Source organism: Shewanella woodyi ATCC 51908, from assembly GCF_000019525.1.
GTDB lineage: Bacteria > Pseudomonadota > Gammaproteobacteria > Enterobacterales > Shewanellaceae > Shewanella > Shewanella woodyi.
Window position 1 is genome coordinate 5,421,123 of the sequence record NC_010506.1, and the last position, 57,671, is coordinate 5,478,793.

Annotated in this window: 41 protein-coding genes and 3 rRNA genes (1 of these 44 only partly in view); 16 read left to right on the forward strand and 28 right to left on the reverse strand. The window is 44.5% G+C overall.

Annotated elements, in window-relative coordinates:
• Positions 1-439, forward strand: the end of a protein-coding gene (locus SWOO_RS22960) for a S9 family peptidase (RefSeq protein ID WP_012327060.1). The gene continues 1,610 nt to the left of window position 1, outside the view; only the last 439 of its 2,049 coding nucleotides appear in the window; its start codon lies off the left edge, out of view; its stop codon occupies positions 437-439.
• 60 nt (positions 440-499) lie between these two features.
• On the opposite strand, the gene SWOO_RS22965 is transcribed toward SWOO_RS22960, so the two are convergent.
• Positions 500-2,050: a peptide MFS transporter gene (locus tag SWOO_RS22965; protein ID WP_012327061.1), complete on the reverse strand. Its 1,551-nt coding sequence runs from the start codon at positions 2,048-2,050 to the stop codon at positions 500-502.
• 262 nt (positions 2,051-2,312) lie between these two features.
• Between SWOO_RS22965 and SWOO_RS22970 the strand changes: the two genes are divergently transcribed.
• Complete coding sequence (locus SWOO_RS22970) at positions 2,313-3,842, forward strand: tetratricopeptide repeat protein (RefSeq protein WP_229377267.1); 1,530 nt, start codon at positions 2,313-2,315, stop codon at positions 3,840-3,842.
• A 130-nt stretch (positions 3,843-3,972) separates the two neighbouring features.
• On the opposite strand, the gene nhaC is transcribed toward SWOO_RS22970, so the two are convergent.
• From nhaC to SWOO_RS22985, 3 genes are all read right to left on the reverse strand, one after another.
• Complete coding sequence (gene nhaC / locus SWOO_RS22975) at positions 3,973-5,517, reverse strand: Na+/H+ antiporter NhaC (RefSeq protein WP_012327063.1); 1,545 nt, start codon at positions 5,515-5,517, stop codon at positions 3,973-3,975.
• 303 nt (positions 5,518-5,820) lie between these two features.
• Positions 5,821-6,279, reverse strand: coding sequence for a hypothetical protein (locus SWOO_RS22980; protein WP_012327064.1), 459 nt, complete (start codon positions 6,277-6,279; stop codon positions 5,821-5,823).
• Between the two features lie 12 nt (positions 6,280-6,291).
• Positions 6,292-8,070 carry a S8 family peptidase gene (locus SWOO_RS22985; protein WP_012327065.1) on the reverse strand — a complete coding sequence of 593 codons (1,779 nt, stop codon included), beginning with the start codon at positions 8,068-8,070 and terminating at the stop codon, positions 6,292-6,294.
• Between the two features lie 622 nt (positions 8,071-8,692).
• Here SWOO_RS22985 and SWOO_RS22990 point away from each other — a divergent pair.
• Positions 8,693-9,271, forward strand: coding sequence for a nucleoside triphosphate pyrophosphohydrolase family protein (locus SWOO_RS22990; RefSeq protein ID WP_012327066.1), 579 nt, complete (start codon positions 8,693-8,695; stop codon positions 9,269-9,271).
• An 85-nt stretch (positions 9,272-9,356) separates the two neighbouring features.
• On the opposite strand, the gene SWOO_RS22995 is transcribed toward SWOO_RS22990, so the two are convergent.
• From SWOO_RS22995 to SWOO_RS23005, 3 genes are all read right to left on the reverse strand, one after another.
• The gene (locus SWOO_RS22995; RefSeq protein ID WP_012327067.1) at positions 9,357-11,402 is read right to left on the reverse strand and encodes a S9 family peptidase; all 2,046 of its coding nucleotides are present in this window, start codon (positions 11,400-11,402) and stop codon (positions 9,357-9,359) included.
• 258 nt (positions 11,403-11,660) lie between these two features.
• Complete coding sequence (locus tag SWOO_RS23000; protein WP_229377268.1) at positions 11,661-12,692, reverse strand: trypsin-like serine peptidase; 1,032 nt, start codon at positions 12,690-12,692, stop codon at positions 11,661-11,663.
• Between the two features lie 608 nt (positions 12,693-13,300).
• Entirely contained in the window at positions 13,301-14,365 is a 1,065-nt protein-coding gene (locus SWOO_RS23005) for a linear amide C-N hydrolase (protein WP_012327069.1), read from the reverse strand.
• 102 nt (positions 14,366-14,467) lie between these two features.
• Here SWOO_RS23005 and SWOO_RS23010 point away from each other — a divergent pair, with 102 nt between their 5' ends.
• Positions 14,468-15,517 carry a GGDEF domain-containing protein gene (locus tag SWOO_RS23010; RefSeq protein ID WP_157582366.1) on the forward strand — a complete coding sequence of 350 codons (1,050 nt, stop codon included), beginning with the start codon at positions 14,468-14,470 and terminating at the stop codon, positions 15,515-15,517.
• 335 nt (positions 15,518-15,852) lie between these two features.
• Here SWOO_RS23010 and SWOO_RS23015 read toward each other — a convergent pair whose 3' ends face one another.
• The 6 genes from SWOO_RS23015 to SWOO_RS23040 all read right to left on the reverse strand — a co-directional run bounded on the left by SWOO_RS23015 (position 15,853) and on the right by SWOO_RS23040 (position 24,409).
• Entirely contained in the window at positions 15,853-16,551 is a 699-nt protein-coding gene (locus SWOO_RS23015) for a DUF4336 domain-containing protein (RefSeq protein WP_012327071.1), read from the reverse strand.
• Between the two features lie 98 nt (positions 16,552-16,649).
• A complete protein-coding gene (locus tag SWOO_RS23020) occupies positions 16,650-17,534 on the reverse strand; it encodes an alpha/beta hydrolase (RefSeq protein WP_012327072.1) in 885 nt (294 codons plus the stop codon).
• 2 nt (positions 17,535-17,536) lie between these two features.
• Positions 17,537-18,640, reverse strand: a complete 1,104-nt coding sequence (locus tag SWOO_RS23025) for a hypothetical protein (protein WP_012327073.1) — start codon at positions 18,638-18,640, stop codon at positions 17,537-17,539.
• Between the two features lie 151 nt (positions 18,641-18,791).
• On the reverse strand, positions 18,792-19,652 hold the full coding sequence (ubiA, locus tag SWOO_RS23030) for a 4-hydroxybenzoate octaprenyltransferase (RefSeq protein WP_012327074.1): 861 nt from the start codon (positions 19,650-19,652) through the stop codon (positions 18,792-18,794).
• Between the two features lie 93 nt (positions 19,653-19,745).
• The gene (gene uvrD, locus SWOO_RS23035; RefSeq protein ID WP_012327075.1) at positions 19,746-21,911 is read right to left on the reverse strand and encodes a DNA helicase II; all 2,166 of its coding nucleotides are present in this window, start codon (positions 21,909-21,911) and stop codon (positions 19,746-19,748) included.
• Positions 21,912-22,273: 362 nt separating this feature from the next.
• Positions 22,274-24,409 carry a winged helix-turn-helix domain-containing protein gene (locus SWOO_RS23040; RefSeq protein ID WP_012327076.1) on the reverse strand — a complete coding sequence of 712 codons (2,136 nt, stop codon included), beginning with the start codon at positions 24,407-24,409 and terminating at the stop codon, positions 22,274-22,276.
• Between the two features lie 226 nt (positions 24,410-24,635).
• Between SWOO_RS23040 and SWOO_RS23045 the strand changes: the two genes are divergently transcribed.
• Positions 24,636-25,901 (forward strand): serine hydrolase domain-containing protein, encoded by a 1,266-nt coding sequence (locus SWOO_RS23045; RefSeq protein ID WP_012327077.1) that lies wholly within the window; start codon positions 24,636-24,638, stop codon positions 25,899-25,901.
• 752 nt (positions 25,902-26,653) lie between these two features.
• Here SWOO_RS23045 and SWOO_RS23050 read toward each other — a convergent pair.
• From SWOO_RS23050 to SWOO_RS23080, 7 genes are all read right to left on the reverse strand, one after another.
• The gene (locus SWOO_RS23050) at positions 26,654-27,244 is read right to left on the reverse strand and encodes a hypothetical protein (RefSeq protein WP_012327078.1); all 591 of its coding nucleotides are present in this window, start codon (positions 27,242-27,244) and stop codon (positions 26,654-26,656) included.
• Positions 27,245-27,362: 118 nt separating this feature from the next.
• Entirely contained in the window at positions 27,363-27,773 is a 411-nt protein-coding gene (locus tag SWOO_RS23055) for a hypothetical protein (protein WP_012327079.1), read from the reverse strand.
• Between the two features lie 1,068 nt (positions 27,774-28,841).
• Entirely contained in the window at positions 28,842-29,198 is a 357-nt protein-coding gene (locus tag SWOO_RS23060) for a RidA family protein (RefSeq protein ID WP_012327080.1), read from the reverse strand.
• Positions 29,199-29,339: 141 nt separating this feature from the next.
• On the reverse strand, positions 29,340-29,744 hold the full coding sequence (locus tag SWOO_RS23065; RefSeq protein WP_012327081.1) for an NUDIX hydrolase: 405 nt from the start codon (positions 29,742-29,744) through the stop codon (positions 29,340-29,342).
• A 190-nt stretch (positions 29,745-29,934) separates the two neighbouring features.
• Positions 29,935-30,867 (reverse strand): SPFH domain-containing protein, encoded by a 933-nt coding sequence (locus SWOO_RS23070; protein ID WP_012327082.1) that lies wholly within the window; start codon positions 30,865-30,867, stop codon positions 29,935-29,937.
• Complete coding sequence (locus SWOO_RS23075; protein WP_012327083.1) at positions 30,864-31,796, reverse strand: SPFH domain-containing protein; 933 nt, start codon at positions 31,794-31,796, stop codon at positions 30,864-30,866. The genes SWOO_RS23070 and SWOO_RS23075 overlap by 4 nt, the downstream gene beginning before the upstream one ends.
• A 54-nt stretch (positions 31,797-31,850) precedes the next feature.
• Positions 31,851-32,312: an NfeD family protein gene (locus SWOO_RS23080; protein WP_012327084.1), complete on the reverse strand. Its 462-nt coding sequence runs from the start codon at positions 32,310-32,312 to the stop codon at positions 31,851-31,853.
• 359 nt (positions 32,313-32,671) lie between these two features.
• Between SWOO_RS23080 and SWOO_RS23085 the strand changes: the two genes are divergently transcribed.
• The gene (locus SWOO_RS23085; protein ID WP_012327085.1) at positions 32,672-33,424 is read left to right on the forward strand and encodes an ion channel protein Tsx; all 753 of its coding nucleotides are present in this window, start codon (positions 32,672-32,674) and stop codon (positions 33,422-33,424) included.
• A gap of 85 nt (positions 33,425-33,509) precedes the next feature.
• Here the strand turns inward: SWOO_RS23085 and udp are convergent, their stop codons facing one another.
• Entirely contained in the window at positions 33,510-34,268 is a 759-nt protein-coding gene (gene udp, locus SWOO_RS23090; protein ID WP_012327086.1) for a uridine phosphorylase, read from the reverse strand.
• 337 nt (positions 34,269-34,605) lie between these two features.
• Here udp and SWOO_RS23095 point away from each other — a divergent pair, with 337 nt between their 5' ends.
• Positions 34,606-34,827: a YdcH family protein gene (locus tag SWOO_RS23095; protein ID WP_012327087.1), complete on the forward strand. Its 222-nt coding sequence runs from the start codon at positions 34,606-34,608 to the stop codon at positions 34,825-34,827.
• A 66-nt stretch (positions 34,828-34,893) separates the two neighbouring features.
• On the opposite strand, the gene SWOO_RS23100 is transcribed toward SWOO_RS23095, so the two are convergent.
• A complete protein-coding gene (locus tag SWOO_RS23100; protein ID WP_012327088.1) occupies positions 34,894-35,358 on the reverse strand; it encodes a hypothetical protein in 465 nt (154 codons plus the stop codon).
• A gap of 206 nt (positions 35,359-35,564) precedes the next feature.
• Here SWOO_RS23100 and SWOO_RS23105 point away from each other — a divergent pair, with 206 nt between their 5' ends.
• The 4 genes from SWOO_RS23105 (at position 35,565) to SWOO_RS23120 (ending at position 40,180) form a co-directional block, all read left to right on the forward strand.
• Positions 35,565-36,398: a mechanosensitive ion channel family protein gene (locus tag SWOO_RS23105; protein WP_012327089.1), complete on the forward strand. Its 834-nt coding sequence runs from the start codon at positions 35,565-35,567 to the stop codon at positions 36,396-36,398.
• A gap of 435 nt (positions 36,399-36,833) precedes the next feature.
• Positions 36,834-37,859 (forward strand): outer membrane beta-barrel protein, encoded by a 1,026-nt coding sequence (locus SWOO_RS23110; protein WP_012327090.1) that lies wholly within the window; start codon positions 36,834-36,836, stop codon positions 37,857-37,859.
• A gap of 391 nt (positions 37,860-38,250) precedes the next feature.
• Positions 38,251-39,204 (forward strand): LysR family transcriptional regulator, encoded by a 954-nt coding sequence (locus tag SWOO_RS23115; RefSeq protein WP_012327091.1) that lies wholly within the window; start codon positions 38,251-38,253, stop codon positions 39,202-39,204.
• A gap of 31 nt (positions 39,205-39,235) precedes the next feature.
• Entirely contained in the window at positions 39,236-40,180 is a 945-nt protein-coding gene (locus SWOO_RS23120) for a LysR family transcriptional regulator (RefSeq protein WP_012327092.1), read from the forward strand.
• Between the two features lie 256 nt (positions 40,181-40,436).
• Here the strand turns inward: SWOO_RS23120 and SWOO_RS23125 are convergent, their stop codons facing one another.
• Positions 40,437-41,324 carry a radical SAM protein gene (locus SWOO_RS23125; protein WP_041418384.1) on the reverse strand — a complete coding sequence of 296 codons (888 nt, stop codon included), beginning with the start codon at positions 41,322-41,324 and terminating at the stop codon, positions 40,437-40,439.
• 825 nt (positions 41,325-42,149) lie between these two features.
• On the opposite strand from SWOO_RS23125, the gene SWOO_RS23130 reads away from it, so the two are divergent.
• Both SWOO_RS23130 and SWOO_RS23135 read left to right on the forward strand, forming a co-directional pair.
• Positions 42,150-44,078, forward strand: a complete 1,929-nt coding sequence (locus tag SWOO_RS23130) for a multiheme c-type cytochrome (RefSeq protein WP_012327094.1) — start codon at positions 42,150-42,152, stop codon at positions 44,076-44,078.
• A 271-nt stretch (positions 44,079-44,349) separates the two neighbouring features.
• Entirely contained in the window at positions 44,350-46,308 is a 1,959-nt protein-coding gene (locus SWOO_RS23135; protein ID WP_012327095.1) for a S9 family peptidase, read from the forward strand.
• Between the two features lie 85 nt (positions 46,309-46,393).
• On the opposite strand, the gene SWOO_RS23140 is transcribed toward SWOO_RS23135, so the two are convergent.
• Complete coding sequence (locus SWOO_RS23140) at positions 46,394-47,122, reverse strand: YebC/PmpR family DNA-binding transcriptional regulator (RefSeq protein WP_012327096.1); 729 nt, start codon at positions 47,120-47,122, stop codon at positions 46,394-46,396.
• Between the two features lie 112 nt (positions 47,123-47,234).
• Positions 47,235-48,164, reverse strand: a complete 930-nt coding sequence (locus tag SWOO_RS23145) for a LysR family transcriptional regulator (RefSeq protein ID WP_012327097.1) — start codon at positions 48,162-48,164, stop codon at positions 47,235-47,237.
• Positions 48,165-48,261: 97 nt separating this feature from the next.
• Here SWOO_RS23145 and SWOO_RS23150 point away from each other — a divergent pair, with 97 nt between their 5' ends.
• From SWOO_RS23150 to SWOO_RS23160, 3 genes are all read left to right on the forward strand, one after another.
• Positions 48,262-49,317 (forward strand): HlyD family secretion protein, encoded by a 1,056-nt coding sequence (locus tag SWOO_RS23150; protein ID WP_012327098.1) that lies wholly within the window; start codon positions 48,262-48,264, stop codon positions 49,315-49,317.
• Positions 49,318-49,319: 2 nt separating this feature from the next.
• Positions 49,320-50,900 carry a DHA2 family efflux MFS transporter permease subunit gene (locus SWOO_RS23155; protein WP_012327099.1) on the forward strand — a complete coding sequence of 527 codons (1,581 nt, stop codon included), beginning with the start codon at positions 49,320-49,322 and terminating at the stop codon, positions 50,898-50,900.
• A 77-nt stretch (positions 50,901-50,977) separates the two neighbouring features.
• The gene (locus SWOO_RS23160) at positions 50,978-51,433 is read left to right on the forward strand and encodes a GNAT family N-acetyltransferase (RefSeq protein WP_012327100.1); all 456 of its coding nucleotides are present in this window, start codon (positions 50,978-50,980) and stop codon (positions 51,431-51,433) included.
• 461 nt (positions 51,434-51,894) lie between these two features.
• Here the strand turns inward: SWOO_RS23160 and rrf are convergent.
• The 3 genes from rrf to SWOO_RS23175 all read right to left on the reverse strand — a co-directional run bounded on the left by rrf (position 51,895) and on the right by SWOO_RS23175 (position 56,927).
• Positions 51,895-52,010: ribosomal RNA gene (gene rrf / locus SWOO_RS23165) — 5S ribosomal RNA — on the reverse strand.
• Between the two features lie 115 nt (positions 52,011-52,125).
• Positions 52,126-55,020 (reverse strand): 23S ribosomal RNA (locus tag SWOO_RS23170).
• A 364-nt stretch (positions 55,021-55,384) separates the two neighbouring features.
• Positions 55,385-56,927 (reverse strand): 16S ribosomal RNA (locus tag SWOO_RS23175).
• The 16S, 23S and 5S rRNA genes sit together here, the layout of an rRNA operon.
• Positions 56,928-57,671: the final 744 nt, after the last annotated feature.

Sequence of the window (57,671 nt, forward strand, 5' to 3'; positions counted from 1 at the left end):
TGTCGGGCCCTCAAGCTTAATTACCCTACTTGAGTCATTCCCACCTCACTTCCGCCCCTATTTAGGCCAATTCTACAGCGCGGTAGGCGATCCGGAGATAGCGTCTGACAGAGTCGATATGCTGGCACGCTCTCCCATTAACTTCGTCGATAACATCAAGGCGCCCTTGATGTTAGTTCAAGGCGCTAACGACCCAAGAGTCACGCAACTTGAGTCCGATAATATCGCCAGAGTCATGAACAAACAGCAGCTACCCGTCGAATATATTCTGGCGAAAGATGAGGGCCATGGTTTTCGTAAACGCGATAATAAACTCGCCTATATTCTGGCCATGGAGCAGTTTTTTGCCAAGCACTTAGGGGGACGAGTTGATAATCGAGTCACGCCGTCACTTGCCACACATCTAGATACACTCAAGGTTGATGTGAGTCGCTTGTAATTCCAATCAGTATAAATATCACTTCCTCAGGCCTAGGTTTTAATTCCTAGGCCTTTTCCTTTAATCCACATCCCACATCCAACGTTTCAGCAGAGGCGTTAACACTAAGGTCAGCGCCGCTCCGGCAAAGGCGATCCACATGATATCGGTATAAAGCAGAGTAAAGCTTTGGTGTTGGGTTAGTCCCAGCTGCTCAGCCGAGCTGTTTCCCGCAAGAAGGGCTGCGATATACTCAGCAATTGCCGAGCCTAAAAACCACAACCCCATCATCAAGCCAACTATTTTACCCGCCGATAGTTTAGTTATCATCGACAAGCCAATGGGAGAGATACATAACTCCCCCGTTGTGTGCAATAAGTAAGCAAGTACTAACCAACCCATAGCAACCTGCTGATCACCTTTAGAAAACGCCAGCCCCATAACCAAAGCTAAGAATCCTAATCCCACCTGTAGCAAGCCTAAGGCAAACTTCATCGGCGTACTTGGGGCTACTCCTTTTTGAATCATCCACTGCCAGCTTTTAGCAAATAATGGCGCCAGTAAAATAATAAAGATCGCATTGAGTGACTGGAACATGGGCGCTGGGATCTCAACCCCAAATAACACCCTATCGGTAACGCGATCGGCGAACAGGTTCATTGAGCTTCCCGATTGCAAAAAACAGAGAAAGAAAACCGTCGACATCATCACTAGGCTAACTGCAGCATAGAGTTTCTGCCTCACCTCAAGTGAAACCTCTTGGATGCAGTACCAAACCAGCCATACAGCGATAGCCACAAAACTAAAACCTAGCAAGCCGCCCACCACCTGATGATCGCCAATCACCAAGGCCACCAGCATAACCATCACAATGGCAAAAGCATAGATAAGGTGCTCTCGGGTAAAACGCCACCAAAGTGATTCGGTCAACATCTGCTTGTCAGGCGTTTCAGCAAAGCCCTTAAGGTGCTTCTGACCTCCAAGAAAAACCACTAGCCCCAGTAACATACCAAAGCCTGCTAAGCCAAAACCGTATGACCATCCATACTGAGTGCCTACATAACCGCACACAATAGAAGAGAGCGCAGCGCCGATATTAATACCCATATAAAACAGAGTAAATCCGGCATCTTTTCTAGGATCGTTTCTATCATAAAGCTTACCCACTATGGTCGAGATGTTAGGTTTTAAGAAGCCAACTCCCACTATGATGAAAGAGAGCGACAGGTAAAACATCGATAATCCAGTACTCTCGACTTTGTTACCTAGATCATCGATATAAGCAGCTTGCCCCTCAAAAGCCATACCGAAGTGGCCTAGACAGAGCAAGATGGCGCCAAAGGTCACCGCTCGCTTACCACCCAGGTACCGATCCGCCAGCACTCCACCCACTAAAGGCAAGGCGTAAACCAGCGCGAAGTAGTTACCGAATATATTGGCCGCTTCAAGATCACTAAACAGGAAGTGATCTGTCAGATAGAAGATAAGCAGAGCCTTTAAGCCATAAAAACTAAAGCGCTCCCACATCTCGGTAAAAAAGCACACATAAAGCCCCTTAGGGTGGGCTAAGTTTGCCTCTCCTAAGGTCTGGTCCACCGTATCTGCTTCGGTTAATTCCACCCTGGTTTCCATGACAGCTTCTTCTTTTAATTTTTTGTCTTATTAGGCTATACCTAAGGCTTACCGCTCAACTTGAAGCTAAGGTGAAAGCTTAAGTAAGAGTTGGTGAAGCTTGGTGAAAGCCGTTGCAGTTTAGTGAAGTCGAGGTAAAGTAGGGTTAACAAGCTAACGCAGTGAAAAAGAGTAGGAGAGAAATATCAACTACCGCTACCAATTTGCCGATCTCGATCTCAATACCCAATTGGGTACTTTAGTTCGCAATAAGACCCAAGAGGTGAAGCTACCTTGGCTAAGCTACCGCCTATTGTGCGTGTTATGCGAATCAGCACCAGGGATCGTCAGCCAACAGGAGTTGATTGAGCGGATCTGGCCTGAGATAGTAGTGGGGGATGAAACCTTAAAGCAGAGAATTAAGCTTCTGCGCCGTGTATTAGATGACAACGCGGCAGATCCAACCTACATAGAGGCGATCCGTGGTCGAGGTTACCGTCTTATCCCCCATGTAGAGATAACGGCGATTCCAGATCCCAGCCTCTCGGTTAAGCTTAACCTTGCCACCGATACTCATGTGGCCCCAGCAAATGGCAGCAGCTATCCCCTTTATTGGAAAGTCACCTCTCTCACTCTAGCCTTTGTGGTGATTATTCTTGCTTGTATCGCCCTGCTCTACTCTTCAAGCCGCACTATTCCACAGCCGGTTTCACAAACTTTAGCCGCTAAGATTGCCAGTGGCTTCGATAATGAACTCTATGAGAATGGACTGGATTACTACCATAGGTACAGAGAGGAGGATAACAAGCTTGCCATAGAGCTGTTTAACTCCGCCATCGAGATCAATCCCAATATGGCCCGAGCCTATGCAGGGCTATCAGATGCCTATAGTCAGGGAATATTTCAGTTTAATGGCCCCTCCGACTGGCAACAACTGGCGATCGATGCCGCTTACAAGGCGATTGCACTGGATCCCAATCTGGCACAAGGCTATAAATCTCTGGGTCTGGCCTACTACAATCGAGGCTGGTTAACCAAGGCGATATCTGCCAACTTAAAGGCAGTACAGAAACGTAAAAATTACAACGAGGCCATGTCAAACCTCGGCTTTATCTACCGAGAGATGGGGCAACTTAAACAAGCGCTTCACTGGATAGACAAGGCGCTAGAGGCTGACCCAAGTAACAGTGTCAGCATGCTACATAAAGCGCAGATTCTCTTTGCTCTCGCACAATATCCGCAGGCCAACATCTGGCTAGAAAAAGCACTGCAGCTTCAGCCGGACTCTCTACTGGCCAATAACACTCAGGGGCAGAGTTTGCTACAACAGGGGCTATTTCTCCAAGCTAAAGCCCACTATCAGGAGTTAATTGCACGTTACCCAAAGCAGTTAGTGTTTATCGAGGGACTCGCCAATGCTCTGCTCTATTTAGGTGAAGAGGAGCAGGCAAGAGAGTTGGCAAAACAGCTCATTCAATCAGATAACCGACAGGTAAAAGTTCGAGGCGAGCTACTGAGTTACTTAGCCAATGAGCAGGGTACACAGGCGCAATTAGCCCACCTTGAGCAAAGGTTTAAACAGGAACTTGCCCTAGGCTCAGACAGACCCAGCGACAGCATGTCACTGGCTCGCCTTTACGCCAAGAGTCAGGCAAATGATAAAAGCTATCGCTATCTTATACAGGCGATAAACCAAGGTTGGTTAGCAAGGAACCTAGTGATCATGGATCCTAGCTTTAAAGCAATAAAAGAGGAGGTAAGCTTTAATCAGCTCATTGATGAGATGGATAATCAGAGGACGAGGCAACAATAAGAGTGCTTTTGGCTGCCTACTTCTGCGTTGAATGAACTCATAAGGGAATAACCATTATGTCATCCATTCGCTTGAATTAGCTTGCCAAAAAGCACTCTAAGGAGATGGGTGGGCTTATTTTGCTCTGGCGTTAAGCAGTTATCGCTTCTGCCTCTTCCATATCTTCAAGCCTTAGAATTTTGAAGTCAAAATAGGCATAGCTTGCACTGATTAATGGACAAACAAGATTAAAGAAGGCAAATGGAAGGTAGGCAATGGTCGCCACCCCTAAGGTGCTAGCCATATAAGCACCGCAAGTATTCCAAGGCACAAGAGGACTAGTGATGGTTGCCGAGTCTTCAAGGGCACGACTCAGGTTTACTGGTGCTAAACCATGTTTGGTATACTCAACTTTGAGCATTCTGCCTGGCAGTATGATGGCGATAAATTGATCCGCAGTGATAAGGTTAGCTCCGATACAGCTGACAAGTGTCGTCAATATCAAGCTACCACTGGACTTAACAAACACCAGCATACTCTGCAAAATTCGTTTAAGCAGACCAGTTCGCTCCATCACGCCACCAAACGCCATTGCACACAGGATCAACCATACCGTATTGATCATGCTGCCCATACCACCACGGCTTAATAGGCTATCTATCATTGAGTTACCAGTATTGGCTGTATAACCATTAAACATGGCGATCCAGATCCCCTTAATAAGCGCAATGGCGGGAAGCAGCTCAGGATCGTTGACAAACTTAAGCACATTATCGAACTGGAATAGTGCAGCACAAACTGCTCCCGCCATGGTACCAACAATCACAGTGGGAAAAGCTGGCATCTTTTTATAGGCTAAAGCCAGAACTACAAGCAGCGGAATAAGCAGATGAAGGCCGGGTGAGAACTGGGTTTGCAGCACGGCCATGGTTCTAGCCAACTCCGCACCCGTTGCAGGGATCTCGGTATTAAAACCTAAAAAGAGAAAACCAATCAGCGCAATAATAATGCTAGGCACTGTCGTCCACGCCATATGCCGTATATGGCTAAAAAGATCAGTACCAGCAACGGCTGGTGCCAGATTAGTTGTATCAGACATTGGCGACATCTTATCGCCAAAGTAAGCGCCACTGATAATCGCACCAGCAGTGATCTCAATGTTTAACCCCATGGCGCCCGCTACGCCAATCAGCGCGATACCTAAGGTGCCAGCGACCGTCCATGAGCTACCGATACTGATGGCTACAATGGCACAGAGCAGACAAGATGCGGCATAGAAATACTCAGGGTTTAAGATCTTCATCCCGTAGTAGATCATGGTAGGCACAGTACCGGAGAGGATCCAGGTACCGATAAGTGAGCCCACAGTGAAGAGGATAAGCAGGGCTCCTGTTGCCATGGAGACACTACTCACAATCCCCTTCTCCATCTCCTTCCAGCTATAACCGTTCTTCACGCCAATAATCAAGGCAACACACGCAGCCATAATCAGGGCTATCTGGTTTGCGCCCGATGAACTGTCAGAGGAGAAGAGATAAACCGCAGCGGTTAACATCACCACTAGAGCAAAGATAGGAATAAGTGCATCAAATAAGCTAGGTTGCTTATGTTTATCCTCTGGGCCCTTAGGTTCAGACGAATTTGAGCCTGGTTGCGAATGGGATGCTGATTGCTGGGGAGCAGTTTTTGAGGTCATCACTTTTCCTTATTGTTCTTTTTATTTAACCCCGCAAATACCATTCAACGACGGCTTTTTTATTGCGCTCGGTCGATCATATTTACATAAAGATAACAACCGAGTCCAACAAGTATACTGATGTTAAATAGCTGACCAAGCCAAGCTAAAGACTAAATATTCAAACAAAAACCCAATATCACCTATTTATGCACTAATTAAAGATAATCCCTCTATTTTCTATCTAATAATTTAATTTCATCACCCATAAAAAACGGCCTTTTGAGCTAACTCAAAAGGCCGTTATAACTATTTATATAACAATTACTCTGGATTATATTTGTTGTTTGCTAGCTCAATTTTAACGGCTTTAATGCGACTGTCATTAAACAGCTCATCGTTTAAATTCAACAGATCAACATTTTCAGCAGCCTTGTAGACAGCGGAGTTGCCATTAGCAAAAACAAGTTTCAGATCTAAATCGGTGGCAACAGCTTTCGCATCTTGTCCCTCAATCAAGGTAACAAAAACCAATCCCGTTGCTTTAGAGGTAAGATTAAAGCTGCCTTTAGTAACAAGATCGCCAGCAAATAGCTTAACCGTGTCAGCAAAATCCGCAGTCGCTGAAGGCTCAATCACTTTATTAAACGTCTGACCATTAACGACAACAGACTCACTAGCCTCAATTTCAACTGGCGCAGCCAACTCAGGCAGGTTATTCGCCATAGTAAGCGATGAAAATAGAGTAACTGCTGCAGCAGGTAAAAAGATAGATAGTTTCATATTCATACTCCTTTAGTGGCCGATAACGCGCAGTGACCAGTTCTTGATCACACCTGGCTCTTTGTTATTGTTAAGTGGTACAAAAAATACGTTTGAGCTGTTGAAGTAAGCGATAAAAGTAAACTGCTCTTCACCGTTGGTATCAATGGCTCTCAAGGTCCACTCACCTTTGGCTTTTTCACCATAGAATTGGTTGCTCAACAGTAACTGCTGATCAAAGCCTGTGATGCTGGCATCGAGTGACTGACCAACCAGACCATTTCTCGGTGTTTGCAGTACAGAGCGAGTCCCCGCAGGAGAGATAAGCTCAATGGCTAGATCAGGTAGACGAGCGTGGTCTAAGGTTAACTGCACCTGCACCGACTCTACTGTCACATCATCACTAAACGCAATGCTTGACTCACCGCCAACTAAGCTAGCGTCAGGTACTTCAACAGCAAGGTCACTGCTTGCCCACGGGGTGATAACTTGTGGTGGCAGCACACTATTTGTCATACGAGCGCGGCTCATGGCTTTATCCAAATCTACCGCACCAAAGCCGTAAAATGAGTGAAAATCAACACCCGCAGCATTCGTTGTCCAAGGATCAACCGCTTGGTAGCTCACCAACTCACCTTTGTTGTTTACAAAGTCCAGACTCACACCTGGATTTTGAGCATCTGTTTTACTCGCCGTTTCAGCCAACAGTGCACGAACATCTCGCGCCGTTAACGCATGGTTAGTCGACATAATGGCGGCGATAGCACCAGAAGTGTTTGGCGCTGCAGAAGAGGTACCGTTCATGGTACTGGTATAGTTACAATCAGGATCTAGCTCAGTTCCACCATGTAGCCCATTACTGCCAAGGCCTGCTGCAGTGTTCATGCCCGCATCACACCCCATCAGATCTGTGGTCACCATCGCGGGTGAATTGGTGCCAAACTCGCCTGCTGGCGCAGCAACCCACACATTAGCGCCAACAGATGAATAGCTAGTACGGGTACCATCGGCGGTGATCGCACTCGTTACTAAGTTATAGTAGTTAGCATTATCATAGGACTGGTTACTGTTGTGCATAGGCAAGCCTAAATTGTTGCCGCCTGCAAAAAAGTCACCAGGTAACACAAAGAAACCACCACTTCTAAAGTAGCGATAGCCGTTACCCGCCGATTTAACAAACAGTGCGCCACGTCCCCATGCTGCATTGTCGCTAACATCGGACATCACACCAATCTCAAAATTGAATTGAGGATCATCAAAATCAGCCTTGATCGGATCGATTGGGCTAAAACCGTAGCTCTGGTTAAACACTCGCACATCTTGAGTCGCTGCGCCCTTACCATGTGAGATCAACCAACCTTCAAAGGTTTGCTCAGATAACCAGTTAAATCCAAGTAAAGAGGTGTTAGAAGCAACCCCCCTCACCCCTTCACCGTTATGGCCTACCGCGCCAATCAAACCAGCAACAGCTGTTCCATGGCCATTGGGATCTTCAGGGTAATCGACAGGAAATGCTGAATCAGAAATAAAATTCTGGCTACCTGGAACCACGTTCGCTGCCAGATCTGGGTGGTCTATCTGTACACCAGTATCGATAACAGCCACTTTAATCCCAACTCCTGCAATGCCAAATGCTTGAGTAAGCTGAGTATTAAGATCGTTACCCGCAGTACCAGATGATTGGGAAAAAGCGTTCTGGCCGGTATTATTTAAGTGCCACTGCTGTGAATAGAGTGGATCTGATGCGTAACTTGCCGAAGTGAGCCCGATGCCGACCATAGCTAATGCTAACTTTGAATATTTCAAATTCATATTAAGCCTCAAATGATTAGTAATTATTATTTTTCACCGCGTAAATGAATAAAAATTCAATCTTCGCAGGCGTTTTTTGACATTACATGATTCACATTAAGGCCGACATAAGCTTTACTTTAAAACCCCAAAATCGAGTAACAAAAAATTTACATAGCAAAAATAGTGGTACTCTGAATGAAGGGATAAACTCAAACCAAAGATAGTTAACAATCAATAGGATAGATAACAAGCTGCAAGTTTAACTACAATTTAATTAGTAAGTTACAAAATATCGAAGGAAACGACAATTAGTGGGTGAATCGACAGTAAAATTGGGGCTTTCAAGCATTATGCTAATAAATAAATATGCAAAAAAAGCATTAGATAGCAACATTTGCGCTACAAACAGACTTGTTTACTTGACTCTTAAATGATAATGACAGCGTTATCATTTCTAATTTATAGTCTGTGGAGAAATAGAGTTATCGCATAAATATGTAGTAAATGATTAGCTAGAGTTTAAAGGACAGTTAAGAGAATCTCTCACTCTATGTGAGAGACCGAAATCCGTCCTTTCATTCACCCCCTCATTTCACTAACATACGCCCTAAGATGAGAGAAGATTAACCAAGGCAAAGACATGAAATTTACCGCACTTACTCAGCCACTTTATGATCACCTTTATCGTGACATACACCAGTTTCGCTCTACATTCGATCTCCCCAGTGAAGATGAAGCTACATTGGATGATAAGGCTGACACCTTACATACCTCGCTGGCCATCGAAGAGCTAACTGAACTTGCCGAAGCTGATACTCGCATCGAGCAAGCCGATGCCATTGTGGACTCTGTTTATGTGCTTATGGGTCGTCTGGTTCACCTTGGTGCTTCACAGGTTAATGACCGCATTGAGATCAGTTATATCATCGATCTTCTGCTAAATGTCGCTAAAAACCGCGAAATTGAGTTTATTACTTGTTGGGATGAAGTCCATTCAAGCAACATGAGCAAGGTCTGTCGCAATGAAAAGGAGCTCGCTGAAACGGTCGAGTTTTACGCTAAGCAAGGTGTTGAGATTGTTGGTAGCCAAAAAGGCGATTTCATCATTGCCAAGTGCGCCAAAGATGTCGATATGGCTGGTAAAGTGGTTCGCCAAGGCAAGGTACTCAAGTCGGTCTATTACCGCCCAGCCGATCTGGCTAAGCTAGTGAAAGCTTAAAGCTTCAACCTTCAAGCTTCAAAAACAAAAAAGCACTTCGATTGAAGTGCTTTTTATTAGTCTAAAGATAGCGACTTTTTTGAGTTTACTTACCACCAGGCTCAGCAAACTTAGTCATCCAATCTTCAACTTGGTTATACCAATAGATTGAATTATTTGGCTTCATAATCCAATGATTTTCATCGGGGAAGTAGATCATTCGAGATTCTACACCTCGTGTTTGCAAGGTACGAAATAGCTCAAAACCTTGGCCTACTGGAACGCGGTAATCCAGTTGGCCATGAACCACTAAGGTTGGAGTATTGAAGTTTTTAGCACCGTAGTGGGGAGAGATAGCATTGTAGAGCTCAGGCTTATCCCAATAGTTACCAAACCTAGTGCTGTGGACAGAGAAGTCCGCCGCCATTTGCGAGTACATGTTATAGACCGCAGCGTGAATAAACAGGGCATTAAATGGATGCTCTTGCCCCAAAATAATTGAAGTTAGGTAGCCACCATAACTTGCTCCGCCCGCCACTAGTCGCTCATCATCAATCCACTCTTTCTCGGTAAACCACTGCGTTGCCTTAAAGACATCTTCCAGTGATTTATTTTTCCAATCGGGATTTATACTGTCGGCAAACTCTTGGCCAAAGCTATTTGAGCCATGGAAGTTAGGCCAAGCTGTAACATAGCCCCAAGAAGCAAATGTTTGGGCATTCCAACGGAAGTGGAAACCATCAGAGATAGCGCTATGTGGCCCTCCATGGATCAACATCATCAAGGGATACTTTTTGCTAGAATCAAATCCTGGCGGATAATGAACCCACATCTGTATATCTTGGTCGTTGTAGCCTTTATAAGTTACTGACTCATAAGTTCCCATATCGACATCGGCAAGAATATCGTCATTGAAGCTATCCAAACGTGTGGTTTTACCATTTTTAGGATTGATTTTAACCACTCTAGCTGGGTAGAGGAAGCTATCATTAGACGCGATTAATGTGCCGTCTTTTGCAATTGAAAGCCTGCCAAAATTGGTCTGCTGAGTAATGGCTCTTACCTTGCCGTTTTTGCCATTGATATGGAAAATTCGACGAGTAGCAGCATCATCGATTGCCGCATAAAAACCTTTGCTATCTGCTGTCCAGCTAAAGCGAGCTACCGAGCGGTCCCAATCGGCGGTAATATTTCGCTCTGTGCGCTTTTTTACATCAAGCAAGATCAGGTTGGCTGTATCGGCATAAAATCCATGAATAAGCTGACGGGTAAAAGCTAAGGTTTTACCATCTGGGCTGAAGGTTGGATTCGTATCTGGAGCGTTATTTTTTGCCGTTACATTTTCCGCCTTATCACTGCCTATCTTAGCCAAAAAGATATCAATTTTTGGATCGACTCGATTGTCCCAACCATTGCTGTTAAAGGCGATAAAGCGCTCATCAGGCGAAATATCATAGTTCGCAGCACTTTGGGATGAACGAGGCAGTTGCTTGTTCATCGCTTGTGTCACTGCTTCAACCTCGCCCCCTTTAGCGGGAATACGAAAAACATGAGCTTGACGATCCTCCTCTATCCAATGGTCAAAGCTCGAATAGGGTAGTGCATTCCACTGACGGGCAGACACTTTATCCTTTTTATTCGCCGTTAACTGTTCAGCCATCTCAGGCCATGTTTTATCTGGGAAAACACGGCTAATAAAGTAAACATGTTCACCTACCCACTTCACCCCTTTGACCCCACCAGGGACATCTGTGAGTCGCTGAGCTTCACCAGCTCTATCCATAGGTAATAGGTATATCTGCCCATCCTCATCTTCATCACGCTTACTCACAAATGCGAGCACCTTGCTGTCAGGGGAGAACACTGGCTCACTCACCCGCAATCCTTTGGCAGTCAAAGGACGCTGACTAGAGCCATCTTTAGCAAACAACCATAGCTGTGTTGCGCCTTTATCTTCAGGAACATCATATTGAGTGACAGGGGCAATAATGAACTCACCATTGGATGAAATTGTGGGGCTTGCGATGCGATTTAGCTGCCACAATAGCTCAACAGACAGTCGTTTATCATCCACAGGCTTTGCCTGCTCTGCATATACAGGTGCCAGCGGCATCAAGATAATACAAAGCAGTAACAGTCCGACTTTCTTCACGGGTCTTCTCCTTGATTAGATTATTTTTTTTATTCTTGTCAGCACAGGAAGTCAATGTAACCAATGGCAGGTATTTATCGGACCAACATAGACTGAACGAGAGGCGTGATAACTCTAACATATCAACGTTGGCTATCGTCATGCATAACAATTAAATGAAACTTAACGGGAGGGATAAAAGAGATATGACTCACAATATAATGCCCACCAAACAGTATGGCAGGCATTAACCTTTAAGATAAAAAACTATCAATCAAGTTATAAACAGCCGTAGCTATTACAGAGTACTCTAAAGTTATTACTGGTGAATCTTGGCCCCACAAAACTCTGACCAAAAGTCCCCTTTTTGGAGGGGCCACTGACCACAGAGTTAGCCTGATTACCACCTGACACATATGGAGTGAACTTTCTTAACCAAGGGCCGCCACTTGCGCCATAGGTCATATTACAACCCATACCAATGGCATCAGTATCGTCTTTAAAGGATTCAGCAGCACAAGTATTACTGTATTGACCTGAACCTAAATTCCCAGGATAACCAAATGAGAATAGACTTTGCTCAAATGACTGACCATAGGCATATCCCAAATTACCCACCATGCCATTTGGATTACCACTTAATCGGACTAGTGCTAGATCATATTGACGGCTACCGACATTAATCCAATTAGTAAGAACAATCGCACTGGTCCAGTTATACTGGCCGTACGGCTTGTTACCGTACCTCTCAGCAGGCGCAAATACTAAGTTTGAATGCCAGCCACTTCCACGACTATAGACACAGTGAGCAGCAGTAAGCAGTACATTGTTTTTCAGCATAGATGCACTGCAATAGCTGCTACCACCACTCGGTTTATTGAAATAAAGTTTTCCCATGGTTCGCCAAGGGTGATATTTCCAAGACTGGGAATATTTATTGGCAGGGTAACCGGTATACAGATCGGGCTTAGCGGCAGATTTGGCATCATAATCACTGCTGGAGTACTCCTCGGTGATCACCATCTCCTCCATCGCTTTCCAAGCTTCAGGATAGAGAGCTTTAGCATCATCATTGGCTCCAAAAGGTGCCAATTGACTATCAGCGGAGCCTGAACCACCAGAGATTATCTCCTCTTGTTCACCCTTTGAGACAACATATTCTGGCCACTCCATTGGTGTGGCTTGATCCATTTTTAACTGCTTATCAATTAAAGCTGCAACATTTTTCGGTGCCGACTTCTCCTTTACTTCTGATATTTTTATTAGGGATGTATCTGCATTTGCTATTCCAGAACCGAAAAGCAAAGACATATATATTCCCATACAACTACAGACTATAACTTTATGATTGATTTCCATAACTAGCTTCCTTCTAAGTTAATAAATAATCAATTGCATATCCTTTTGCTTGGTCATACATCCATGACATAAGCTATTTAAACTATTTTTCAGAGGGTTATAACCACTAGTACCTTATATTATTTGAATTATAACCAAAGCTAAGGTGAAACCACCCAATAACAATGACTTAAATTGATAAGTAATTTATCCTGTATTACTATTAACATAAGCCTACAACTAAAGTTGTTACTAAGAAGTATCTTGCAACAGTTTAATAAAACATAAAAACAGAAGAAAACACATAATATAAAAGTTACTGAATAATTATTTCATTAATACCTAATAACTTGCTACAAACAAAATAAAATACAAATAAAAACATAAAACTAAATAACGACAGTCAAATGTATTATCATTTAATACTAAAAGATAAATTAAAGTATTACCTATATTTGTTAGGTTAAAAATGAATATTTCATTCAATCTATTTACACTCATTAACAAATAGGCCAAATCGAAAAATATTGGTGAAGGCAGTGCCTCCACCAACCAAAAGCTAAACCCTCACACTAGGAACTTTAATAAGCTAGAGGATCATGACAGTTCACTAATTCACCTTCAAGATCGCCTGCCAACCTCCAATTTTTCACTTTGTTATCGATAACTTGAACAAGCTCAACGCGCTTACAATCTTTGATATTCTTATGGATAGTTAACCACACTGGCGTCAATGTCAGTTGGTTGATGAAGTAATAGGTTTTATTAATAGAGTTAGCAAGGTTACTCCAACGAGTACTAGTGCCATGTTCACTATGATGTGAATTAAACCCAACAGGTGTGGTACATGTCCCCAACATGGTCCGAGTTTGCGCTAGCGCCTCATCTTCAGAAGCGGCAGAGTCTGTCATTGCTAGGTAGTAGGAAGCTCTCTCAAAATTTTGAGTCGATGTCACACCACCTGGGGCTAAATTGACAGGGGTTTTAATTTTCGGCTCTGTCTTCCCCCACATGTACTGCCAGTAATAATCGAGTTTTAGTTGAGTGTCATAATCTGGTTGATTCGTTACCACCCGATAGGTGCTATCACTATGAATAATCAGCTTCCCCTCTCTAATCTCTAGGATCGCTGAGTTACCAGCACTATCAGAAAGAGACAGATGTAATTTCGCTTCTCTAGCCGTTTCTGCACCATCAGGTACAACGCCGCTAATCAGTAAAATATGACTGTTTCGATAGTATTCCAGAGCGCAATTGACATTGGCGAAGCTGTCTAAAGTGAACTGCGCCCAGCGAAGTACGCTTAACCTAGGGGTCGAGTCTTGATGGTGCAATGCTTCATCAGCAAAGCTTGAGTCAGAATCAAACAGAGCATTTACTACCAGACCCTCACTATTCATCCCATCTGCGCTACCTAGCCCTATGTGATCATCTCCCATCACTGAAGCCACGCTGCTGTAGGCCGAGGTCCACTCTAAGCTCGCCTGTTCATTAGTGAGTTCATCTCGTTCCTGTTTCGACAAGCCAAATTTAGTTTCGCCTTTAGGAAATTGGTATAGATACACATTTATCGGACGTGACCAATCCATATTACGTGCCGTGATAGGAAAATTAGGATTTAAACTGTTTAAAATGCGGGTACACACAAGACAACTCCTTTTGTAATGGAAGTAATGGATTACTTATCAGTTAAAAACAACTAGACTAGGATTTAACATAGCAGCAACAAGGAGCGTAAAGCTATTACTTTGAATACCTTAGACTTAAATAGTACTCATAGATTAAGAGCTAGAGTACTAATGGGCATGTGTGGAACCCTGATGATTTTGGGTTTGTGTCTGGGCATTTTCAATTTTGGTAGGCCTGAAGTACGGTTATATGCCTCACTGCAGATAGTTTACGCACTCTTTTCTGGTTATCTGTTTATTCTCGCAATGAAGAATCGCCATACTCTATGGCAAACTCACCTCTATTCATACTCACTGGCCTTCCTGGTGCTACTCGGGATCTATCTTGCAAAATTAGAGAGCTTTCTGCTGGCTTGGGCTTTCACGCTACCAATTATTTTCTATTTGCTGCTAGGACGAAAAGCAGGAAAGTTAATCACCTTAACCATGATGCTCAGTATCATGGTGATTATCTACCCTAAGCTGCCGAGCTTTCGCCCAGTAATGACAAACTTTGCCTTTAGCTATCTGCTTATCTGGGCCATATCACATATCTATGAATCTAATAGAGAATCAGCCGAATTAGCCCTGCATAAGCTGGCATTAACAGATCCTTTAACCGGAACAAACAATCGTTTATCACTACAAGAAAGGTTTAATCAATCGACACAGGTTAGTGAGCATAAACCATTAACGCTTCTGCTATTGGATGTTGATCACTTCAAGCAAGTTAATGATAACTTCGGTCACGTGGCCGGCGATGACGTACTCAAATCGATCGCTAACTTATTGACTAAATATACCGATGATCTTGATCTATTCAGAATTGGTGGAGAGGAGTTCTGCATCTTCCTTCACAACAGCTCTACCCAAGAATCCCTAACGTTGGCCCAGACGTTAAGAGCTAACGTAGAGAGAGAAACTTTCGTTAGCCAAGGGCTTAAAATCCAAGCAACTATTAGCATAGGGGTCACACTCTTCAAAGAGGATATGCAGCTGTGCGATCTACTTCGAAGTGCAGATGAGCAACTCTATAGGGCTAAACTGAGCGGAAGAAACAGGGTCATGCATAATCTCGTACCCGCTATAGAAGAGGAGGTCATGGCACAAACCGCTCCTCTGGTCACATGATATTCTGTTACTAACAGGTTTATCGGTTAATAATCTATTTGCTAACCAGTGCAACTCTAGAGGGCTAAATATCTCGCCAGCTAGTTATGCACCAGTCCGAGAGATTGGTTTGCTCTCAATTTTGGCTACACCGCCCTAAAGCGTCATTATTTAAACTTAAATATCCACTCTGGCGCCTCAAGATCACCTTGAGGCTCTATTCTCTATCTTCTCTTCGCACCGCAAAAACCATGCTAATAACATGGGCAATAACTAAGCTTAAAGTTCAGGTATATTTTCAGTTAAAAACTTTTTCAGTTAAAAAATAATACCAATCAGTATAAAGATTTGATCGCTCAGCGAATAAAACGTTCGACTAAACCCGCAAACACGCCTTTAGCATCATCCGCTATTACATCTCCATGGGTCACAATAATTTTATCGAAATCCCACCGCTGAATATTCTTGATAAAGACTGAGAAAGCTGACTTATCTTTAATGGTGAAACCTAACTTAAGTGGTGGCGCAACACAGGCTCCCTTAAAGCCTAAAGGCCTAAATACGCAGCGGGTCATCACTCCAGCAAAGCCTGAGGGTATCTCATCACTGTGGTTTTGAATGAGATCGGTCACGATTAAGGATCGGCTAGGTTTATGAAAAAAGACCGATTCATTGAACAGCTCAACATTGGGCATAAATTCACGTTCAAAATCATCACACCAGATATTTTCAAAGTGCTTTTCAAGCACCATATAATTATCCAGCTTCACTTTGTTAGGGATCCCTCCACTGACATATAGCTCAGCCTCAGGATAAGCGGTTTGCCAAGCAGACAACCAGGTATTATGCCCATTAGCGGCTCCGACGATAAACGTCACCTTGCCCAGCTCATCTATCTCAGCTTGTAACTCAGGATTAGGTTTTGTTGGCGAATGTATCCAAAGACCTCCACAACTCAGCTTTACAATGGTCATACGTAACCTAAGCTGGATCCCACCTAATGGCATACTATCTTCATGTGCCCATATATTTTCACCTAGCTGCACTAATGACATATTAACCCTTAGTTTTAACGTGACGTAACGACTAACCTACCTAGAGATTCAATTAAAGAACAGAGATTAATGCTAAACAGCCATGAACAGTGTTTGTATTATTTACCTTCGGTTTGTAATAACCAATACAAGCCCTGAATTGCACTACTCGGGAATGCGGTTTGGTGATTAGCCTCATCAAATACGACTAATTTAAGTTGCTCAGGACTCACCATTAACGGTGATAGCTGTTTAATAAACTGCTTAGCATCTCCCGTCATATCAAAGTTAGACTCCCCTTTGCCACTATTGGTTTCCAACTCTCCAATACCGATGAAGATACGACTATTTATCGATATCTCTCGCTGGTTTACGGCGCTGAGATGTTTGAAAATAAGCCCTTTATCCCACCAAAAAGAGGGACTACCCAGCACATAACCACTAAATAATTCGGGATGGTGAAGTAAGAAATAACTACCAAATAGCCCTCCAAGCGAGTTCCCAACATAGAGTCGTTGAGTCGCTTCGGCACGATAGCGTTTCTCTACAAGTGGGATCACCTTACCAGCAATAAACTCACTATGACGCTCAGCCCCACCAGTCACTTTCTTCCAGCTTGTATCGACACTGATGGTGTAGTCCCTCACTCGACTTCTATCTCCTCTAAGCCCTTTCTCCCAAGATATCCCAACAATAATTGCTTGCTCAATGCTGTTAATATTCATCGGATAGCGAGTTGCTCCAGAGACAACCTGAAAAGTGTACATAGCATCAGTAAGGTAGATCACTGGGTACTTTCTAAGTTGATTCTTTTGCTGGTGATAACCCTTAGGTAGCTTGATATACAGCTCATAGGAGCGTTCGCCATCGCTAATTTTCACCGTTTCAGTTCTGGGAATAGTGAAGCCTTGAGGCTGTTGCAGAGTGCTTTTCTCATTAGCAAAGAGAGGAGATACACTCAGGCTACTGGCTAATAGGAAACTTAAAAATAACCAATTTTTCATGTTTAAGAACCTGAACTAAGCTCTGCCGATATTGCTGGGCTATCGCAAGTTTGGAGCTCCTGTGTCGTTGCGCCATCGGTCGGTAGAGGCACGCCTGACTGATTGGCTATATATTGCTGGAAATATTCAACCAATGCTTGAGGATCTACAAGGTGCATATCGATGCTATCGACCTGCTCAGTAAGCTGGCCTAAACCGCCAAAATAGGTCTGTGGTTGCTTAAAGTTCAACTTGATATTGCTGCTAGCGCCGTAGCCAAAATGCAGCCCCTCTTTATTCTCCTTCCTAGAGTACTCACCGATTTCAATATCAGCGATGTCGGTTAATTTAATCGACATAAAGCCCCATACACTATTGTTAATAATTAGATTCTCGTGCTGGCAGTAGAGTGAATAGTGTCTGGAGAGCCTATAGTTTGCCGTTACCATCACTAGGCTATAGCTAATAATACTGGCGACTATAATAGCGGCTAGCTGACTCCAAGGCTCAATAACAAAATAAGCTAGCGATGCGGTAGCCAGAGTCCCTAAAATTAGCAGGAACCAACACCACAGAGAGCTCGAACGTAGCTTTAGAGACGTGATGGCTGGGATATGGTTGCGTGATAGGTAAGGGATGGCGTAATACCAGCTCGCAGGCTCCGAGGCCATAACTAATGCCAGAGAACGTTTCTTATCATCTTGCTCTTGAAAGGTCTCTAAAATATGGACCCTAGGATCGCCAGACAGGTTTCGCGCTTGCCATAACCCCTTTACGATACTCACCATCAAGAACAACTGAATAGCCAATAACACAGCAATAATCGGGTAACGTAGCCAGGCAATAAACTCAAAATAGCCCGCGATTTCAGCAGGGAAACTCAGCCTTGCGATTAAACTACTCAGGCTAAATATGAGCAACATCTTCCAAAGCTTCTGCTCACCAACTTTAATGATACAAAACCAATAACTGAGTGGCAGCAAGATAAAATAGAGTACTGAAAAGCCAATAACCAGCCTCAGATTCAGATCGCCATCTAAGCTCTCAGGCAGAAACTGAAAGCCGAGGGAGTAACTCACTATGGCGCTGATTAGAAAGATAAGTCTGAACTTTACGCTACGCCTCATAAAGGCTCCTTGCGAATAGATGTTGACGCTATGTTACATGAATTACACTAGCTAGGCATATATCCCCAAGCGACTTGGAAATTCAGGTAAAGGAAGAAGAGAGGAAGGACATTGAGCAAACTAGCTCAATGTCCTTAAACAGGGCTAAAGGCTAGACAAGATAATCAACACCAAGGGCAACAAACAAGCTCAATCCCGCCCAGTTATTATTCAGAAAAGCTTTAAAGCAGGGAGCACGTTCTCGCCCATAAATAAGCTTCTGTTGATAGAGACTAAAACCAACAAAAGTGATAATACCTAAGGCGTAAACTAAGCCACGATCGGCAGCCCAACCAGCAATAATGAAACAGGCAAGTGCAGCCAGCTGAAACAGGGCGATAACTTGACGGTCATACTTACCAAATAAAATGGCGGTGGATTTTATTCCCACCTTAAGGTCATCATCTCTGTCGACCATGGCATACATGGTGTCGTAAGCGACAGTCCAGCACCAATTAGCCGCAAATAACCACCAAGCTTCCGCTGGTACGGTCCCTGTTTGCGCCGCATAGGCCATGGGGATCGACCAGCTCCACACCACACCGAGAAACATCTGCGGCATATTGGTAAAGCGTTTAGTAAAGGGATAGATGATGGTGAGTATGATCCCCACAAAGGAGAGCTGCACCACTAAAGGGTTGAGCATTAAAACTAGACCGAAAGCGATAAGTCCCATCACCACAAAGAGGGTTAAAGCCTCTTTAACAGAGACCTCACCACTGGCCAAAGGGCGAGATTTAGTCCGCTCAACATGGGAGTCGAGTTTACGATCTGCGTAATCATTAATAATGCAGCCACAAGCTCGCATCACGACTACGCCGATAATAAAGATCACTAAAACCTTAAGATCAGGCATGCCACCGGCCGCTAACACTAGCGCCATCAAGCAGGGCCACATCAGCAATAAGGTACCGATTGGACGGTCCATGCGGGCCAAACGTAAGTAGATCTCTAATTTATCCTTCACACTCATCTAGGCTCTCCTAAAACCGCTTCGGCCTTTAACGTATCGATCTAAAAAATCATACAACATTATGACTGACACACATCGACTTGCAATCGCTTTCTAGCAGGTTTCAAGCCTTGCATAAGCCACCACCAGCCACTTGCTGCCCACATCGAAAAAGTTCACCTGAACTCTAGCTTGCGGACCACTTCCCTCAGTACTGGTCACCTTACCTTCACCAAATTTAGGGTGCATCACACCTTGTCCAATCTGAAAGCCCGACTCATTCACAACAGTTGAGCGGGTAAATGAAGGCTGAGCGCGAGAAGGCGTGCTCACTTGGGTTTTCAAGCGGATCTCTTCCACATGTTCAGTGGGGATCTCCTTGATAAAGCGTGACGGTCTAGCAAAGTTTTCACGACCATAGATACGGCGTGTTTCCGCATAGGTGATATACAGTTTCTCCATCGCGCGGGTCATGCCCACGTAACAGAGACGACGCTCCTCATCGAGTCTGTCACCCTCATCCATTGCCATCTGGCTCGGGAAGATCCCCTCCTCAACGCCAGACATAAATACCACTGGGAACTCCAGACCTTTTGCCGAGTGCAGCGTCATTAACTGCACCGCATCAGTAAAGGCATCAGCTTGTCCTTCACCGGCCTCTAATGCCGCATGGGATAGGAAAGCATTCAGCTCACCCATATCTTCATTCTCTTCCGGCATAACGAAAGTACGCGCAGCTGTCACTAACTCGTCGAGGTTTTCAACACGTGAGCGTGCTTTCTCGCCTTTTTCAGCCTCATACATGCTCTTAAGACCAGACTCTCTGATCACATGATCTGTGGTTCGATGTAAACTCAACTCTTCAGTGTCTTGCTGCATCTCAACAATCAGATCCATAAAGCCACGAACCGCATTGGCCGCACGTCCGCTCAGCAGTTTCTCCTCCAGTGCACGCAAACAGGTTTGCCACAAGGTGAGCTCTTGCTGACGAGCGGTAGCACGCAGGATATCTAAGGTTCGACCACCGATACCACGGGCTGGCGTATTGACCACACGCTCGAATGCCGCATCATCATCTTTATTATTAATCAGACGCAGATAGCTCATCGCATCTTTAATCTCTTGGCGTTCGAAGAAGCGAAGGCCACCGTAAATACGGTAAGCTAAGCCTTTATGCAGTAATGCTTCTTCTAGTACTCGTGACTGCGCGTTGGAACGGTAGAGGATTGCACAGCTACTTAAGTCACCGCCCATATCATGCCAATCACAGATACGGCCGACGATAAATCTCGCCTCATCCATCTCATTAAAGGCGCAGTAGATAGCGATCTGCTCGCCATCTTTATCTTCGGTCCACAGCTTCTTACCTAACCGCTCTGGGTTATTAGCAATCAGCTCATTCGACGCCTTAAGAATATGGCCTGTAGAGCGGTAGTTCTGCTCCAAACGTATAGTGCCCGCCTTGGGGAAGTCCTCTAAGAACTTATGCAAGTTCTCCACCTGAGCACCACGCCAGCCGTAGATAGACTGATCATCATCACCGACTATCATTACGTTGGCATTGTCACCCGCTAGCACGCGGATCCACGCATATTGAATGGCGTTAGTATCTTGGAACTCGTCCACTAAGATATTTTTAAATCTGTCTTGATAATGCTTAAGCACATGGGGCTTATTGAGCCAAAGCTCGTGGGCACGCAGTAAAATTTCAGCAAAGTCCACCAGCCCTGCGCGATCGCAAGACTCCTGATAAACCTGATAGATTTGCAGCAGCGTCTGCTCAATCGGGAAGCCACCCGCATCGATATGCTTAGGTCTTAAACCTTGATCTTTCTTACCATTGATATAGCCCTGAGCCTGACGAGGCGGATACTGCTTCTCATCTAAGTTCAAGCTTTTAAGAATGCGTTTAATCAGTCTTAACTGATCGTCAGAATCGATGATCTGAAATGTCTGGGGCAGATTGGCATCTTGATAATGAGTACGCAGCAGACGATGAGCTAAACCGTGGAAGGTACCGATCCACATGCGTCCCATATTACTACCGCTCACCTTCTCCACACGCTCACGCATCTCAGCGGCAGCTTTGTTGGTAAAGGTTACCGCCAAAATAGAGTATGGACTTTGCTGTTCAACCTGCATCAGCCAGGCAATTCTATGGGTTAATACCCGAGTCTTACCACTGCCAGCACCCGCCAACACCAACATACTGGATTGCGGTGCACCAACGGCTTCACGTTGTTTATCATTCAGGCCGTCAAGTAAAGAAGATACGTCCATTATTGCCTCCAAAAAATCGAGGATGCAGTATAACAGTAAGGGGGACTTGCCAGCCAACAAGTTTCAAGTAGTCTTTTTTGAGGTTCATTTGGCGATATCCAAAGTGCCATAGTTGAATGTGTGTTTATTGCTTGCAGCAGGCCTAATGTGCAGATACTTCGGTGACTCGGCGCAAGCACATCTGGCCTCCAAGGATGGAGGAAATGCAGAAAAAATGTCTGGAACATTTTCTGCCCTGTAAGCTCTACCAAAACCTCCCTGTTTTGGAAGCTCTCAACCGCGTTCACACTGAGTTGTTTATATCTTCGATTTAGCCTAATTGGCTACGACCCCTTTGTTTTACTGATAAATAATCAAGTTACTTAGTCTAACGTGAGCTCTACCACATCTTTTCTGGCGGCAATGCGCATGGTCATTAGCAAGGTTTGCTTTTTAAGGTCAGTAATATAATCAATGGTGTCTGGTAGTTGACCGATAAACCTAAATTGCTTGTCGTCTAGCCCATATGACCAGAGTTGAAAATCATCATTAACTCCATAAACAAGGTTATTCTTGATGATGAAACGCTTATCACTGCCTTGCAATTCCAATGCGCTGACTAGCTTGTCCTCTGCGCCATCGGGGCGCCAAAATCTATCCATATGGTCCATATAAATTAACTGGCCAGTGTCACTTTTTGCCGCCCAGGTGATTCGCTTATCACTAAGCTGGTGTATATCTCCGGTTGCTAGGTTAATTTCAGCAAATCTTTCCACGCCGCGTATCTGAACCATGGCTAAAGCAGTCTGCTTACTGCTATCCCAATCAAACAGCTTGGAAAGCGGTTGTGCTAAGCTGATGCTAGTTTCACCGCCGTTTACATCGATCTGTTTTAGCTCAGAAGAGACGTTGACCAGTAAACTGTCTCCATCGGCCCCCCAAACAAAGTCATAGATATAACTGCTTAGTGGAAACTGACTTAATTGCTGAGTATTGCTCCCCTGAGTCAACCACATTTGCCAACTGCCTGAACGTTTTGAGGTATAAGCAATGGCATCTCCATTAGGTTGATACTTTGCGTGATTTTCACCGAATGTAGAGCGAGCGATCACGCTATGGCGGAAGTTACTGCCATCGAGAGATAGTGGATTATCGGTAAATTGTGATAGCGGCACTGCAACAATATCACTGTCATAGTGGCCTTTTATGGCTAGCATTCTTTTACCATCGGGATGGAAAAGCGGTGAACCAATCCCATCGACTAGCGGCAAGCTCACTGGGGTAATTTGACCTTTGAAGGAGAGGGTAAACAGCTGCTTACCGGTACTGAAGATCAGCTGGTTATCCCGCGGAGAAAAATTGGCAGAGATATTACGAAACTTAGGAATGCTATCTGGATAGTCAATGAGATGACTGCTAGCAAGTTGTCCATCAGGGGTTAAGGTTTCGATATAACGCTGGTCATCATGATGAATACTAGTAAGCGCAATGAGGTTTTGACTTGGCGAGTAGTCATAATCGATTAAATTGCCATCCTCAAGGGAAAAAATCGTGTCACTGCTGTGACTACTGATTGAATAGCGGATAAGCTGCCAGCGATGAGCCAGTTGTTGCATTAAAGTGACTTGGTCTTGATTGAGCCACTGCAGCGAGCGAATTTTTGAGTTGTTACACTCCATCAGAGTGGTCGGTGTTTGCGGTGATTTTAGCGCCTTGGCAAAATCTAAGCTTTGTAATTGAAAGCAGCTTTTCTGAGTGACAGCTTGTCCGCAACTATTTTGTTCGACAAAGGCAAGTTTGCTGCCATCATCTGCAAAAGCTAGGCTGCCATATGAACCTAAATCTTGAGTAAGTTGAAACTCCTCTTGAGTAGCGAGGTTTTTCGCCCATAAATGGCTGGTACATAAGACTTCGGGGTATCGCATAAAGATGACATATTCGCCATCAGGGGAATAGATACTGGCCAGCTCCCTGTTGTCAGTAGAGGTCAGCGGCTGCATACTTTTAACCACTAACGGGGTTGATGCTGTTAGGGGAAAAAACTGATAACCGATAACCCCGAACACTATAATCAGTAACGCGATTACGGCAGAGATTAAGCGCGAGACGGTCTTACTTGGTTGATGCGGCGAATCCTCTACTTGCACAGCCAGTGTTGTCGGCAAGGGAGATGAGTCTTTGTTTGCGTTATTAGGTTCAGGTTGCTGCCAATGCACATCGACTTCAAGACTGTAGCCCTGTTTAGCATGGGTCTTGATATAACGTTGAACTTTGCCATCATCACCTAGGGCTTTTCTTAGCTGTGCGATGCAGCGTTGTAGAGTATTGGGGGCAACGACGCTATTGGGCCAGACATGGCTCAACAACTCATCTTGACTGACTACACTAGCTTTATTTTTAGCTAAACAGGTTAGTACAGCGAGCGCCTTGGGCGGCAAAGTTTGGCTTTGTTGCTTTTGGGTGAGCTGATTTCTGCTCAAATCAACAAAAAAATCCCCTACCCAATATTGTTCTTCCATTCACCTGATACCCAAAAAGCAGTCCGCGTCAGCATCTATTAAAACCCAAATAAACATCATAACCAATTGCTAATTAAGACTATCTAAAAAAATCAGCAAGAAATCAGCAAAAAATCAGCATGAGTTCATGTGTTTTACGAGTCAGCCTTTAGCTTAGAGGTTATCGAACAGGAGTTAAATCCGAACGACTTGCACTCAGGTCGTTCAACGCAACATGGAGAATAAGATGGGTATTAATACACAGCTAAAAACATTACTGCTAAGTGCTTCATTAAGCGCGCTAGTGTCACTACCGCCTGCACACGCAGGGCAAAATAATCGCCAAGATCAAGCACCGATGGCAAGTGCCAAAGAGGCGAAAATAAAACACTGGCGCGTACCTAATAGCGAGCTTAAATTTACCGACATTAGTGAGCTAAAAACCGCTTTTATTGATAGCACACCTGCGGCTAAACAAGATGGGATAGCGGTGGGGAAATTGGGCCTCGATGCCGGCAATAATGAGCAGATAGTCGCTTTGGCCAAAGAGATTGCGGCAGGAAAACACGGTAAGTTCGATAGTCTGTTGATTGCCCATCGAGACAAATTACTTTTTGAATCCTACTTCTCTCGTGGCCGCATTGACCTCCCCCACCCACAATCGTCAGCAAGTAAAGTCTACATCAGCACCATAGTTGGCCGCGCGATCCAGCTGGGTTACCTCACCATGGCAGATCTCGATAAGCCTTTAGTGAGTTTTCTAAAAAACTTAGACCCCAGCAGATTCACCAAGGGGGCTGAAAAAATCACCCTTCACAAAGCCATGTTGATGCGCTCAGGCATACGGATTAGCGATGAACAAGCTGAGAAATTTAGGCAAAGCTCTCCCGAATTAAAAGGCCAAGGGTTACTACAAGCGTATCTGGAAGCCAGTGCGCCGATAACCGAAGCTTCACAGTCATTTAAATATCAAAACGATCCTATGTTAGTGATGCAAGTGATTGAAGCTGTGGTACCGGGCTCGGCAAAAAAATTCATCAAAACAGAGCTGTTAGATAAGATGGGGATCAGCAATTATGGCTGGAGTACCCACCCAGTCTCAGGTCTACCAGGTGATGCCAGTATGACCTCACGGGCAATGCTAAAATTTGGCAAACTGGCCATGAATAACGGCCTGTGGAATGGTGAGCAACTGATCCCCGCAGCTTATATCGCAAGGGCCACTGATAGGCTGATTTACCCGAATGAAGCGGAGATCTTTGGCGGCGGTGAAGCAGTGTCTAATCAAGGTTATGGCTACTATTGGTGGGGCACTGATTTAACCTATGATGGTAAAAGTTACGCCAGTGCCTCGGCCCAAGGGGGCGGCGGCATGTACATCATGTTGATTGCAGAGTTAGATCTGGTGATAGTTGTCACAGCTCATGAACGAGAGAACACCACCCAGCAATTAATCGCCGAGAGAATTCTGCCTGCGTTTGTGTCACAACCGGATAAGCTGGCAAGTCATTAACGCAGCCACTCTCAAACTAGGTTTGAGACTTGCCTGATAGCAAGTTTCAAATCTCTTTAGGATTGGTTCATTGGGCGGGTTTGGTGTTTGGTTGGTATCCTAAATACCATAGCAGCAAGGTTGTTTATTGCTTGCAGCATGCTGATGTGTAAATACTTCTGCGGGACGCTATAAATATGTCCCTATACGCTCGACGGTGGCATCCTTGCCACCAACGCCCACAGCCGCATTCACACCTGATTGTTTATATCTTCGATTGAACTTGTTGGTTGTAGCGAATTTTTGGACAAAAGCTTGCTGACTTGCCTGATAGCAAGTTACAAATATCTCTTGGGGTTTGGTTCATTGAGCTGATTTGATATTTGATCGTTTTAGGTAAACATAGCTTTATTGTCATCTATAGCCTGCGGCTCGCTGAACGTGTAAACACTTCTGCGACACGCCGCAAGCACAATCCCTGTGGGCTCTGCCGTGACATCCATGTCACGGAAGGTCGCAGCCGCGTTCACACCCGATTATTTATCTCTTCGATTGAAGTTTTGGGTTTCAGCTAATTTTTGGACAGAAATTACTTAGAATCGTTACTCTAAAAATACCTATCAGCATTAGCGGAAGTATTGCATTCAGGTATGTAGTAACGCCTTGCTAAGGGGTGAGCAACGCAATACCAAAGCCGCCGCAAACCACCTTAATCACTAAAATCAACGCATAGTAGAAATGCTACGCGCGGCCTATCCTTATTTGTTAAATTGCTAGCCAGCCAAAACTGATACTAAAAAAGATCCAATAGACGCAATGCTACCCGCATGTGGTAAGGATGAAATGAGCGTATTTACAACAGCTTTACTTGGTTTGTCTGATGAAAACTGCCCCTCGATAGCGTCAACCACCTCCAGAGCATCCTGCTTTTCCTGAGTGGATTGCACTAAGCGATTAATCTCGGAACGTAGTAACTCGATATGTTCAGCGACAGCTGAATTTTCGTTAACCACATTTGTTGAGTTATCAGTCGAGTGGTTGTTTACACGAGAGTTAGGACCATTCAAATTGTAAGTGATACTTTGAACTGCTTTCTCGGCTTCAGGTAACCCAAGATTTTTATGCTTAATCTGGTAACCAGCAGGAATAATTGAGCCTCCTTCGTGGAAGCCAGGGTCTATAACTTCATACGTTTCAATGCCATCATTCGACATTTTACGTTGAATAAGATCACCAGTTTCAATCAGGATATCACTACGCTGAATAAACGTTTTCTTTGATTGAACACTAGCTTGAATATCTTCGTATTTTTCACCGTTCAGTTTAAGGACAGTGACCTTGTCTCTCATGAGATCTGAGAACATATGAACTCCTATTGCAATTTAACGCCCTTGTTCAGCGGGCCCGAACGTAGCGTGGTGTTTGCGCAACAATGCCGAAGGCATGCGCAAAAAGCCGCGCGGAATTTGGGGGCCGCTGGAACTACTTGTTATGCGCTGTGAACAGTTTTGATGTGAGCGCCTGGAGCTTGTACCTTTTCGCTGGCTCTGCATCGAAGCAGAAGACACCTTCATTTCTCCATTCCTGAACACCACCCTGTGCATTGGGCGTAAGACTCCAACTTGGAATTGGACGTTTCCATTCAACTTCGACACTCCCTACGTCGTTTTTCGTGATTTTCCCGACGCCTTTCACTGTTCCAATTTCGTTGTTGGGATTGAAATTAGCCATTAGTACGAAATGGCCCACCTTCAATTCGGACACAATTTTTTCTTCATTCTTGTTCTTCGCGATTGGCCATCTCGACAGGTCTGGCAACACCAAGGCTTTGGATTTGAGTATCTCGCCTAACTGCTCATCTTCGTAAGCAACACGCCAGAAAATTGTTCTCATAGCTGATCCTTTTTACGCATAACAGTATATTAGGCTGAATTCCGATTAAGAGCAGTCAGCCTAGTTAATCCTACGCTAACAAGGTAACTTTAAATATCTTTTTAATCAAAACTTTAACAGGTTTTTTACTGCAAACCCACTGACTCTTCTGATAGTGAAAGCCAGAATTTGCATATTTGTGATGTAGGGCTATTTAGCTACTGGGTACAGATGATTTTACACAAACACTTAGTCGTTATTGACTCTCAATCGCCTTCCTTCTTACACCAGAATAATGTTGAAAATCAAAAATGTTTATTATAACTGTTTAAATGAACAGTCCTTTTGTAGAGACGCTATGTCATCAAAAGATAAGACTATGCATAACCCTTTCACATTAGGTTTTCTATTAGCAAAGATTCACGTGTGCTACTAAACACTTCTTGTAGTGAAAGTGATTTTGGGGCATTTTCTTGTTAGCTACTTAACCAAAATCCCCCCAATCGAAGAAATAAATTATCAGGTGTAAGTGAGCTAGAGGACTTCGATTTCAGGGATGAAATCATAGAGCGCCCATGGACGGGTTTATAGCGTACCGAGAGATTACTTGCACATAAGCCTGCGGCAGGCAATTGATGATAATGAAGGTACAACCTTCAAACACAACACCAAATATCAAACCAACCAGAAGCTAAACAAGAAAATGTAATCAGACTTCATTCGAAGGCTAACCAGTTTTGGGGCAAAAATCAGTTACGAAACCCTACCAAGTAAAGATAAATCGAAGAGACAAATGAACAGGTGTAGGTGCGGCTGCGAGTTTTGGCAGCATGGCCAGAAATGTTCCCTACATTTTCTGGCATTTCCCACATCCTTGTAGGTCAGAAGCTGTCGTCGAGCTTACATGGATGACTCTTTTGAAATCAAGAGCCAGCGTGTCACTGAAGTAGCTACACATAATCCTGCGGCAAGCAATAGATACGAGTTAAGGTATGACCTTCAATAACCCTGCCAAATACCAATTCAGATAAAAGTTAACAGATAGAAAATGTAATCAGCCTTCATTCGAAGGCTAACTAAAATCGTTGTTTATGCAACCTTCTCTGCTGCAACAACTGAGATCTCAACTAACAAGGCTTCTCTGGCCATCTTAGCGGCAACACAAGCGCGTGCTGGAGCGTGGCCTTCTGGTACCCAAGCATCCCAGACTGCATTCATCTCGGCAAAGTAGGACATATCTTTGACATAGATGGTGGCCGATAGGATATGTTCTCTGTCACTGCCAGCTTGAGCCAGCAAAGCATCCACTTTTTCAAGCATGCTTGAGGTCTGCTCGGTAATACCTTGCTCGGCATCTTTACACACTTGGCCACATAGGTAGATAGTGCCGTTGTGCTTGACGATACGGCTCATTCGAGTTGCTGTTTCTAATCTTTCGATGCTCATAATTTTCCCAATCTATTTTCAATCAATGGTGACATTGAGGAGTACGATGGCAAGATAGTAACGGCATGGCCTTCATTAATCGAGAGTCAAGGAGATGAAATTACCCATGAAGCCCATATTTGCGATCTCAAACAGTTCAAGCTAAAACTTATCACTCATCACCTGACCATCAAATGCCAAACACTGACGCACCCTGCGTTGCTGCACAGCAGAGAGATTTTCAACAGCTTCAAATTTGAATTCAGAGTGCTCATCGCTGAGCGTGATTAAACTGATATCTTCAAGTTCACAGCGAAAAATAAAAGCCTGAGAGTCGTAAGCTTTGTGATAATAAACCCCACTGAGGTAGTTAACTTTAACCTCACAACCCAACTCTTCTCGGCATTCGCGGAGCAAGGCCTCATGGATAGTTTCGCCAACATCTAGCGCGCCGCCAGGTAATCCCCAATGCTTGTCACCATAAGTGGCTTTAAGCAGAAGAACCCGATTGTCACGATCAAAAATCACAGCGTGACTACTGAGACGAAATTTGTCGTCGAAAGCCATACAAAATCCTTTTTTATTATTGTAAACAGACAAGCAAAGTAGCACCAATCTTGTTCACCATAAAGTTTGTGGAGAAGTGTGTGCTTTCAATTGGGTATAGCATGAAGTTTGTAGTTTCCGAATTTGAAATGTCGGAAGAGTAGAGAAAGGTAAGCGGAGTTATTCGCCGCTTACCTTAAGTACATTTAGCTTATTTAGTCTCTTCCAGACCGATACTGTCCATCCAGTGTTCAAAGTCCATCAGGTTCCCAGGCAGTACGACCTTGCTGCCATTACTGCTTAGGCCGTCAAACTGTTTAAGATACTCAGCACCTAACTGCATACGCACAACGTTTTTACCGCCCGGAGCTGCAATGACAGCGGCCATACGTTCGATAGAATCAGCGGTGGCTCTGGCGATGGTAATAATCTCTTCGCCTTTACCTTCAGCTTCGTTAATACGCTTTTGCATCTCACCTTCAGAGATATTGATCATCTCGGCTTTGATACCTTCAGAGCGGTTGATCTTACTCTGCTTGTCACCTTCACTCTTGGCCAGTAATGCACGACGTTCACGCTCTGCGTTGACCTGCATCTCCATGGCGTTTTTCACCGTCTCCGGCGGGGTAATGTTTTTTATCTCATAACGGTGAACACGTATTCCCCACATGGCACCAGCTTGATCTAACACCTCAACCACTTTGGCACTGATGACATCTCGCTCCTCAAAAGTACGGTCTAGATCAAGTGTCCCTATCACTGAGCGTGTGGTCGTTTGCGCCAGTTGAATCGCTGCATAACGGTAATCCACCACACCGTAGCTGGCTTTAACTGGATCCATTACCGAGATGTAGATAACGCCATCAACCTCGACATTCACCTCATCACTGGAGAAACACTCCTGTGGCGGCACGTCTATGGTCTCCTCTTTAAGATCGTGAATATAAGCGACCTTATCCACAAAGGGAATTAGGGCATGAAAGCCCGCATCTAAGGTGGAGTGATACTTACCCAAACGCTCTACGATATACGCCGATTTAGTCGGCACTAAGCGGATAGATTGAAAGAGCTTGATGACGAAAATGGCAAAGATAAGCCCCCAAATACCCAGTACGATTAAATCTGTGTCTATACCTGCAATCATGAGCGTGCTCCTTTCACTGAATTAGACCCAACAGCATGAGTCACCTGCTCCATTCCCTCAAAAAATCCCTCTAGTTTTGCCATCTCTGCTGGCACGACTGATATATCGGCATCGTTCAATATCTTGCCAACCTGACCGATAAACTGCTCCTTAAGCTGCATATTCATCGCTTCATTACCGCCCTCTAATGCCAGTGCGCTCGATACCAACTCCATCCCCTCAGCCTTGGCTTTAGCCACGATACTGATCTCCTGAGCCGTACCTTTTGCTTCATTAATTCGCTTCTGTTTTTGCCCTTCAGAGATGTTGATCGCCTCCTGTCGTTCACCTTCAGAGAGGTTAATCATGGCGGCTTTTTCGGCATTGGCTAAGGTGATCTCAGCGCGTTTACTCCGCTCCGCTTCCATCTGCTTCTCTAAGGTGTGAATCACCTTACGAGAGGGAGTGATGTTTTTAATCTCATAACGCAACACCTTGATACCCCATGGATCTGAGGCTTTATCTATCTCACGTACGATAGACTCATTCAGGCTGTCTCGCTCTGAGAAGGTTTGACTTAAACTCAACTTACCTATCTCTGAGCGCATCGTTGTTTGGGCTAAGTTCACCGCAGCAAGGCGATAGTTCTCAATACCATAACTGGCTAGTTTGCCATCCATCACCTTAAGGTAAACTAAGCCATCCACCTCAAGTTGAGTATTATCCTTAGAGATACAGCTCTGAGGTGGTACGTCGAGCACCTGTTCACGAATTTCATGCCTGTAAGCGACACGATCAAAAAACGGGATAAGAAAATGAAAGCCCGGCTGCAAGACTGTACGGAACTTCCCAAGTCGCTCAATCACATTAACCTCACGCATTGGCACGATTAACAGCAGCTTGTAGAGAATAAAAAAGACAAAAAGTACAAATATGGTAAACACAAACATAGATCCTTTCCTTATTTGTTTGTTGCACCCAGCAGGTGCTTTTATTAGATGAGTTTATTTTGCTTCGTTGACGGGTTCGACAATCAAACCAATATTTTCGCGGCAGATAATTCTGACCTGAGTACCCACGGCTATCTCACTACCATCGCCAAGCGCCGACCATTCGGTTCCCTGAAATTCGATACGCCCGGCATGTTGAGCTGGCCCAATGGATTCTTTTACTGTGGCGATTTGATTGTAGATATCCAACTCTTCATCTGTGTTATCTACATGGGAGTCGCCGCCGACCAGTTTTTGGGTTAGCCCTCTAAATCCGAGTAATAATACAATAGAGGCGATAAACCAAAGCGTGAGACTTTGTACCAGCCCTTCAACTAGGCCAATACCTAACGCCGATGCCACTACTAAACAGGCGCCACCAAGCAAGATCACAATCCCACCAGGTATCACCAGTTCCGCCAGCATCAAGATCAGTCCAATACATGCCCATATAATAATGGGATTTGTTAACTCCATATTTCCCCCTGAAATGTGAGTAACGAATGCGAATGACTAAATCCACTATATCAGTTGAATATAACTTTTACGACATAATATGTCACAAAATATCTATTCTAAGTGTAAATCACCAGATTAATCTAGCTTATCTCCTAGGGTGAATCAGATAATAAACAAGCAGAATTATTAACTTTGAGTTAATAAAAACAAAGAGATAGAAACCAATAATACTTTGTATCATACGTTAAATACTCTATACTTCCCCAGCCTAAAATTTGAACTGTTCCATTCTGCCCCATAAACAATGCATCACAGAATGCAGTGGCAGGAATAGATATGGTCCAGTATTACCCTAACTCTCCAAAAGGTAGATAACGATGAACAAGAAATGGCTTGCTCTAGCCCTCTTTACAACGCCACCAGCCATGGCCGACGATCTTATTCAGTGGTGGGACATGAGTATTACCGCTATCCATGGTGATAATTATGATTTAGCACCATCAGAGAAGCAGACCACTTTTACCTTCGAAACTGCTGGCGCATGGAGATACGGTGACTGGTTCGCTTTTCAAGATCTGGTTTATTTCAATGGTGATAATGCAGGCAAAGATAGCACGACCTATGGTGAGATATCTGCGCGTTTCAGTGCAGGCAAGATCACAGGAAACAATATAGAGCTCGGTCCTATTACTGATCTGTCACTTGCGCTGACACTTGAAGAGGGAGAAGGGCCAGTTAAAAGCTTTCTCTATGGCTTGGGCATGGATATTAACATCCCCTACTTTAGCTATTTCAACCTCAACACCTATCGTCGTGAAGCGCTCAGCAGCGATAACATCAGCGACGGTTGGCAGGTAACCCCTGCTTTTAGAATGGACTTCCCTGTTGGCAGCTCAAATATCGTCTTTGATGGCTTCTTCGATTGGGTGTTTTCAACTGATGATGCAAATTATGAGAAAAACTTCCATTTCAATCCTCAACTAAAATACGATCTTGGGGCGGTGATTCTGGGCGAGCATAAGAAAAATAAGCTCTTCATCGGTATCGAATACGATTACTGGAAGAATAAATACGGTGTGAAAGGGATCGCTCAGAGTACTTACTCAGTTCTGGCAAAATACCACTTTTAATACATTAAAAAGTGCTACAAAAAAGGCGCCTAGAGCGCCTTTTTTATCTTCAATCAACCTACTACAGGGAGGCTTAAAGGGAAGATTAAGCTAATAGCTTCTTCGCTGCCGCAACGACAATAGAAACAGCACTAACCTCTGTCTTCTTCATGGTTGCTTCATCAGGGATCTCTTGCTGTGTACGGTTTACTATCACACCAGCAACACATGCGGCGCGCCAACCTTGAGAGGCACACATAGTAAATAGTGTCGATGACTCCATCTCATAGTTAAGTACACCCAGATCCTGCCACTCCTGCATAGAACCCTTAAACTGACGGGTCACACGACCAGAAACCGTATCGTAACGCTCTTGCCCTGGGTAGAAGGTATCAGATGAAGCTGTAATACCGATATGTGGCTCAAGACCCGCATCACGGCTCGCAGCAACCATAGCAGTTGTACACTCAAAGTTTGCAACAGCTGGGAATTCCATAGGTGCAAAATGCAAGCTAGCACCATCTAAACGCACCGATGCCTGTGTCACAATCACATCACCCACGTTTACATGTGGCTGAATAGCACCAGTTGTGCCAACACGCAGGAAGGTATTCACACCCAGTTGAGCCAGCTCTTCAACCGCAATAGAGGTTGAAGGTCCACCGATACCTGTTGAGCAGATGACCACAGCTTTACCATCGATATAAGCAAGATAACTGGTATATTCACGGTGGCTAGCAAGGAAGGAGGCTCCCTCCATTAGCTCGGCAATTCTTTTTACTCGCTCAGGATCACCCGGTACGATCGCTAGGCTAGCCCCATCCAACATTTTTTTGGTCAGTCCTAAATGGAATACATCTGACATTGTGAAAACCCCTTTCATTTTAGATTATAAAATTCTTCTATTTTCGACTTTAACCTAGTATCGAAGCCAATAAGGTTAACTTGATCACACTTTTCTGGGCAATAGGTAAATGTTTTGCTGTAATGCAGTTACTAAAACGATTCTTCTATATCAAATCAAGCATCAAGATAAAAAGCGTTTATAAGCAGAGGTTTTGATCTGATTTTCCTCTTGCCACTAGCAGTATAGATTGTTTAAAAACAATAGAAGTTTTGTTGACCCACATCACATTTATCGCTCAAAAATCGCGCTAGTTTAAAGGTGAACCAAAGAATAAACAGAGAAAAGGATTGAAGCTATGTTTCCAGAATACAGAGACCTCATCACTAAACTAAAGACAGATGACGCCCACTTTTTAAAGGTGTTTAACAAGCATAATGCATTGGATGATGAGATTAAGGAGTTAGAGCAACATAGCTCAACAGTCTTTACCAATGAGGTTCAGGAGCTTAAAAAGAAAAAGCTGCATATAAAAGAGGAGCTACACGCCATTTTAAAATCGGTTAAACCACAGCCCTAACCGTTTTAACAATATAAAAACGGGTGCCATGCGCCCGTTTCTATATTCCAGCTCTAAGCAAGGTTATTAGCGTAGTGCTTTAAATAGCTCCTCGCCGGAGTCAAAGTGGCTCACCTCTATCACTTTTAAATTATCTAAGCGAATAAGACTCGCTCTATCTTTCTCAGCTGGTAGCAATTTAGTCACCTCTCCCTCTTTATCCAGTCCAATAGAAAAAGGCAGATCTTTCATCTGAGGGATCGCAACAAACTTGGCGATCAGAGATGGCATACCACTGATGTCTGCAAGATAAACTTGAGTTGCTGGCACTGCTTTATCTGCAGAGATCTGCTTATCCAATGCCTCTTTTATAAGATCACCACCCGCCATGCCACGGCTAAAAAGTATGACATCAGTGTTGGCATCGACTACTACACTCTTTTCAAACTGATCGTCTAACTGTATCGGCGTCACCTGATCGCCAGCTTGATAAAATGATGCTTGGGCTAATGTAACAAAAAACATACTGCAGATAAGAATAAGGGCTCTCATAGTTGTTCTCTTAAATAGTAAAAAACAATAGCCCCAAGAGTAACTGACTCCATATAAAACCACATTAGTATAAAGGTTGATTCATGATCCTCTTCACGCAGAATATGCCGATAAAGAGCCACAACAAAAAATTCAGTTCCAAAAAATAGAAATATCAGTAAGCTAAACTTAACGGAAAAAACAGCTAAGTATCAATAGGACGACACATGAACGAAGACCAATTAGAGCAGGAGCTACAACAACTACAAGGTGTTTATACCTTTCTCTATGAATTTTTAGTTCAGTACAGCTTTCAGATCATAGGCGCTATCTTAATCTTCCTCCTTGGCCTCTGGGTCGCGAATAAGATCTCAAACCTAGTTGCCAGCCAACTGAAAAAACACAATATCGATATCACCCTAAGCAACTTTGTCACTAATCTGCTTAGAATACTGATTATTGTCATGGTGGGTATTGTTGCACTTGGCAAGTTAGGGATCAGTATCACCCCTATGGTTGCCGCCATTGGTGCCGCATCTCTGGGCGCGGGTTTGGCCCTGCAGGGGATGCTCTCTAATTATGCCGCTGGTATCACTATTATTGTCACCCGTCCCTTTGTTGTAGGTAACACGATTAGCATCAGAGAGGTCACGGGAGTTGTACAAGATATCTTTCTGGGCATGACGGTGCTGATTAATGAAGAGGGTGAACAGATCAATATCCCCAATAAGCATATTGTCGGCGAGATACTGCATAACTCCTTTGCTAATAAACTGGTCGAGACCAATTTCAATATCAGCTATAAATCCGATCCCGATAGTGTCATTGCATTAGCTACCGAGGTAATCAGCCAATCTCCCCGCGTCTTTCAAGAGCAGAGCCCACTTATCGGGATCAACGGCTTTAATAGTATCGGCATAGAGATAAGCATACGTTACTGGGTTCCCACTGATACCTACTACCAAGATAAGTACCAAACTAACCTGGCAATCTATCGCGCATTATTAGCTGCAAATATAGAGATCCCCTGTCCAGTCAAAGAGGTACATATAGAGAAGTAATAGCAATCGCGTATAAAGCTAGAGCTGGTGATCTCGGTATTATCCAGCTCTACACTCAGGCCAATATTCAACCCAATAATTCAAAATACTTATTAATAGCAGTTTTTATCAGCATAATCCGATCAAACTAAGCCTTATGACTTATTCTATTGAACACTTCATCAGACTGTTTTCAACCCTCTTAATTACAACAAGTTAAATCACACTCCTGTCCTCAACAGCTGTAATACAGGGGACTCCAGCACAATATCTGAGGCTAAAATATATAAAGATTACTTAATTCAATCTTAATAAATTTCACTGCAAGCTTAAAATACATAACTAAAACAAATAATCATTATAAGCGATACTCTATCGATCCTTCCCAAGAATCCCCGCAAAATACGCCCCATAGAAAAACAAATGATTTTTAAATTTCCATAGGGAGCACAAAAAATGAAAAAATCACTTCTAGCTATCGCATTAATGAGCACTTTCTCATACGCCAATGCAGCAGACGTTGATAACACTTGGTACATCGGCGCTGGTGCAGGCCAGAGCAACTATGAGTCAGTAGATGCCGTTAGTCATCTAGGTGACGATAGCGACTTAGCATGGAACGCTGTAGTTGGTTACCAGTTAAATAAATATTTCGCAGTCGAAGCTGGCTGGCAAGATCTTGGCACTAATGATGATACTCATCTTTGGGGCGGACTTGACGGCGCTCAATCTATCGACGTAGATGGCTTCACTCTTGGCTTAGTCGGTACACTACCACTAAGTGAAAAGTGGTTCCTAACCGGTGAAGCTGGTGCTTACCAGTACCACTTAGCTCACCAGATGAGTGCTGACAAATATGTTAGTGCAACTGATACCGCGCCTTACTTTGGTGCCGGTGTTGGCTACAAGATCACTGATTCGTTAGAAGTTTCAGCTAAATACCGTCGCTTCGCTAACATCGACGAGTCAGCTTGGAACACAGCGAACATGGACGCACAAACCGTTGGTATTCAAATGGTTTACCGTTTCGGTGTTAAACCAACGCCAACAACGGCAGCTGTTGTATTACCTGCAGTGATCAAAGAGACTAAGCCTGCGCCTCGTCCAGAGCCAGTGTATGAGACTAAAATAGAGCAAAGCAGTGTTGCAGTGCTATTTGGTTTCGATTCTTCAAGCCTAAGCAGCACAGCTAAGGCGAAATTGGATGAAGTGATCCGTCTTTCTAAGCAAAGCGATAACGACACCATCTTGCTAAATGGCCAATCAGATAACCAAGGTGATTCTGAATATAACCAAAAGCTATCTGAAGCTCGTGTTCAACAAGTTGCAGATTACCTCAATGCTAACGGTGTTGAAGTACAAACTTTAGAGCAGCAAGCGACTGGCGAGCAAAATGCACACGCTAACTCACGCACAGATCGTGCACTTGAGCGTCGCGTTATCATCACGCTAACCAGTGAAACTCAAGTAGTCGTGTCTTAATCCCCATTTAAGACATTAACAGCGCCAAGGATTGCTTGTGCTAACGCACATAAAATATCAGAGTCATAAGGAACCCGATAATTCTATGGATAGAATGCTCTGATATTTGGATGGATTCATGGGTAAACAGGGAAGCTTGAGCACAGGACTTTGCTCCACCCAAAAACAAGCAGGAAGCACACTAACAACAGGACTTGTTAGCTGAAAGGAGTTCAGGCTAAGTAAACTATTACATGAAGTAATACCGATCTCGTCGGCTTCATCTTCGCAGATGAAGGAACCAGTTTGTGATCCCAAAGGCCATGGAAGGCCTTTTTCACATCACATCTATGCCAACTCTTGTATTTCATCTATAGTCGACTCGTCATCAACTCCTCCTTAGAGCCCGTTAATGCCTTTAGAGAAAAAAATCGATCAACTTAAAGATTGCGATCTTAACCTATTAATTGCTCTCTCTGTTTTACTGAAAGAGGCTCATGTCACTAAGGCAGCAAAAGAGCTAGGGCTTTCACAATCGGCCATGAGTCAAGTACTTAAACGTCTCCGGTTGATGTTTGAAGACCCTCTACTGGTTAAAAGCCATAACGGAATGACTCTCACCAGTAAGGCTACCGCTATTGAAAGCGAGCTCAAGCCTCTTCTCAACCGCGTTATCAGTATTCTTGAGGGAGATAGATTTAACCCGGCAACGGCTCAAGGCCGTATCCGGGTCATGATGAATGACGTTCTAGCTCAATTATGTATTACTCAACTGATATCCGAATTAGATAAACACGCTCCAGGAATTGAGCTCGAATATGTCACCCAAAAAACCGATGGGTTTAAGATGCTAAGGCGTGGTCATCTCGATCTTATTGTGGGCTTTTACGACTCTGTACCTAAACCCATTCGCAGCCAAGCGATATCAAGGTACCCCTGGCAGTTGGTAACGTTAGATCCCCAAGCTAATGACTATATCGATAAGATACATAATGGTCAGAGCATCATAGAAGAGAGTCCCTTTAAACTCTTAAGGTACCAATATCAAGAGCATAATCAGGCTCATATGATCAATGCCCTCAAGGCAATCAATGCTGAGGAAGCTTCCTATGCATTGACCTCAGGCTCTTTAAGTACCATGACTCAGGCGCTAACAGCCCCCTATACCGTCACACTACTGCCACACTACTCGGTAAAGATTTTTGAGAAGCATAAGGCTGAGGACTTTATCTGGCTTGGGGATACCATAGAGTTAGATCTCAAGGTGTGCTGGAACGAGCATAATCGTAATCTAAAACTACAGAAATGGTTCAGACAACTGATCTCCTCTATCTTAATAAAACAGTTAAGTAACACTGAAATATGAAGAGTTCCATATACTTAGGCAATATTAATTTATGAATCACTCAGATCTAAAAATAATCCAAGGATGCGATCTCAACTTACTGCTGAGTTTAACAGTGCTGATTGAGGAGGGAAGTGTTTCTAAAAGTGCCGAACGACTCGATATCTCTCAGCCAGCCATGAGCCAAAACCTGAAAAAGATCCGTAATCTGTTTGATGAGCCACTTTTTGTAAAACATGGCCAAGGGATCAAGGCAACCGAAAAGGCCCGCTCTTTATTACCAGGCTTACATGAGTGGCTGGAGATGAGTAGCCGGCTCATTTTACAAAAAGCCTTCGATCCTAAAGAGGTTTATGGCGTTGTTCGCATCGCGTTTATCGATACCATGACCTCTGAAATTGTTCCTCAACTCCTAGAGATGGTGATGCAAGCCGCCCCCAATGTTGAACTGGAGTTTATCCATAAACCTAAACATATGTTTTCTATGCTCGAATCCGGCGAGTTAGATCTCTGTATTGGTGGCACTGAAACGCCACCAGCCAATATTTATGGCCGTAAGATAGGCTTGGAAAGGTTCTGTATCGCCTCTAGCCCTACACATCCCATCAACCAGTTAAGTAACCCAAGTTTGGCAGATATATTCAGTTTCGAAACCGCCGAATATTCGGCTTCAAATGCAGCAGAACCACAGATAACTCAGTTAGCACAAGCAAACAACTTAAACCGCAAAGTGAGTTTTTCAACCAGCTCAATGTTAGTGCTCAGAAACGGGTTATTAGCGGGGAAGCATATCGCATTTATCTCCGATATCGTTACTCAAAATCCCTACTGGAAGGATAAGCTCTCCATCTTAAAACATGAGGCACTTCCCGAGGTTGAAAGTACCCTATATTGGCATGCAAGAGTACATCAAGATCCGTTAGTTCAATGGTTTAAAAATAGATGTCTGGAGCTAGCTTCCGGTTTCAGAGAACAGGGACTATACCAACCAGCATAAAGATTTGATCGCTCAGCGAGAGTTTAGCGGTTCTGAGGCAAGGCAAAGAGTGAAGAGCATAGTTATTCTACGGTCAAGCTCGTTAACACAGCATCAGCACCGCTAAAACTCGCCTGTAAGGAGTGCTTTTGGCTGCCTACTTCTGTGTTGAATGAACTTACAAGGGAACAACCATTATCTCATCCATTCGCCTTGAATTAGTTTGCCAAAAACACTCTGAGTAGAGCAACTTCTTATACTGATTGGTATTAACTCCTCATAGCCCTCTTTGCCACTCCTTTCTCAGGCTTGTTTGCAATGGATTGCTAATCGCTTGTTTTACCTCAGCCAACAGCCTAGGCTTATCTTTACCTAGTGTACCCTTAAGCACTAAATAGTTAGATGCATGATCCGAGCGAAATATTGTTCTTTCCAGCTCAAGGTGACCTAGTAAAGTATGCATCTCTTTAAACAACTCAGCTTGATTGGGTAGAGAGAAGTGACCATCAAAAGCCGAATCCATTCGCTCAGTACCTAAAGGCAAGGTAACCACCAAAGTCGACAGATACTCAGGCTGCGCCGCATTCATCAAACGGGCCGAGTTAATCGCATGCTGCTCGGAAAGGCCACTGCCACCTAAGCCATTTAAGATCATTACCGAGGACTTAATGCCTGCCGCTTTTATCTTTAACAGTGCCGTTAAAGACGAGGCATAGGTCTCCCCTTTCTCTATCCGATTAAGCACCTCATCATCACCACTTTCACAGCCAATATAGAGTAAAGATAAACCCAGCTCTCGTAATCTAGTCAGCTGCTCAGACGTCTTATTCTTAAGGTTTCTTGGCAAACAGTAGCTGCTTATTCGTGTCACACTAGGTAGATGTTCCTGAATAAGTAAGCAAATAGCCTCTAAACGCTCAAAAGGGAGACTCATTGCATCACCATCAGCAAGAAATACCCGAGTGATATTTTGACCTGTATTAGCTACTACTTTTATATCCTCTAAAATCTTATCTAATTTTTGAGCTCGAAATCGTTTTTGAGGTGCCGTGTACATGTCGCAAAAGGTGCACTTATTCCAACTGCAACCATTAGTCACTTGTAAGATCAGGGATTTCCACTCAGATGGTGGACGAAATACAGGTTCAATATAGCGCAACAAAATCATCTCCTTTTACTAAAGACACTAGAATACAAGCGGTTTGTAGAGAATGATATGGCTAACTTAACCTTAATTTAATTTTGATTTAATTAGCATTGGTTAAACTATAAGCGTTCAGAATTAATAGACTGATTCTGCTCCTCTCCAAGTACCTTGAGGTATCACGAGATACACCTAACCGTGTAAAGAAACAGGTAGCATCGGCCTGCATACGTAAAATAAGAACTATGCAAACAAACAATAAGCACAAGACAGACGAAGCGCTAAGTATGTTAGCTAATGGCTAATTACTTACACCCTGCTTATAACGTTTGCATCGATTTGACCATCGGCGCTTATATGTCACTGTTTGTTTCTTGGTAATCCGGCAAAAAATTCACCCTTGCTAGCTGGGTGAATCAAATAATAGCAAGGATACCAAGTTATTGAATAAACAGCTGAGTAACAGATGTCCATGTCATAGAGGGGCACCGCAGATTGGTGCCCCTTCATTTGTGTCTTTCAAATAAACCGCCTCTATAACCTTTTATAATTCAAATGAAATTACTTATCCTGAAGATGAACATTAAATATAAGTTCAGATTTTCAGCTAGATTTCAGTGTACATTCATAGAAACATCTGTACAAAAACTCATCTAATCTCATCACTTTGTAGCTTTCCATTTAATACCTCTTTAGTAGTAAGTTTCTAGCATTGTTTTATCCCTCTAAACCTTTGACCCGGGTCAAAAAACCACCCGTTTATTCATTATCATCAACACAATGTCATTAAGGTAATAAATGGGGACAGCGGGATCTTAATTATAAAAATGAAATTTTGGAGTGACGATGAAAGTGTTAAATAAGCGTTATTTAGCCTTAATTGTAGCGGCGGCTATGGGTGTGAGCGCCTGTGGCAGTGACGGCAAAGATGGTGCAGATGGCGAAGATGGTGCACCAGGACCTGGTCCAAATCCACCAACAGTAGAAGCCTCAGAAATCACTAACGTTGAAGTAATCAATCACGTGATTGAAGAAGGTAAAGTGACCTTTGAGTTCCAAATCACTAACGAAGATGATGCCTTGATTGTTGGCTTACAAAAAGCCAATGCTGAACTGTCTGCAATGACTGAAAATGGTATTGCCCGTAGCCGCGATAGCTATGAAGGCGTTCAAGTGGGTGGCAGTGCCAGTGAAACAACTGAAGGCGCTAGCTTAACGGTACTTGACAATGGCAACTATGAATTTGTTGCACCAATGCCACATGTTACAGCAGGCACTGACGGTATTGTCCGCTTAGCTGTTGGTGGCGGTGATGCCATTGCTAAGTCACGCTACATTATTGTGAGCAAACCTGACAATGTGCACACCACTACCACTGAGACTTGCCAAAGTTGTCACGTAGATTACGCAGCATCTCACCTTAAGCACCCAAGCTATACAGCGATCAACACTGACGGGGAAACCGACCTTGTTGCGGGCTGTATGACATGTCACGGCAACGTTGCTCGTGATGATGGTGGTTATGCACGTAACACTATGCAAAAGATTGGTCATATCAATCACCAGAAGTTTGAAAAAGACTTTGCTCCGACTAACTGTTATACCTGTCACGCAGAGCCAGTGATTAACACTAGCATTGCCGGTAATGGTTGTAGCGATTGTCACTCAACGGATAATGCAGACATACAAGCAATTATAGCTTCAAGCAACGAATTCGATGCGCGTGCATTCCACGCTAATTCGGCATTGATTGGCCTTGAAGAGCGTCAAAATATCCGTGCAAATCATTACACCACAACTTCAGCGCCGTATATCGATGATTCATTGGTGTGGGATAACTATCCACAAGGTGGCTGGTGTACGACTGTGGCACTATTTAATACCGAAGGCGAATCAGAAGTTCAGTTAAACATTGGACAGATGTACGCGGCAGGGACATTGACTTACGCTGGGGCTTATATCCACGGTCACTTTAATGATTCATTAGTTGGTCGTCCTAGCCCACGAGGCTCAGATCAGTATATTGAAAATGAAGATGGCAGCCGCTCTATTTGTTACCCTCACCTAGACGGCCTAGACTCTAGCTACCGTTTAGCTGATCTGGTTGCGAGTACTCGTGTTACTTTCAAGCAGTTTGAAGATGATGGCGGTTATGACGGTGTTTCTTTCACCAGTTACTCAGATGTTGTAGATCATACTGGCGTGAAAACCCAGGAGTATGAACGTCGTCATGCTGTGACTACTGATAGTTGTACAACTTGTCACAATAACGAAACTAACTACCACAAAAACGGTAGCTATACCGAAGGTGGTCTAGATTGTGTTGCTTGTCATAACAATGGCCAAGATCGTAGCGCCAAAAACTCAGCTCCAGGCTTTGGACCTATGGTTCACAGTATGCATTGGGGTGTAGGTGCTTCTGCAACCGATCCAGATGGTAACCCTAATTCAGCCACTAAGCTTAACGCTGAAAACTGTGTATCTTGTCATGCTGACGGCATCGACTTGAATGCGATTCCAAATCAGTTTATCCGTGCAAAAGCGTTCCACGGTGGTGACAACACTAAGATGGCTAGCCCAATTACGGCTAACTGTTTTGCATGTCACAATGATGATTCAGCACTGAATCATATGATTCAGCAAGGTGGTTCAATTGATGAAGAAGTGGTAGCCGATTGGTATACTCAACCAACTTCAGAGTCTTGTGCAACTTGTCACGCCGAAGGCAAATCTTACGGCATCGAGAAGTTCCACATTTTTGAGCGTTCATTTTAAACAAACAAACGGTGCCTTAGATTTCAACGACTAAAGGCAACCTTAAAAGTTACCACTTTCATCGAGCATGAGTGGTATACGGGGATGGAAAATGGCTACCCTGCAGGCTGTCACTTCCATCCCCACTTTATCCAAATCCCCCCGCTTTCTGGCTTACTGTTAGTTTAAGTTTACATAGGAGAACAAACTCCTCTATATATCAAACCGATAATTCGCCTTTATCCTCATTTTCCACTAGGTTAGAACATTTGAGATACTAATAGAGGGAAATATGAAAACATCTCATCACCTCAGCGTTATAGCGCTCTCCATTACCTTAGGGGTAGGATTAAGCGCTTGCTCAAACTCTACCAACAATGGAGCATCGACAGTAAAAGATACCGTTATCGCCCAAAGTCCCGTACAGAAATATGATGCTAAGACTTTTTTCGAGACGACCACCTATTTTGGCTCCTCCTTCTCTGCTGACGGTAGCTACATCTTAATGGGCTCAGATCAGAGCGGGATTTTTAATCTCTACAAGATGAATATTAAAACCGGACAACAGACAGCACTAACAGACTTTAAAGACACCACCTATCCCGTCTCTTGGTTTCCGAATGATGACCGCGTCTTGTTAACCCAAGATAATGGCGGTAACGAGCTCTATCATCTATTTGTCCGTGAAACCGACGGAACAGTAAAAGATCTCACCAATACCGAAAACACTCGAGCCAACTTTGTTAACTTCACCAATGATGGTGCATTTTTCTATGCAACTACCAATGAACGTGATCCTAAGTTTATGGATCTATACCGCTATGATGCTAATACCTATGAGCGTACCTTAGTCTTCGAAAATAAGTTAGGATTCGAAGTTGCTGAGGTATCTCCCGACGGACTTTTCGCCTCACTCGCTAAGATGCATACCAACAGAGACAGTGACACATATCTACTGGATTTAAGAAAGCGTACATCTAAACCAACCATTATTAGCGAGCATACAGATCCAGCAAACTATAACCCTATGGCATTTTCACCGGACAGCAAGCAGCTCTACTATGCTACTGATTCTAAGGGTGAGTTCTCTCAGGTTTGGCAATATGATCTTCAGTCAGAAAAACATAGCCTAGCGATTAAAGACAACTGGAACGTCCGCTTCGTCTACTTCTCAGAGTCGGGCAAGTATCGTGTTTCAGGCGTAAATGCCGATGCCAACACACGTATCACCATCTTAGATACTGCAACAGGCAAAGAGGTCGTTTTACCTAAGCTGCCAGCAGGCGATCTTCGTAGTGTGAACTTCTCCAAAGATGAACAAACAGTGTCGTTTTATATCAACTCTGATACCTCCCCCTCTAACCTTTTCGTTTGGGAGATGGGAAGCAGTTCAGCAAAACAGTTAACTCAAGCACTAAACCCGCAGATTAACCCAAAAGATCTAGTTGCAAGTAAAGTGGTGCGCTTTAAGAGCTTCGACGGCTTAGAGATCCCAGGCTTACTCTTTAAACCTAAAGGTGCTAGTGCAGAGAATAAACGTCCAGCGGTTGTCTTTGTTCACGGTGGCCCTGGAGGCCAAAGTCGCACAGGTTATAGCGCCATGCGTCAACACCTAATTAATCATGGCTATGCAGTATTTGCGGTGAATAACCGAGGCAGCTCAGGTTATGGGAAAACCTTCTTCCACTTAGATGACAAAAATCATGGGGAGAATGACCTACAAGATATCATTTATGGTAAAAACTACCTGCAGAGCTTAGATTGGATTGATGCGGATAAGATAGGTATCATGGGTGGTAGCTATGGTGGCTACATGACTGCAGCGGCACTGGCATTTGAGCCCGAAGAGTTTAAAGTTGGCATCGATATTTTTGGGGTGACTAACTGGGTTCGCACTCTAAACTCTATTCCACCTTGGTGGGAGTCATTTAAAAAAGCCCTCTATGATGAGATGGGTGATCCCGCCACAGACGCAGAGCGTCACAGAGCGATATCACCACTGTTTCACGCGCAAAATATCACTAAACCTCTGATGGTCATTCAAGGCGCAAACGACCCTCGAGTGCTCAAAATTGAAAGTGATGAACTCGTAGAAAAAGTGAAGCAAAATGGTGTGCCAGTAGAGTACGTAGTATTCGATGATGAGGGACATGGTTTTAGTAAGAAAACTAACCGTATCACGGCATCAGAAGCCTATGTAGACTTCCTAAACACCTATCTTGATATTCCCAATAAGGTGGCAGTGAAGTAGTAACAACAAAAAAGCCCAATCAAATCTAACACTTGATTGGGCTTAGAACATCTAGCTAATTTAGCAAGACACTATGTGGCCATGCTTAATCTTGAGGTAGCTCTGCATTGTGGTAGACGTTTTGTACATCATCACAATCTTCAAGGGCAGCGAGGAACTTTTCAAACTGCTCAATCACTTCAGGATCGGTAATATCTGTCATCGTTTGAGGAACGAAAGTGATCTCCTCAACTTCAAACTCCGCTTCTGAATTCTCTTCAGTTAGCGCAGTTTTGGTCTTGTAAAACTCTGTATGTGGAGCGTAGACCGTGATCATGCCATCTTCTAGCTCAACATCAGTCACATCAACATCGGCCATGATAAGCATCTCTAGCACTGCTTCTTCATCTTCACCTTTAAAGACAAAAACAGCTTGATGATCGAACATATGGCCTACGGTACCAGGGCCACCTAATTTGGCATCATTTTTTACGAACGCTTGACGTACTTCGGTGAAAGTTCGCTTACCGTTATCTGTTAAGCAGTCAACGATAACCATGGCGCCGCCTGGACTGAACCCTTCGTAGCGTGCAGTTTCATAATCTTCACCACCACCGCCTTTGGCTTTGTCGATGGCACGCTCAATCACATGAGCTGGAACTTGATCTTTCTTAGCTTTGGCGATCATCTGACGAAGCGGCAGGTTACCGTCGGGGTCGAAGCCACCATTTTTAGCGCAAACATATATCTCTTTACCATATCTAGAGTAAAGTCTGGTCTTCTGACCAGCAGTTTTAGCCATAGACTCTTTGCGGTTTTGGTATGCTCTTCCCATCTTGCCCTATCTCATAAACTAAAAAATTATCTGCAATATTAGCAGCTTTATTAGGCTTTTTGCACACAAGGGCTTTTTAATTTAATAATCTTTGACTTTGCTTAGTAAAATTTCAATTTAATGAGACAAAATCCGGCACTTCCAGCAGCTGATACTCAGGATTTCGGCTCATCGCCCGATAAATATACTCAATAAATACCTGATACTTTCGCGGTAGATAAGCCCGTTGAGGCGTACTCATGGTTATTTTAGTTTGCGCCAGAGGGTAATCTTCAAGAAGAGGAAGTAACAGCTTCTCATCTAATGCCTGCTGTGCAATAAGAGTTGGCACTATGGTTATCCCTAGACCTTCAATGGCCGCTTCACGCGCTAAGGTCACATTATTCACCGTTAACTGTGCCTCAGGCTCTTGGGTAACCCACTCTTTCCCATCGAACAGCGTCCAACTTCCATCAATATGGGTCGATTTTAATTTTATCGCTTTATGTTTGCTAAGATCTTGCGGCACTTTAGGGGTGCCATTGCGAGCAAGATAAGAGGGACTAGCCATCAGCATCTTATCTGTATTTATCATCTCGTAAGTTTGCAGACTGGGATCTGACATAGAGGTGATCTGAAACAGTACATCTACTCCCTCAGCAACCACATCAACATTCCGATTGGTGAGCTCCGCATCTATGGTGATATCCGGGTAGTGAGTCAAGAACTGAGCAAACACCCTACCAAGAAATAGTTGTCCCAACTCAATAGGGCAGACAATATTGAGGTTTCCTTTCACCATCTGTTGATTGGAGCTGAGCTGATCTTCTGCACTTTGTAAATCGGCCAATATGCGATGTACCCGGTTGTAATAAGCATTACCTGCATCGGTAAGCTTAAGAGCTCTCGTTGTACGAAATAGCAACTGAACACCGGCATCGGCTTCAAGCTCAGCAACCTTACGACTCACCGTCGCCTTAGTTAACCCCATCACCTTAGCCGCTGCGGTAAAACTGCCCTGCTCAACAACCTGAGCAAACATCTGCACGCGATTTAAATCCATTATTGTTACACCTGTGAAACAGTAGGTTGAATTTTAACTATCTAATAAATATACAGTGACAGTAGTAGACTATAAAGCACTAATCAAGGAGTCATGAATGTCCAAGAGTAAATTATATATTGTAGTCCCACTCATCCTTGCCCTTTTAATCAGTGGCGGCTACTACTGGTGGACCCAAGTACGCTTTATCGAGTCTACAGATAATGCCTATGTTGAGGCCGACATCTCCCATATCAGTGTGAAGGTTCCTGGCTACGTTGTGATGACAGACATTACTGATAATCAGCATGTTGAAGTGGGACAACTGCTGGCACAACTAGAAGATAATCAGTATGAGGCCAAAGTAGCACAGAGCCAAGCAGCACTGGAAAGTGTCAAAGCAGAACAGCAAACATTGGCAGCCAAAGTCACATTGCAAGATGCGCTTATTAATCAAGCTGCCGCAGGTGTAAAAGCCGCTGAGTCAGATCATTTACGCGCCGAACAACAGCTAAATCGCACCGTTCAATTAAAGGTGAAAAATTACAGTTCACAGGATGATGTCGATCAGATGCAGGCAAGCTTTGAATCCGCTATCGCCCATCTTGATGAAGCTAAGGCAGCCTTAATTGCTAAGCAGCGAGAGCTGGCAGTATTTAAAGCCCAATTACAGCAAGTTGATGCAAATGTAGTACAGGCTAGGGCAGGTCTTAAGCTTGCCGAGATACAGCTCTCGGATACTCAAGTGCGCGCGCCATTTTCAGGGATCATCGGCAAACGTGGTGCGATGAAAGGCCAATATGTTCAGCCAGGTCAAGCCCTCTATAGTTTGGTACCGGATGGTGCAGTGTGGATCACGGCAAACTTTAAAGAAACCCAAATCCAACATATGCAAGCTGGTCAACAGGTGAAAGTCACTCTCGATGCGTTTCCCGACAAAGCCTTTACAGGTGTTATCGACAGTCTCTCCCCAGCTTCCGGTGCCAAATTTAGTTTATTGCCCGCAGAAAATGCGACTGGAAACTTCACTAAGATAGTTCAGAGAATTCCAGTAAGGATCCGCTTAGCAGCCAACCAAGAGATGAGAATTGTTCCAGGGTTAAGCGCTGTGGTTGAGGTAGATACCCATGAAGCGTCCATAAATTACGCCATTGCTGCTAACGCAGGTTATTAAAAGTGAGTAGCTCTACGGCAACTTTACATGAATCTCAATCAGCCCCGCAAGGCTTTGAGTCTGGCAGCCTGCGTTCCTGGGTCGCTGTCTTTGCTGGTTTAATTGGCGCATTTATGGCGATACTGGACATCCAGATCACTAATGCTTCAATGAAGGAGATACAGGGAAGTTTAGGTGCAACCTTAGAGGAGGGTTCTTGGATAGCAACCGCTTATCTGGTAGCTGAGATGATAGCCATACCTCTCTCAGGCTGGCTAAGCCAAGGGCTTTCAGTTAGACGTTACCTTCTCTGGACAACAGCTTTTTTTATCGGCGCCTCACTCCTGTGTTCAATAGCTTGGAACCTCGAGTCCATGATCGCCTTTAGGGCAATGCAAGGCTTCTTCGGTGGTGCACTTATCCCCTTAGCCTTTCGACTAATCCTCGAGCTACTCCCCGAGAGTAAGCGCGCTATAGGCATGGCGCTTTTTGGGGTAACTGCAACTTTTGCCCCCTCAATCGGCCCCACTTTAGGTGGCTGGTTAACTGAGCAATTTAGCTGGCATTACCTTTTCTATATCAATGTTCCCCCAGGATTAATTGTAATGGGAATGCTCGCCTATGGGCTGGAGAAAAAACCGGTTCTCTGGGACAAACTAAAAAATATCGACCTATCTGGCATAATTACTATGGCGCTAGGAATGGGCTGTTTAGAGGTGGTATTAGAAGAGGGAAACCGTAAAGATTGGTTTGGCTCAGACCTTATCCGTGATCTCACTATTGTCGCCGTAATTAACATCACTCTTTTTGTCTATATCCAGCTAAAAAAAGAGGAGCCACTAGTTAACCTTCGCTTATTAGGTCAGCGTGATTTCGCCATCTCAACCATTGCCTATTTTCTATTGGGTATGGCTCTGTTTGGTGCCATCTACATGATCCCTCTCTATTTAGCACAGATCCACAACTACAGCCCATTAGACATAGGTGAAGTGATCATGTGGATGGGTTTTCCTCAGCTACTGGTACTGCCATTTATACCAAAGCTTATGGAACGATTCGATGGCCGCTACTTGGCAGCATTTGGATTCACCATGTTCTCATTAAGCTATTATATGAATAGCCATATGACAGCAGACTATGCGGGTGATCAGATGATCGCCTCACAAATCGTAAGAGCCTTAGGACAACCATTTATTCTGGTTCCAATAGGGATCATAGCTACCATGCATATTAAACCTCATGAGAATGCGTCGGCCTCAACAGTGCTTAACGTTATGCGAAACTTGGGAGGCGCATTTGGTATCGCACTAGTATCGACCCTAACCGATACTCTCTCAAGAGGTCATCTTGCCCACATAAAAGAGACACTGTCCGCAGTAAACCCAATGGCAAATCAGTACCTAAATCAAACAACGAGCATCTTAGTACAAGCGGGCTCAGATCCCGTAACAGCATCCTCTCAGGCTGCTGTAATGCTTGGAAAAACCATGACTGAACAAGCCTATATCCAAGCTTACAATGATGTATTTTTTATTATCTCTGCACTCCTGCTTATTGCAGTCGTTGCTGTACTCTCGATTAGAAAACCGATAAAAGAGCGATAGATAAAGAGGGCTTTGTAATAAGCTTTTTGTCTGCTCCCGCGTGATGTACACTGGATTTTTCTAGAAAGGAGGTAGATATGCAGTGGAGTGTTCTGACTTTTAAACAGCTCAATCTTGATGAGTTATATGAAGTATTAAAGCTAAGGGTCGATATTTTTATCGTCGAACAGAACTGCCCCTATCCGGAACTGGATAATAAAGACAGAGATCCACAAACTCGTCATCTAATAGGACGAAATACTCAAGGTGATATCGTCGCTTATGCACGTATACTCGCACCAGGAGTGAGCTATCCAGACTCCAGCATTGGCCGAGTCGTTGTTTCAGAGCAAGCTAGAGGTGGCGGAGTAGCCCATACCTTAATGCAGGAAGCCATATCATTGGCGGCTCAATACTGGCCCGAAAATGATATTCAACTAGGCGGGCAGGAGTATCTTAAAGACTTCTATCAAAAACTGGGATTCGACCCTGTATCAGAGGTCTATCTTGAAGATGGTATCCCCCACCTAGATATGCTTTATAAACAGCATTAGCTAAAAAGCGATACCTCACTAAATCATTAACCCTACCTGCCATAACCTTTCTTCGGCACCCCAGTTACTAAGGTATTAATTAATCCTAAACATCAGGTGCCGGAAGTGTCGATTTTCCACGACTGAATGGTCTATTTTGTTCCATACAAAATAAGACATTTCTTCCTTCCCTTAGAAGTCAGATGCAGGAGGTACAAAGCCATGGATGGCTGAAGGTTGAGTAATCCAGGAGCAATAATCAAGAGTAACACAGGAGCTGTTAACTAGGGTGCTAGAGCCGAGAAGCATCATATCAACCTGCATATGAGGTAGCTATTGCACGTACGTGCTTAAGTGAATAAGCCACCTGCAAGTAATGCTGTTAGATACGAGAAAAAGGCTGTTAAGACGTTAATCCCTAAACGCAAAAAAGCCACCTTAATAAGGTGGCTTCTCTACTACTCTTTACGAGTAAATTAGGCGCCTGGAAATGACCTACTCTCACATGGGGAGACCCCACACTACCATCGGCGCGATTGCGTTTCACTTCTGAGTTCGAGATGGGATCAGGTGGGACCACAATGCTATTGTTTCCAGACTAATTGGGTAAATTTAGAAAGCTTAAATAATTGTCTCAAACTTAAATCAAGTTCGTATTCTTTTGTGCTTATGAAGTAATCACACTAGCTACTCATAAAACCCATCTGGGTTGTATGGTTAAGCCTCACGAGTCATTAGTATCAGTTAGCTCAACGCCTCACAACGCTTACACACCTGACCTATCAACGTCCTAGTCTCGAACGGCTCTTTAGAGGAATTTAATTCCTAGGGATGACTCATCTTAGGACTCGCTTCCCGCTTAGATGCTTTCAGCGGTTATCGATTCCGAACGTAGCTACCGGGCAATGCTATTGGCATAACAACCCGAACACCAGCGGTTCGTCCACTCCGGTCCTCTCGTACTAGGAGCAGCTTCCTTCAATCATCCAACGCCCACGGCAGATAGGGACCGAACTGTCTCACGACGTTCTGAACCCAGCTCGCGTACCACTTTAAATGGCGAACAGCCATACCCTTGGGACCGACTTCAGCCCCAGGATGTGATGAGCCGACATCGAGGTGCCAAACACCGCCGTCGATATGAACTCTTGGGCGGTATCAGCCTGTTATCCCCGGCGTACCTTTTATCCGTTGAGCGATGGCCCTTCCATTCAGAACCACCGGATCACTATGACCTACTTTCGTACCTGCTCGACGTGTATGTCTCGCAGTTAAGCTGGCTTATGCCATTGCACTAACCGTACGATGTCCGACCGTACTTAGCCAACCTTCGTGCTCCTCCGTTACTCTTTGGGAGGAGACCGCCCCAGTCAAACTACCCACCAGGCACTGTCCTCAACCCCGATTCAGGGGCCAGAGTTAGAACATCAAAGCTACAAGGGTGGTATTTCAAGATTGACTCCACAAGAACTAGCGTTCCTGCTTCAAAGTCTCCCACCTATCCTACACATGTAGGTTCAATGTTCAGTGCCAAGCTATAGTAAAGGTGCACGGGGTCTTTCCGTCTAGCCGCGGGTATACGGCATCTTCACCGCAATTTCAACTTCACTGAGTCTCGGCTGGAGACAGCGTGGCCATCATTACGCCATTCGTGCAGGTCGGAACTTACCCGACAAGGAATTTCGCTACCTTAGGACCGTTATAGTTACGGCCGCCGTTTACCGGGGCTTCGATCATGAGCTTCTCCGAAGATAACCCAATCAATTAACCTTCCGGCACCGGGCAGGCGTCATACCGTATACTTCCTCTTGCGAGTTTGCACAGTACTGTGTTTTTGATAAACAGTTGCAGCCACCTGGTATCTGCGACTCCCAACAGCTTAGAGAGCAAGTCTCATCACCGTCGGGAGCGTACCTTCTCCCGAAGTTACGGTACCATTTTGCCTAGTTCCTTCAGCCGAGTTCTCTCAAGCGCCTTGGTATTCTCTACCCAACCACCTGTGTCGGTTTGGGGTACGATTCCTACTAACCTGAAGCTTAGAAGATTTTCCTGGAAGCATGGCATCAACTACTTCAGTCCCTTAGGACCTCGTCATCAACTCTCAGCCTAATGTTCACCCGGATTTGCCTAAGTGAACAGCCTACAGCCTTAAACGCGGACAACCAACGCCGCGCTAGCCTAGCCTTCTCCGTCTCTCCATCGCAGTTAGCAGAAGTACGGGAATATTAACCCGTTTCCCATCGACTACGCCTTTCGGCCTCGCCTTAGGGGTCGACTCACCCTGCCCTGATTAACATTGGACAGGAACCCTTGGTCTTTCGGCGAGGGAGTTTTTCACTCCCTTTATCGTTACTCATGTCAGCATTCGCACTTCTGATACCTCCAGTGTGGGTTACCCCTTCACCTTCAACGGCTTACAGAACGCTCCTCTACCGCTTGCACCCAAAGGTGCAAACCCGTAGCTTCGGTGTATTGCTTAGCCCCGTTAAATCTTCCGCGCAGGCCGACTCGACTAGTGAGCTATTACGCTTTCTTTAAATGATGGCTGCTTCTAAGCCAACATCCTAGCTGTCTAAGCCTTCCCACATCGTTTCCCACTTAGCAATAACTTTGGGACCTTAGCTGACGGTCTGGGTTGTTTCCCTTTTCACGACGGACGTTAGCACCCGCCGTGTGTCTCCCGAGTAGTACTCATTGGTATTCGGAGTTTGCAAAGGGTTGGTAAGTCGGGATGACCCCCTAGCCTTAACAGTGCTCTACCCCCAATGGTATTCGCTCGAGGCGCTACCTAAATAGCTTTCGAGGAGAACCAGATATCTCCCGGTTTGATTGGCCTTTCACCCCCATCCACAAGTCATCCGCTCATTTTTCAACATAAGTCGGTTCGGTCCTCCAATTGATGTTACTCAATCTTCAACCTGCCCATGGATAGATCACCGGGTTTCGGGTCTACACCTTGCAACTAAACGCGCAGTTAACACTCGGTTTCCCTACGGCTCCGCTATTCGCTTAACCTCGCTACAAAATGTAAGTCGCTGACCCATTATACAAAAGGTACGCAGTCACGGTCTCAAGAACCGCTCCCACTGCTTGTACGTATACGGTTTCAGGTTCTATTTCACTCCCCTCACAGGGGTTCTTTTCGCCTTTCCCTCACGGTACTGGTTCACTATCGGTCAGTCAGGAGTATTTAGCCTTGGAGGATGGTCCCCCCATGTTCAGACAAGATGTCACGTGTCCCGTCCTACTCGTTTTCACGTAAAGTTAGTTTTCATGTACGGGGCTATCACCCTGTGCCGCTGAGCTTTCCAACTCATTCCACTAACACCCTCTACGCTTAAGGGCTAATCCCCGTTCGCTCGCCGCTACTAGGGGAATCTCGGTTGATTTCTTTTCCTCCGGGTACTTAGATGTTTCAGTTCCCCGGGTTTGCCTCATTAACCTATGTATTCAGTTAATGATACTTACTTATGTAAGTGGGTTTCCCCATTCGGACATCGTTAGCTCAAATGCTTGTTACTAGCTCGCCAACGCTTTTCGCAAGTTACTACGTCCTTCATCGCCTCTGACTGCCAAGGCATCCACCGTATACGCTTAGTCACTTAACCATACAACCCAAATAAGTTTCACAAGGAAACAAACTTTACCAAGCGGGTAAGCTCGGGCGTTGTATCGCAACTAATGGTGTTTACTTTCGCCAAAAGAATACTCATGAATTCATTACCCTAAGGTAAATCGTTCGGCACTTGATTTAAGTGTTTGAGAACTCAATTATTTATTTCGCATTAATCGTTAAATTAATACTATCAGCTTTCCAAATTTTTAAAGAACAAGCATCGCCGTAAAGGCGTGCCACTCGCTCTAACAAGAACAAGTTATCTGTGTGAACACTCAAGCACACGGATGTGCTGTGTGCAATAAACGCACGGATGCAGTTTATTGCCAACTCAGGTATCGAGTTAGTCGTATAGGTAAGGAGGTGATCCAGCCCCAGGTTCCCCTAGGGCTACCTTGTTACGACTTCACCCCAGTCATGAACCACACCGTGGTAAACGCCCTCCCGAAGGTTAAGCTATCTACTTCTGGTGCAGCCCACTCCCATGGTGTGACGGGCGGTGTGTACAAGGCCCGGGAACGTATTCACCGTGGCATTCTGATCCACGATTACTAGCGATTCCGACTTCATGGAGTCGAGTTGCAGACTCCAATCCGGACTACGACCGGCTTTCTGGGATTAGCTCCACCTCGCGGCTTCGCAACCCTCTGTACCGACCATTGTAGCACGTGTGTAGCCCTACTCGTAAGGGCCATGATGACTTGACGTCGTCCCCACCTTCCTCCGGTTTATCACCGGCAGTCTCCCTAAAGTTCCCGACATTACTCGCTGGCAAATAAGGATAAGGGTTGCGCTCGTTGCGGGACTTAACCCAACATTTCACAACACGAGCTGACGACAGCCATGCAGCACCTGTCTCACAGTTCCCGAAGGCACCAATTCATCTCTGAAAAGTTCTGTGGATGTCAAGAGTAGGTAAGGTTCTTCGCGTTGCATCGAATTAAACCACATGCTCCACCGCTTGTGCGGGCCCCCGTCAATTCATTTGAGTTTTAACCTTGCGGCCGTACTCCCCAGGCGGTCTACTTAATGCGTTAGCTTGGGAGCCCAGTAACTAAGTTACCAAACTCCGAGTAGACATCGTTTACGGCGTGGACTACCAGGGTATCTAATCCTGTTTGCTCCCCACGCTTTCGTACCTGAGCGTCAGTCTTTGTCCAGGGGGCCGCCTTCGCCACCGGTATTCCTTCAGATCTCTACGCATTTCACCGCTACACCTGAAATTCTACCCCCCTCTACAAGACTCTAGTTTGCCAGTTCCAAATGCAATTCCCAGGTTGAGCCCGGGGCTTTCACATCTGGCTTAACAAACCGCCTGCGTACGCTTTACGCCCAGTAATTCCGATTAACGCTTGCACCCCTCGTATTACCGCGGCTGCTGGCACGAAGTTAGCCGGTGCTTCTTCTGCGAGTAACGTCACAGCTAACGGTTATTAACCGTTAACCTTTCCTCCTCGCTGAAAGTGCTTTACAACCCGAAGGCCTTCTTCACACACGCGGCATGGCTGCATCAGGCTTTCGCCCATTGTGCAATATTCCCCACTGCTGCCTCCCGTAGGAGTCTGGGCCGTGTCTCAGTCCCAGTGTGGCTGATCATCCTCTCAGAACAGCTAGGGATCGTCGCCTAGGTGAGCCATTACCTCACCTACTAGCTAATCCCACCTAGACTCATCTAATCGCGAAAGGCCCGAAGGTCCCCTCCTTTCCCCCGTAGGGCGTATGCGGTATTAGCAGTCGTTTCCAACTGTTATCCCCCACGACTAGGCAGATATCTAGGCATTACTCACCCGTCCGCCGCTCGACAGCAAAGTAGCAAGCTACTTTCTGTTTCCGCTCGACTTGCATGTGTTAGGCCTGCCGCCAGCGTTCAATCTGAGCCATGATCAAACTCTTCAATTAAAGTTTTTTGTTCTCATCCGATTAAGAATGAAGAACGGCTCAATGAATTATACTGTTTATATAGTGAACCGAACCAAGTTCGATTCTATGAACACTCATTCATCGAGTAATATTTTTGATTGCTTACATCCCGAAGGACAAGAAAGCAATTTCGAATAACTCAACACCTGTGAGTGTCCACACAGATTTCTTGTTTTGAATTGTTAAAGAGCATCACACTATTGTGTGGCCGTTGACGCTTGGTCGTTGGCTTGAGGAGGCGTATTCTACACTCTCCGTGGTTGGCGTCAAGCGCTTATTTGAAGAAGTTTTTCAAGCGATGATTTCTTAATCAGCAGAGTTAACACTCTCGTAAAAAGAAACAAACCCGAAGCCCTTAAAGCGTTTGTCACCTGAATCAAATCTTTGAAGAGTTTTGATTCAACCTCGACTCTTTTTTATAAACAGAGAAGAGGTACCGACTATGCTGCAAGTCCCATTTTATCTAGCGTTTGCTAAGAGCGATTGGCCTGCTGTGCCGTGTCAGTGGATGCGCATTATAGGGATTACTCGAAACTGTGCAAGGGCTTTTTTCAGTAAATATTGATTTATTTTTTATACCTAATATAGACACACAATGCCCACCTATTACCCACAGAGTTATTCACAAAAACAAAATAAACTTCTTTGTTACTTACTGAAAATTCAATAACTCAAATTAGCTTATAGCCTCATAAAGTACCTTGTTTGACGTCCCAGCTCTCG

Bases quoted from the DNA above. Each gene is read 5' to 3' on its own strand.
- SWOO_RS22965 (WP_012327061.1), bottom strand. From the start codon at position 2,050: ATGGAAACCAGGGTGGAATTAACCGAAGCAGATACGGTGGACCAGACC.
- nhaC (WP_012327063.1), bottom strand. From the start codon at position 5,517: ATGACCTCAAAAACTGCTCCCCAGCAATCAGCATCCCATTCGCAACCA.
- SWOO_RS22980 (WP_012327064.1), bottom strand. From the start codon at position 6,279: ATGAAACTATCTATCTTTTTACCTGCTGCAGCAGTTACTCTATTTTCA.
- SWOO_RS22985 (WP_012327065.1), bottom strand. From the start codon at position 8,070: ATGAATTTGAAATATTCAAAGTTAGCATTAGCTATGGTCGGCATCGGG.
- SWOO_RS22990 (WP_012327066.1), top strand. From the start codon at position 8,693: ATGAAATTTACCGCACTTACTCAGCCACTTTATGATCACCTTTATCGT.
- SWOO_RS23000 (WP_229377268.1), bottom strand. From the start codon at position 12,692: ATGTCTTTGCTTTTCGGTTCTGGAATAGCAAATGCAGATACATCCCTA.
- SWOO_RS23015 (WP_012327071.1), bottom strand. From the start codon at position 16,551: ATGTCATTAGTGCAGCTAGGTGAAAATATATGGGCACATGAAGATAGT.
- SWOO_RS23020 (WP_012327072.1), bottom strand. From the start codon at position 17,534: ATGAAAAATTGGTTATTTTTAAGTTTCCTATTAGCCAGTAGCCTGAGT.
- SWOO_RS23025 (WP_012327073.1), bottom strand. From the start codon at position 18,640: ATGAGGCGTAGCGTAAAGTTCAGACTTATCTTTCTAATCAGCGCCATA.
- ubiA (WP_012327074.1), bottom strand. From the start codon at position 19,652: ATGAGTGTGAAGGATAAATTAGAGATCTACTTACGTTTGGCCCGCATG.
- uvrD (WP_012327075.1), bottom strand. From the start codon at position 21,911: ATGGACGTATCTTCTTTACTTGACGGCCTGAATGATAAACAACGTGAA.
- SWOO_RS23040 (WP_012327076.1), bottom strand. From the start codon at position 24,409: ATGGAAGAACAATATTGGGTAGGGGATTTTTTTGTTGATTTGAGCAGA.
- SWOO_RS23045 (WP_012327077.1), top strand. From the start codon at position 24,636: ATGGGTATTAATACACAGCTAAAAACATTACTGCTAAGTGCTTCATTA.
- SWOO_RS23050 (WP_012327078.1), bottom strand. From the start codon at position 27,244: ATGTTCTCAGATCTCATGAGAGACAAGGTCACTGTCCTTAAACTGAAC.
- SWOO_RS23055 (WP_012327079.1), bottom strand. From the start codon at position 27,773: ATGAGAACAATTTTCTGGCGTGTTGCTTACGAAGATGAGCAGTTAGGC.
- SWOO_RS23060 (WP_012327080.1), bottom strand. From the start codon at position 29,198: ATGAGCATCGAAAGATTAGAAACAGCAACTCGAATGAGCCGTATCGTC.
- SWOO_RS23065 (WP_012327081.1), bottom strand. From the start codon at position 29,744: ATGGCTTTCGACGACAAATTTCGTCTCAGTAGTCACGCTGTGATTTTT.
- SWOO_RS23070 (WP_012327082.1), bottom strand. From the start codon at position 30,867: ATGATTGCAGGTATAGACACAGATTTAATCGTACTGGGTATTTGGGGG.
- SWOO_RS23075 (WP_012327083.1), bottom strand. From the start codon at position 31,796: ATGTTTGTGTTTACCATATTTGTACTTTTTGTCTTTTTTATTCTCTAC.
- SWOO_RS23080 (WP_012327084.1), bottom strand. From the start codon at position 32,312: ATGGAGTTAACAAATCCCATTATTATATGGGCATGTATTGGACTGATC.
- SWOO_RS23085 (WP_012327085.1), top strand. From the start codon at position 32,672: ATGAACAAGAAATGGCTTGCTCTAGCCCTCTTTACAACGCCACCAGCC.
- udp (WP_012327086.1), bottom strand. From the start codon at position 34,268: ATGTCAGATGTATTCCATTTAGGACTGACCAAAAAAATGTTGGATGGG.
- SWOO_RS23095 (WP_012327087.1), top strand. From the start codon at position 34,606: ATGTTTCCAGAATACAGAGACCTCATCACTAAACTAAAGACAGATGAC.
- SWOO_RS23100 (WP_012327088.1), bottom strand. From the start codon at position 35,358: ATGAGAGCCCTTATTCTTATCTGCAGTATGTTTTTTGTTACATTAGCC.
- SWOO_RS23105 (WP_012327089.1), top strand. From the start codon at position 35,565: ATGAACGAAGACCAATTAGAGCAGGAGCTACAACAACTACAAGGTGTT.
- SWOO_RS23110 (WP_012327090.1), top strand. From the start codon at position 36,834: ATGAAAAAATCACTTCTAGCTATCGCATTAATGAGCACTTTCTCATAC.
- SWOO_RS23115 (WP_012327091.1), top strand. From the start codon at position 38,251: ATGCCTTTAGAGAAAAAAATCGATCAACTTAAAGATTGCGATCTTAAC.
- SWOO_RS23120 (WP_012327092.1), top strand. From the start codon at position 39,236: ATGAATCACTCAGATCTAAAAATAATCCAAGGATGCGATCTCAACTTA.
- SWOO_RS23130 (WP_012327094.1), top strand. From the start codon at position 42,150: ATGAAAGTGTTAAATAAGCGTTATTTAGCCTTAATTGTAGCGGCGGCT.
- SWOO_RS23135 (WP_012327095.1), top strand. From the start codon at position 44,350: ATGAAAACATCTCATCACCTCAGCGTTATAGCGCTCTCCATTACCTTA.
- SWOO_RS23140 (WP_012327096.1), bottom strand. From the start codon at position 47,122: ATGGGAAGAGCATACCAAAACCGCAAAGAGTCTATGGCTAAAACTGCT.
- SWOO_RS23145 (WP_012327097.1), bottom strand. From the start codon at position 48,164: ATGGATTTAAATCGCGTGCAGATGTTTGCTCAGGTTGTTGAGCAGGGC.
- SWOO_RS23150 (WP_012327098.1), top strand. From the start codon at position 48,262: ATGTCCAAGAGTAAATTATATATTGTAGTCCCACTCATCCTTGCCCTT.
- SWOO_RS23160 (WP_012327100.1), top strand. From the start codon at position 50,978: ATGCAGTGGAGTGTTCTGACTTTTAAACAGCTCAATCTTGATGAGTTA.